The following is a 57075-nucleotide window of genomic DNA, read 5'->3' as shown; positions in this document are numbered from 1 at the left end:
GGCCGGCGTCAAACCCGGCCGGGCGCAGCGCAAAGCGGGGCAGGGTGTCGGTCCAGGCGCGGGCGTTCAGTTCATCTTGCAGTTCAGGTGACGTGCCCGAGAAGATTTCCCAGCTTTTCTGCGGGTTGTTGACGATGAACTGGGTGGCCTTTTCGGTTGCCGCCAGGAAGCGTTCAACCTTGCCTGCGTCCATGGTTTCGGGATTGGCAACATAGATCAGCTCGTCATAGGAGGGCACGCCTTCCTCCTCAATATAGAAGCAGGTGCCGGGGCGGCCTTCGATGTCCATCTGGTTCAGCTCGAAGTTACGGTAAGCCCCGATCACCGCATCGACTTGGCCGCTCATCAGCGAAGGCGACAGGGAGAAGTTCACGTTGATCATCTCGACGTCGTCCAGGGTAACGCCGTGCTTGCCCAGAACCGTTCCAAGGACAGCCTCTTCGACACCGGCAACAGAGAAGCCGATCTTCTTGCCCTTCAGGTCGGCGGGGGATTTGATCGGGCCGTCCTCCAGGACAAGCAGGCAGTTGAGCGGGGTGGCAACCAGGGTTCCGACCCGTTTCAGCGGCAGGCCTTCGTGGATCTGAAGATGCAGCTGCGGCTGATAGGAAACCGCCAGATCGGCCTGGCCGGCGGCCACCAGGCGCGGCGGGGCAGAGGGGTCTGCAGGCGGCACGATCTCCACCTCCAAACCCTGTTCGGCAAAATACCCCTGTTCCTGCGCTACGATGACCGGCCCGTGATCGGGGTTGATGAACCAGTCCAAAAGCAGGGTCATCTTGTCCTGGGCTGCGGCGGGGGTAGCGGCCAGAAGGGCAAGTACGGTTGCAAGTCTTTTCATGGAAGGCGTTTCCTTTGTGTTCACATGCGGGGGGCGAAGGGTGTTTGGCCGGCCGGATCTGTCAGCGGCAAGCGGCAGGCCATTGGCGGTGGAAGTGGTGGACAGGGCCGTGGCCTTGGCCCACCCCAAGCCCGTCAGCGGCAGCAATTGCACCTTGAAGGTAGGCGTGGGCTTCGGTGGCGGCCTGGGCCAGCGTTAGGCCTTTGGCAAGGCCCGCGGCAATGGCAGAGGACAGGGTGCAGCCGGTGCCGTGGGTGTTGGCCGTCAGCAGGCGCGGGGCGGTGAATTCGGCGATGACACCGTCAGCCGAGATCAGAAAATCATGGCAGGTGCTGCCGGTGCTGTGGCCGCCTTTCATCAGGACAGCCTTGGCGCCCGTGCGGCAAAGAGCTAGCCCCTGCGCGGCCATCCTGTCCGGATTGTCTGCGGGTGCCTCGTTCAGAAGGGTTGCGGCCTCCGGCAGGTTGGGGGTCAGCAAGGTTGCGCGCGGCAGCAGTTCCCGGCGCAGCGTGTCCACGGCCCCCTGCGCCAGCAGGGCGTCGCCGGATTTTGCCACCATCACCGGGTCCAGGACAACCGGGCCAGGATAGTCCGCGATGGCTTTGGCGACGGTTTCGATGATCTGCGGCGTGGCCAGCATGCCGATCTTAATGGCGCGTACATCCAAATCGCTGAGTACCGCATCGATCTGGGCGGCGACCACATCCAGCGGGATCTCATGCACCGCCGTGACCTGACGGGTGTTCTGGGCAGTGACTGCGGTGATGACGCTGGCGCCATACACTCCCAGCGCCGACACGGTCTTGAGATCCGCCTGGACCCCGGCGCCGCCGCCGCTGTCGGATCCTGCAATAGTCAACGCAATATGGGCCATTGGCACCCCCCCCAAAAAATTAAGGGCACCGCATACGGAATACGTCTTCAGGTTTGAGACCGTTCCCTACGCCGGTATTGCCCGGATCAGGTTCGATGGGTTAGCGCATCAGCGCCTCTCAGCCCCAAACGGGGCACCCCAACGGTTGCAGGCTGGATAGCAACGCCGCTGCTTTCCGTCAACGCCGCGCAGGGATGGCGCCGTTTTTTCCAGCCGCACCGCTGGTCATTGGGTGAAAAATTCAGTTGGATGGCACCGTCCCGGCTGCAGGCCGCCGGGCAGGAGAAGGCCAGAAAGGAAGCGCGCTGCCGTGGCAGGAGATGAGGATTGTTTTCAAGTTGCGCCATCTGCACGCGTCCTGACGCCAGAGGCTGCGGGTGTTGAAGTGCTGTTGAGGTGCATCGGCCGCAAAATACCGTTCCGGGCAGGGCCGCAGGCTTCCAGGCCGCTGCAGGACGGGCCGGGCGAAAAGCAGCGGGTCTATTGCGAAAGCTCCGGCTCGACTGGAGCGCCAAAGCTGATCCGCCGCCGCCCGGCCAGCTGGCGCGCCAGCTTTGCTGTCAATGCGCGGCTGCTGGCGGCAGGGCCGCAGGATGTCTATGCCGTGCTTGGGCATCTGGGGCATTCGCTCAGCCTGTATGCGGCAGTGGAAGCGTTGCATCAGGGTTGCGGGCTGGCGGTTTTGTCCAGGCAAAGCCTAGTGCAGCAGGCCGCCGCGGTCCGGCAATTCGGGGTGACAGTGCTATATGCGACGCCCAGCCAGCTGCGCCTGCTGACCGGCGCAGCCAAGGGCGTTTTCGAAGGCGTCAGGCATGTGATGTGCGGCGGTGGCAAGCTCGATGAGGCCCTGCGCAATGCCCTGGCGGACCGGTTTCCGGGGGCGCAGGTGCTGGAGTTCTTTGGCGCGTCCGAGACCAGTTTCATCTCTGTATCAGATGGCAGCACGCCGCCAGGATCGGTGGGCAAGGCCTATCCCGGGGTTGAAGTGCGGATTGGCGGTGGCGGCGCGCCGGGGGAGGCCGGGGAGATCTGGGTGAGAAGCCCGTATCTGTTTGAAGGCTATGAAGGAGGCAGCAGCGATCTGACGGCCTGGGACGATGGGTTCCTGTCAATCGGGGAAATCGGGGTGCTGGATGCTGGCGGATACTTGTACCTGCGGGGGCGGCGCAGCCGTATGGTGACGGTCGCGGACCAGAACGTTTTTCCTGAGGCGGTCGAGGCAGTTCTGCTGGCGGAACCCGGTGTTGCTGCTGCGGCGGTGCTGGCGCTGGAAGATCCGCTGCGCGGGCACCGGATCGTGGCGGTGGTGCAGGGCGGCGGCAGCGGGGCCGCACTGCGCAAGGCCTGCCGGGCTGCCTTGGGAGACGCTGCTGTGCCGCGGGAAATCCGCAAGACAGACAGGATGCCGCTGCTGCCGGCCGGGAAGCCGGACCTGCAGCGTCTTGCCCGGATGTGGCAGGAGGGGGTGCTGTGAGCCGGAGTTTTATAATCGCTGCCTGCCGCAGCGCGGTTGCGCCGCGCAATGGCGCTTTCAGGGCCTGTCTGCCGCATGATTTGGCGGCGCCTGTGATCAAGGATGTGCTGGCCAGGGCAGGCCTGGCACCGGAGCAGGCAGGCGAGCTGGTGCTGGCAAATGCCCTGGGAGCGGGGGGCAATCCTGCCCGTATTGCCGCCCTGGCAGCGGGGCTGCCGGAGCGTGTTGCGGGCCTGAGCCTGGACCGGCAATGCGCGGGCGGGCTGGATGCGGTGATCCTTGGCGATGCGATGATCCGTGCTGGGCTGCATGATGTGGTGATTGCCGGCGGTGCCGAAAGCTATTCCCGCCGCCCGGTCCGGATGCACACCTTTGCCGATGGCCGCCCGCCAGAGGCCTATGATCAGGCGCTCTTTACCCCCTGGCCGGACCGCGACCCTGGCATGGCGGAAGCGGCAGAGGCGCTGGCGCAGCAGCTGAAAATCAGCCGCGATGACCAGGACGCCTGGGCGCAGGACAGCCATGCCAAGGCCCTGTCTGCAAGACCGCGGCTGGCAGCAGAGATCACCCCGGTTGCAGGTCTTGGCCAGGATAGTTTCAGCCGGGCACTGGCACCCCGGCTGTGCGCGCGGGCCCGGCCGGTTTGCGGCAGCATCACTGCAGCGAACATGGCCGTTGCTGCGGATGCCGCGGGGTTTGTGCTGATGGTTTCGGAAAAGATCGCCCGGCGGCATCCGGGTCCCGCTGCAGCTGTGCTGGCTGGTGCCACCCTGGGCGCGGATCCAACGCAGCCGGGTCTCGCACCGGTCCCCGCTGTGGCTGCGGTGCTTGGTCAGGCTGATTTGACGCCGCGCGATCTTGCCGCGGCGGAGGTCATGGAGGCCTTTGCGGTTCAAGCCATTGCCTGCCAGCAGGGGGCGGGACTGCCGCAGGAGATTGTCAACCGGCACGGTGGCTCCCTGGCGCGCGGCCATCCGATCGGGGCTTCGGGCGCGATCCTGGCCGTGCGGCTGTTCCACGACTTGGCGGCGGGCGGCGGCACCGGCCTTGCGGCCATCGCATCCGCCGGCGGGCTGGGCAGCGCATTGCTTTTGCAGGCCTGAGCCTAGGGCAGTTTGCGGATCCGGTCGCTGGCGCGGATTTCGCCATCACCCACGATCCGGCACAGCACGCCGCGCAGGCGCAGGGGACGGTGCGGCCGGTGATTGATCCAGGCAAGGCTTTCGGCGCCGTAGCGGTCGCGCCATTTCACACAGGCCGTGTTGAACTTATCCGAAACCTCGACCACTGCGCTGCCGATTTGCAGCCGGGTGCCAACAGGCATGCTGGCTTCGCTCAGGTCCAGATCCGCGACGATCGTGTCGCCTGGATGCACTGTGTTCTTGCGGTCGCGCCAGCACAGGTCCACCACCCGCTTGGGCAGGATAGACACCTGGATCCGCGGGTCCGGGCTGCCGTCGGACAGTGTCAGCCACGGGGCTTTCAGCCAGCGCTCCCCTTCAATGCCGCGGGCTGCCGACAGCTGGAGGCTGGCAGGGAAGACACGCTCGCCATAGCCGGGGCGGAAGCACAGGGTTTCGATTGCCGCGCCGTCCTTGGGGGCCGCCAGGATGGCGGGCAGCGCCGCGTCGCATTCGGCGCGGGTGACGGGGTGCGGTCCTGGATCTGCAGAAGCCATGGTCATGCGGTGTCCTCGTTTTCAAAGCCGCGGAAGGTTGTGAAAGCGTCCAGCGGCTGCCGTTCCGTGCGGAACTGGTTGACTGCGGCCTGGCGATCCGGGTGGCCCAGGGCAATGCCGCAGACCACAAGTTCCTGTTTCGGCAGTTCAAGATGGCGATGGACAAGCCGGCCGTAGTTGGCCAAGGCACCGATCCCGGTAGCCCCGAGACCGTGGCTTTCTGCCGCCAGCAGAAAGCTCATGATGGCCATGCCAAGGTCCATGAAACACCCTTTGCCCATCCGCCGGTCGATTGTGGCAACCACCCCGACAGGCGCGCCGAAGAAGGCGTAGTTGCGGGCAAATTGCTGCCGCCGCCCGGCAAGGTCGCGGCGGCCGATGCCGAGGGAAGCATAAAGCGCATATCCGGCCTTGCGCTGCCTGTCCTTCAGCTCAGCGGGCATTGGGCTGGGAAAATAGGAATATTCGCTGTCCGCAGGGCGGTTTTCAGCGGCGGCCTGCGCCAGTTCCGCGGTCAGCGCAGACAAGGTGGCGCCGGACAGCACGTGAAAGGTGCCGGGCTGCAGATTGGCGCCGCTGGGGGCTTGCCGGGCGGCGGCGCAAATCCGCTCCACCGTGGCGCGGCGGACCGGGGCGCTGGTATAGGCCCGGACCGACCGGCGGTTTGACAGGAGTTGTTCGAACTCAGGCAGCATAGGCGCGCGACAGCACGCTGGAGGGGCGGGCCTTGTATAGCGCACCGGTGATCAGGCCGGCCAGAACCGCCTTGATCAGATCGCCGGGCATGAAAGGCGCCATGGCGGTCAGCAGCGCTTCGCCGAAGCCCGCGGGCTTCATCACCATGTAATAGGGGACCGCCACCAGGTAGAGCGCGCCGATGCCGCCCGCGACGGCGGCAACTGCAGCGATGACGGTGACATTGCCGGATGTCCATTTCTCCATCACCAGACCGGCAGCAAAGGCCGCAACCGGGAAGCCGTAGTAAAAGCCGGCCCAGGGGGTGGTGAACACGCCCAGGCCGCCGCGGCCGCCTGCCAGAAGCGGCAGGCCGGCAGCCACTAGGACCACAAACAGCAGCACTGCCAGCGCGCCGCGTTTGGCGCCGAGCACGGTTCCGCACAGCATGATCCCCATGCTTTGCGCGGTGATCGGAATGCCGCTGGCCAGGGTCAGCTTGGGCACCAGGCCCAGGGCAGCGATGAGCGCTGTGAACAGCGCGATGAGGACGACATTGCGTTCCATGTCAGGTCTCCTTGGTTTCCAGGATGCCGCCGCGGGCGCGCAGCGCTTCGGCCAGGTGGTCGGCATCGTCCAGAGCGAGCAGGGTGAAAGGGACAACCACCCGCCAGCCGGGACGGCGCGGCGAGCGGGCGCGCCAGGCCTCAGTAAGGCGCTGGCCGTTGTTGATGAGGGTTGGCAGGATGCGGATCACCAGGGCGATTGCCAGCTCCAGAGCCCGCGTGTTCAGGCCGAGCCGGCGCAGCGGGGCGGCCAGCCAGCGGATGACCTCGATCATCTCGCTTAGGGCAGTGGTCATGGTGACCAGGTTGGCAAGTCCGACCGCGGTCAGCAGGCGCATTATGATCTCTGCGCCTTCGCTGTAAGTTGCGGTCGCCACATGCCAGATGGCGAGAATGGCCAGAAAGGGCCACAGCACTTGCAAACGCACCATCCCGGTCCGGAAAAACTGCAGCCCTGGCAGCGCGTAGAGGCCGCCCATCAGCAAAAGGGCAGCCGCAAGCAGCCGCAGATCAGAGATCAGAAAAAGGGCAAAAGTTGCCGCTCCCAATGACGCCAGCTTGGCGCAGGCCGGCCAGCTGTGCGCCCGTGTCCTAACCGGAGAGGTGAGCGAGATCATCGGCATCCCCCTGGCAGTGCATTGCGTCCTTGTAGGCAGCCATCACGTTTTCCTGCGGTCCGGCTATCCGGACGCTGCCCTGGTCGATCCAGACCAGATGCGCGTAGCCAGCCAGGTCAGACGGGTCGTGGGTGATGTGCAAAAGGGTGCCTTGATAGAACTTGAGATACCGGTTGAGCTGCGCCTTGGTCGGTATGTCCAGTCCTGCAAAGGGTTCGTCCAGCACCAGCAGCCGGGGCGCCATGGCGACCACCGCCATCAGGCAGACCAGGTGCTTCTGGCCCTGCGACAGGGTATTGATGTAGGCCTGTTGCCAATGGCCCAGCCCAAACCGTTCAAGGACGGCGGCGCTTGCAGCAGCGGCCTCGGTCTTGCTGAGCCCTTGCTGTTCCAGGCCAAAGGCGATTTCTTCACCGACCGTCGGGAAAATGATCTGATGTTCCGGGTTCTGGAACAGGATGCCGACTTCCTTCAGTGCCGCGCGCCGGTCCTTGGCCAGATTTTTACCGTTGATCCGCACCGTGCCGGATGCCGGCACCGCCAGACCCGCGATCAGGCGGGCCAGTGTCGACTTGCCGGAACCGTTCCGGCCGACGACGCCGATGCGCCGCTCGCCAAGCGTCAGGCTGAGGTCCCGCAGAACCTGCTTGCCCTCTATGGAGAAATCCACCTTTTGAATTTCAATCCGGCTTGGCGTGGTCACAGCCGCATCCTTTGCCTGGTTTCCGTCAGGACCGGCAACCGCAGCTGCGGCTCCGGCCAATTCCTTGGCGCGCAGCCATGGACCGGGAACATGCAAAGTGCAAGTAAATTTAAATCCTGGCAGCGCGCGGGCAGGGTTTCAAGGAAACGTGTCAGAATGCGGCACCGTCTGGTTGCGCAGAAATAGGGGGCAAGGTGAAGCAAGATGGCGGCATCGTTCTGTTTTATCATAATACAGATTACAGATGATATTATGCCGCTTTGGTGGATTCACAAACGAAGTGCAAATTCTGTACGAATACAAAGAGTTGCATGGAGTATGAAGAATGGGAAGCCACTACTGTCACCTGAAGCTGGTTGAACGACGCAAGCTCGCTAAGTGGCTTGAAGCCAAAATGCCGATAGCGGAGATCGCTGATCGCTTGGGCCGCGCGCCCTGCACGATCTACCGGGACATCAAGCGGAACCAATATACGGACGACGAACTGCCGGAGCTGAACGGCTACCACGCGCTTGTCGCTCAGGACAAATACGAGGCGCGCCGCGCGATCCATCGCAAGATGATCGTTTATCCTGAACTGAAGGAAGCCTTCGAAGACAGGCTCAAAGCTGGCTGGCCGCCGGAACAGATCGCAGGCCGAATGCGTTTGGAACGTCATCCGATCCGCGTCAGCCATGAGACGATCTATCGGTTTGCCTATTCCAAGGACGGCCGCGACGAGCAGTTCTATCGCCACCTGCCCGAGCACCGCTGCCGTCGCAGGCCGCGGGGTTATCGCAGGCACAACAGGACACACATCTTCGACGTCCAAAGCCTGTCCCACAGGCCTGAGCGCATCTCTGAGCGTGCCGAGTTTGGCCACTGGGAATGCGATCTGATGATGTTCCGCAAGGAACATGGGAAGGTCAACGTAACCTCCCTGGTCGAGCGCGTCAGCCGGTATGCTGTCGTCAAGCGCAACGAGGATCGCCAGTCCAAGCCGATCATGGAAGCGCTAATCCAAGGCCTGGCTCCCCTGCCCGCCGATGCGCGCAAGTCGATCACCTTTGATCGAGGTACGGAGTTCTCAGCCTGGCGGCACCTCAAAGCCGGGACCGGTGCGGATGTGTGGTTCTGTGACCCGCAAGCGCCGTACCAGAAAGGCACGGTTGAGAACACCAATAACAGGCTGCGCCGATATCTGCCCAGACCAACCGAACCGACGGCGCTGACAAATCGGTATTTGAGGTCGATTTGCCATCGCCTCAATTCCACACCGCGCAAGTGCTTGGGCTATCATACCCCTGCTGAGATCTTCGAAAACGAGCTGATGGAAATCCAAAACCGATTGGAATAGAACGGCATATCAGAAATTGCGCTTCAGCGTGAGTTCACAATGGAGCGCGCTACCTCCAACTGCGATACTTGTTAGAAAACAGCATGTTATCTGACGAGAGGAATTGAAATGGGAGCTGTTTACAGCCAGCTGAGTATCACTGAGCGGCGTAAGATTGAACGCTGGAGGCATGCGAAGGTTCCAGTTAACGAGATGGCGCGCGCGCTTGGCCGCTGCAGATCGACGATATTCCGGGAACTGAAGCGGAACCATTTTTCCGATCCCTGCCTGCCAAAATGTGATGGCTATTACGGTGCCGCGGCCCAGCTGATGGCAGCCGACCGGCGCGCGCGACAACGGAAACTGATCCGGCATCCTGAATTACGTAAGCGCGTCGTGGAAGGTCTGAAGAACGGGTGGACCCCGGAGCAAATCGGAAACCGGATGATCCATGAAGGCGCCAGGCTTCGGGTCTGCCAGGAAACCATCTACCGCTACATCTACTCCAAGGAAGGTATGGGACAGGAACTCTGGTGGTATCTGCCAACCCACCGCGCAGCTCGCAGGCCAAGGCGCGCCCGCAAGCTTCAGAAGTCCAAATTCCATTGTGATGTCAGTATCCTGTTCCGCCCGGATTATGTGGCCCACCGCCGCCAGTTCGGGCACTGGGAAGCTGATCTTATGCTGTTCAAGCAAAGCCTTGGACAGCCCAATGTGACTTCCCTGGTTGAGCGCGCCAGCCGCTTCACGGTCTTGTTGAAGAACCCGAACAAACGCACGAAGCCCGTCATGGGCAAGATCATGAGGGCCATCCGTGATCTGCCTCACCTGGCGCGGAAATCGATCACCTTCGATCGCGGCACCGAGTTCGTTAGCTGGCCGCACCTGCAAGCCGAAATCGGAACACAGACTTGGTTCTGCGACCCATCAAGCCCGTGGCAGAAAGGCACCGTCGAAAACACAAACCGGCGGGCCCGGCGATGGCTCCCGCGAAAGCGCGACATCCGACAGCTCTCAGATCACGACATGAAAGTGATCTGCGGCCGTCTTAACAACACACCCCGCAAATGTCTCGGGTGGAAGACCCCAGCAGAGGTCTTCCGGGAAAAGATGCTAGAGGAAATGAGGTGAGCCACCTACCCTGGACCCAGACAAGAGTTGCGGTTCAAATATCGCTCACAGGATTGCGCGCCTGCGGCAGCAGATACGGAACACCGTCAGGCGGCATTGTGTTGACTGGCACCTGGGAGCCGTAGACCTGCGACAGGGTTTCATTGGTCATTACCTCCTGCGGAGTGCCTGAGAACACAGCTTTGCCTGCATGGATGAGCATGATCTTGTCCGCAAACATGGCGGTGAGATTCAAATCGTGCATAACGGAAACAACGCCGCCGCCGCGCTGCGCGTAGCTGCGGGCCAGATCCATCACCGTAAACTGGTGGCCGATGTCCAGGCTTGCGACCGGTTCATCCAGAATCAACCAGCGCGGGGCGCCATCCAGCACCGGTTCCCAAACCTGGGTCATGACCCTGGCCAGCTGCACCCGCTGTTGTTCTCCGCCTGAAAGATCCTGGTAGGTTCGGCCGGCAAAGCCTGCAAGGCCAACCTGCTCCAGCGCCTGCAAGGGCAAGCTGGTGTCTGCCGCCGCAAGTCCGGCGGACAGACCAAGGCGGACGATTTCCAGCACTGTAAAGGGAAAGGCAACTGCAGCAGATTGCGGCTGAACTGCCCGGATTGCGGCCAGCTGCCAGGGCTTCGTCTTGGCAGTGTCCTGGCCGTTCAGCAGCACCTGGCCGGAGAACGGAACCTCGCCGGTCATGGCCCGCAGCAGCGTGGTTTTACCAGACCCGTTCGGTCCGGCAATGGCGGTGACTTCGCCGGGCCTGGCCTCGAAGTCCACATTCTCCAGAATAGTGCGGCGGCCGAGTTTTACCGTGATACCGATTGCCTGCACGTGTTCCTCCTCAAAGTCCAATATTGCCGAACCTGCGCAGCAGGATCCACAGGAACACCGGCGCCCCAAGGACGGCGGTAACGATGCCGATCGGCAATTCCGCCGGCGCAATGACGGTGCGTGAGATCATATCAGCGGCCAGTAGCAGCGATGCGCCCAGGAGCGCGGCGTTGGGCAGCAGGCTGTGATGGTCCGGTCCAGTTGCCAGGCGCAGCAGATGCGGCACCACAATTCCGATAAAGCCGATGCCGCCGGATACCGCGACAGCTGCCCCGGCCGCGCCGGCAACTGACAGGATTGCGATGTTCTTGACCCGCTGCACCGGTATGCCTGTGTGCTCTGCAGCGGCTTCGCCCAGGGCAAGGCCATTCAATCCGCGGGCCAGAAAAGGGGCTGCCAGCAGTGCCAGGGCAATTACAGGCGCTGCTGCCAGAACCTTGCTCCATGTGGCGCCTGCGAGAGAGCCCATGCCCCAGAATGTGAGGTCCCGCAGCTGGCTGTCATCGGCGATATAGACCAGAACTCCTGACAGTGCCCCGGACAGCGCGCCCAGGGCGATCCCTGCCAGCAGCATGGTTGCAACGGATGTTTGCCCCCGCCGTGTGGATACCCGGTAGAGAAGCAGGGTGGATCCCCAGCCGCCAAGGAAAGCAGCGATGGGCACCAGGTACGGACCGGCCAGCCCTTGCAGCGCTGCGGGCAAAGCCGAGCCCAGAACGATGGCGGTTATTGCGGTCAGCCCGGCACCGGCGCTGACGCCGACAATACCGGGATCCGCCAGCGGGTTGCGGAACAGCCCTTGCATCACCGCACCCGAAACCGCCAATGCGGCGCCGACCAGAACACCCAAGGCTAGGCGCGGCAGGCGGATATCGAACAGCACGATCCGGTCAAGCCGGGAAAGCTCGCGCCCGGCCGCCAGATCAGCCAGCCCGCGCCAAAGCGAGGTGCCAGAAGCGCCCCAGGCCAGGGAACAGACGGAAATCACCGCCAGAAGAAAAGCCAGGGCGTATGTCAGCCGCTTGGCCTGAATACGGCGGTCGGCGGGGCCGCGGGGCAAGGCGGGTGCATCAATTGCCAGAGACATGCGCGCCTCCCATGCCGTAAAACGCCTGGTTCAAGTCGCGCACAGCAGCCGCGGTTCGCGGGCCGAACCCCAGCAGATGCAACCCGTTCATCCGCACAACGCTGCCGGTTTGCGCCGCCGGGGTTGGTGCGATCGCAGGAAGGGCCAGCAGGTCCTGGGTGCTGGTGCCATGGCTGCCTGTGCGCTCCATCATCAGGATCACGTCCGGAGCTGCTGTCGCGATGGCTTCATCCGTGACAGGTTTGTAGCCTTCGAACCGGGGCATCGCGTTGACTGCTCCTGCCATCCGGATGATGCCGTCGGCTGCCGTGCCGCGCCCGCCGGCCATGATCCGGCCGCTTTGGGCGGAGAGGACGAAGAGCACCCGTTTAGGATTGGCGCCTGCGGTCTGAACGGCGGCTGACTGTGCGGCGGCAACTTCTGAAGTGACCGTTTCAGCCAAGGCCTCGGCTGCGCGTTCCTGGCCTAGGGCGGTGCCGACGGCGCGGATTTTGGTGGCAATTCCTGCAGCGGTGAAGTCTTCGGGCACGCTGACATAGGCGACCCGGGCGTCCTGGACCACCTCGAGCGTTTCCGGCGGGCCTGCTCCTTCGATTGCGATGATCAGGTCGGGGTCAACGGACAGCAGGCCTTCTGCGGACAGAGCCCGGGCATAGCCGATATCGGGCAGCTCTGCGGCCTCTGCCGGATGGGTAGAGGTGCGGTCCCGTCCTGCCAGGCGGTGCTGCTGCCCAAGGGCATAGACGATTTCGGTGATCGACCCGCCGACAGAGACAACACGGGATGCGGGCTCTGCCAGGGCCATATGGCCTGTCACAAGCCCGGCAAACACCGCATTCAGACCAAGGCAGACACGTGAAAACATCGTCATCAGGCTGTCTCCTTGGCCGGCAGGGACGCGAGGTTTTCAACAATCGCGTTCCACATGGGGCGGTGGTCCTCATCGCCGTTGCGCCGGCCGAAGACTTGCAGGATCAGACCGCCGTTAGCGTCGAAGGCCTCAATCGAGACGGCATCGCCGCGCTGTGTTGGTTTGGTGACGGCCCAGACCTCGGCAATATGGTCAAGCCGCAGATGCAGGTCGAAGCCGGGGTCGAGGATGTTCTGCCACGGTCCCATCTCGCGCAGGGTCTTGACCGGGCCGCCGTGGATCTCGATGCAGCCCATGTTGCCCACGAAGATCATCACCTCGACGCCTTGGTCGCGCACCGAAAACAGCATGGTGTTAACCTCGGCGGGATCAAGCTTGCGGGCAAGCGGCTCGCCGGCGATGCGGTAGGCGCCCAGCCGGTTCATCTTGAGCTTGGAGGTCAGCCGCAGGAACTGGTGGGTATCCGTCATCTTTGCCCATTCGCGGCGCAGCGCGTCCACCTTGTCCGGGTTGGCCTTAGGCGCTTCGGCAGGTTTGCGCGGCGCCACCGCCAGCTCCTGGCTCTGCTCCGGCAGGGTCAGCTCTGCCACCAGCCGGCTCCAGGCCTCCAGGTCCGACGCCTCGCGCAGGTGTACTTTATGGACTGCATCTCCGGCCGCATCAAAGATCTGGATCGAGCGCTTGATGCCCTTGTCTGTCTGCCGTTCCACTGCAAAGGCGGAGATGAAATGCTTGGGGAACAGGCGCAGATCGATGGCGTCGTTCAGAATCATCGAGGCGTGCTGGCCGGAGTGGTAGTTGTCATAGACTCCGACCTTCTCGATCACGCAGGAGGCGTTGCGGGTCAGTGCCATTACTTCTCCTAAGGCCGCCAGCCGCGGCATGATATCGCCGGGATGCGCCGAGATGCGGGTCACGCCTTGGCCTGTAAAGGCCGCCACCAGCTGGCCTTCCGAGATGCCGAACTTGTCCGCAAAGTCACGGTCGCGCAAGGCGGAATGCCCGGCGCGGGCGGCGCGGATTGCCGCTGGCGTCATGGTAGTGTCAGTCATTTCAGCCCCTTCAGCTGTGAAACCGGGAAAGGGCTGGCAGAGGCGGCAACAAGGGCGCAGCGGCTGGCCGCCGCGAGTAACGGCGTGTTGATTTATGTTGACTGTTTTTATCACCTTTATTAACAGGCTCAAGCGGAATTTGAGATTCCGCAAAATCAGCAAGAAAAACGACCGCGCCAGCCCCGACGCAAGCACTTGGTTCGACAGAACAGACAATTGCGAAGGGACGCGAGATGGGCAAACAACAAAAGGCTGGCATACATGGGCTGCGGCTGCTGGGCACTGTTTCAGTGCTGGGCATGGCGGCCAGCGCTAGCAGCCTGGCGGCACAGGACACCCTGGATGAGGATGGTTTCCTGGGCACGGTGGAACTGGGTCAAGGCAAGCGGGAAGTGCAGACCAGCACAGCGGTGCCGCTGACCGTCATCAATCAAGAAGAAATAGACGACCGGCAGGCGGGCACAATTGGCGAGTTGATCAACTCGGTGCCCGGCGTGAACCTGGTCAACGGCAACACACCGCGCGGCGCCGGGATCAACATCCGCGGCTTCGGCGCCACCAGCAGCTTTGGCACTGACCAGAAGGTGCAGGTGATCGTGGACGGGGCCACCACCGGGTCAGAGGAGCTGTACCGGATCGGCACCCAGCTGTTCACCGATCCTGAGCTTTACAAAGAAGTCTCTGTCATCCGCGGCACCATCGGCAGTTTTGAATACGGCTCGGGTGTCATTGGCGGGCTGGTCAAACTGGATACCAAGGATGCCTCGGACTTCACCGGCGGTGAAATTGGCCTGCGGTTCCGCCAGACCCTGCAAGCCACCAGCAACGGAGAGGGCTTTGCCACGTCGTCGATCCTGGCCTGGCAGCCGGTCGAGAATTTTGAACTGCTGCTGAACTATACTTTGCGCGATACGGCAGAATACGAAAATGGCGATGGCAATACCGTTGCCAATACCCAGTCGCGGACGCCTTCCTACCTGATCAAAGGCAAATACACCTTTGGCGATGCAGGAGAGCATTCGATAACCGCATCGCTCAATGAAAGCGTGAACGATGAAAAGGACGTGCCCTACGACGGGTTTGGCACGACCAGCACCAGCTTTGGGAACGTGGACCGGCGTATCGACAACCGGGTTGCCGGCATCCGGTATCAGTGGAACCCTGTTGGCAACGACCTGGTCAACCTGGATGTGAACCTTAGCTATGCGGACCAAAGGATCGACCAGGCCTATATCTCTGGCAGTGCGTTCTGCGATGACGGCGGTGTTGTCCGCAACGATCCGGCCTGCGCGCGCAGCGGCACACCGGGCACCCCCTTCAGCAGTGCCACCCAGGATGCAGATCACCGTTATGAAACCACCAAGCTGACCGTCAAGAACAGCAGCTACTTCACGACGGGGGGCGTCACTCATGACCTGCGTGCCGGGGTGGAACTGATGCGGCGGGAACGCCTGGATGCGTCGTCAGCCCCGGGTGGCACTGCCAAACGCTATGCGGTGTTTGCAGTCGATGACATTACTGCAGGCGGTTGGACGGCCACGCCGGCCCTGCGTTACGAAAGCCAGGAGATTGAAGCCCATGACGGATCGCAGACCCACGATGCCTCGGCGCTGATGGGCGGGCTGTCACTGCGGTATGAGTTCGGCACCGGCCTGGCCTTGTTCGGCAGTGCAGCCTACACCGAGAACCTGCCGATCATCGACGATCTCGATAATGCGGCCCGTATCGGCGTTTCCGAACGGTCGCACACCTATGAAATCGGCGGTTCTTATGCCGCGGCGGATGTGTTCGCTTCGAATGACAGCCTGATGGTCAAGGTAAACTATTACCAAAGCCGGCTTCGCGACATCACGTCTTATGTCAGCTTCGATCCCGCGACCTTTACCTCGGTTCCGCTGGACAAGGTCGATACCAGCGGCTTTGAGATTGAGGCCAGCTATGCGCTGGACACAGGGTTTTATGCGGATCTCAACGCCAATTTGCCCGACGGGGAAGAGTTCCTCAATGGCAGCGCCGCCCGCTGGCGCAACCTGGCAGCGGACGACCTGCGCCTGACCCTGGGCAAGCGGTTCGGCGAGGCACTGGATCTGAGCTGGGAGCTGGTGGCTGCGAAATCCGGCTTCGATGCCTCCGGCACTGCAGTGGCGGGCTATGGGGTGCATAACCTGCGCGCCACCTACAAACCGCAGTCGGGTTTGCTGCAGGGGGCCGAGATCCGCGTCGGGATCGAAAACGCCTTTGACCGTGCTTACAGGCCCAGCCTGTATTCGCGTGACGCTGCCGGGCGCAATTTCAAGCTGACACTTGCCAAAACCTTCTGAAGCAGATCCTGAAAGGCGTGATATGGCACTTGGAAACACACCAGTGATACCGCTGCTGCTTGCTGCTGTGCTGACCGCTGCAGGCAATTCGGCAGCGGCAGAGGCTGCCGCTCCGGGCATCTCTATCGAACTGAGTGCGGCGGAGGCGGCGGGTGATGCCTGCAAGCTGTCCTTTGTCGTGCAGAACAGCCATGCTGCTGATGTCGCGCAGGCGGTCTATGAGACCGTCCTGTTCGACGCCAAAGGCCAAGTGGCGCGGCTCACGCTATTGGATTTTCAGGATCTTCCTGCCGGGCGTCCGCGCGTGAGGCAGTTTCAGTTTCCGCAAGCCTGCGGGGGCATCAGCCGGGTGCTGATAAACGGAGCCAGCACCTGCGCGGGGGAGAACCTGCCGGAGGCGGCTTGCAGCCGTGGCCTGCGCTTAAGTTCCAAGGTGATGGAGCTGGCAGGATGACGGCGCTGCAGAACATGCTTGGCAAAGTGCTGGAGCTTGGCGGGCCGGTGGTCTTGCTGCTGCTGCTGGTCTCAGTGCTGACCACTGCCCTCGTGCTCTATAAAATCTGGCAATACCGCGTTGCACGGGTTGGCCAGCACCGCGCCATTGCGGAGGCGGTTGAGGCCTGGGACCGCGGCGATGCGGCAGCTGCGCTGCACAGTCTGGGCCGCAGCAAATCCTATCTGGCGCCAGTGATGCAACTAGCGCTGGAAGGCAGGGCGGACCAGCTGTTGGCCGACCGCGCCGACGCTGAGGCGGAAGAGCGTTTTTCCAGGCTGGAGCGCGGGCTCGGCGCGCTGGATATGGTGGCGCAGCTGGCACCGCTATTGGGGCTGTTCGGCACCGTGCTGGGGATGATCGAGGCGTTTCAGAAACTGCAGGCGGCTGGCGCGTCGGTGGATCCGTCGCTGCTGGCTGGCGGCATCTGGGTGGCGCTGCTGACAACTGCAGCTGGGCTGGCTGTGGCGATGCCCACATCGCTGGTGCTCAGCTGGCTGACCGCACGGATGCAGCGTGAACGGGTCTTTGCCAACCGCGCGTTGCGCACCGTCTTTGCGCCTTCCGGGCCGGCGGCGCAGACCTCCTTGCAGGTGGCACATGGCGCTTAGGCTGCAGGGAATACGGCGCGGCCGCTTGTCGATGACCTCGCTGATTGATGTGATCTTTCTTCTGCTGCTGTTCTTTATGCTCAGCTCTACCTTCACCAAGTTCGGCGAAGTGGAGCTGATATCCGCAGGCCAGGGCAGCCAGGGCGAGGACCGGCAAAGGCTGTTTGTTAAGCTGGGTGCGCAAAGCCTGAGCCTCAATGGCCAGCCCGCCGATCTGGAACGGATCGCCGGGCTGATCCGGCTGCAGCCGGAAACCAGCAAGGGCCGTCTGGTTTTGATCAGCCCTGATGCAGATGCGTCTGCGCAGCGCCTGATAGACCTGCTGGCGGTTTTGCGCCAAGTGGAGAACCTGCAGACCTTGGTGCTTGGCTGATGCGTATCAGAGCTTCGGCAGTTGCGGGCAAGGAGCCCACTATCGCCCTGATCAACATCGTTTTTCTGATGCTGGTATTCTTTATGATTGCCGGCACCCTGACGGTGCCGCTGGACCGGGATGTAAGTTTGATCAAGACTAGGGATCTGGAAGGCCGCGAACCGCCGGATGCGCTGGTTGCGCACGCAGATGGCCGTTTGACCTATGGCGGTGAAGTGCAGGCGGACGCTGCGGCTTATGCAGCTTCATTGACAGCGGATGGCCTGCAAACCGTGCGCATAGTGCCTGACCGTAATCTGCCCGCGCGGGAGCTGGTGAAACTGGGCAATGCTTTGCGCGCGTCGGGGGCCAAACGGGTGTTGATAGTTGCGGAAAGGTCTTTGCAATGAGGGTGCCGCATTCACGGGCTGCTGCTGCTGCCGCATTGTTCCTGGCTGCTGGCGCCCATGCCGGGGCCGCTCTCCTCTCAGGTCAAGAGGAAACGCGGCAAGCTGGAGGGCATACAGCGTTGGCGGCGTCAGGGTCGGCCTTTGCCGATCTTGTGCAGGGTACGGACGTGCCTGTGGCTGCCGAGCCATTTCCGGCGGCGGGTATCGCCGCCAATCTTGCAGTGCCGGAGAGCCTGCAGCCTCCAAAGCCGCAACTGCAGCAGCCTGTGGTGGAGCCGCTTACGGTCAGCAGGCCAGTGCTTCCGGCCGTGCAGGCAATGCCTCCGGAGCCGCAAAGCCGCCCGGTGGAACAAGCGCCGCAAGCAGCCAGGACCAGGGCCGAACCGGTGAAAGAAATGCCCGGGCGGCAGGCCCGGAAACCTTTGCCTGAGCCCGAGAGCGGCCGCCGGATCTCTCAGCGTGGAAACAATGCGGAGCAGAACGCCGCACAGGGAGCATCAGCAGGGCGTGCGGAGAAAAGCTCCGGACAGTCGTCTGTCGTTGACGGAACGGCCAAACAGCAAGGCAATGCTGCTGCAGACAACTACCGCGGTCAGGTGCTGCGGCGGGTGATGCGTGCCAAGCGTCAGCGCGTCAATATCCGCGGCTCGGTGCTGGTGCGCTTTTCCATTGCTGGCAGCGGCGCCTTGCGCTCGGCTGAAATCGTTCAAAGCTCCGGCTCGGCAAAGCTCGACAATACCGCGTTGATGCAGGTGCGCCGGGCTGCGCCGTTCCCACCGCCGCCAGCGGGGGTCAGGACATCTTATACCGTCAGGATCAAGGGCAAATGACCGGTGATCCATGTCCTGCCATTGCGGACTGGCAGATCCGGGTCACGAAGGACTTAACGGTTTGTATTCGGGAAATGCTTCCGCTGTCGGGATGGGTCAGCAGCCACAGCTCTGCCTTGGCCTTCAGCTGGCCCGGCAGCAGTTCCACCAGATCCGGGTGGGCGCGGCTGAGATACTTGGGAAACGGTGCAATTCCCAAGCCGCTTTTGACGGCTTCCAGCTGGGCAAAGATACTGTCCGTGGTCAGTGCAACGTTGCAGGTTTCTGCCAGCCGGGCAAACTCGCGGCATTGAACGGTTTGGGCCAGTTCACCGGCAGCAGCGATCACGTTGTGCCCAGCGAGGTCTGCCGCACTTTCAAAGGCGGTGATAGCATCCAGATATAAATGCGAGGCGTAGATCCCGAATTCTACTGTTCCCAGCCTTTGACCAATCAGCCGCTCCTGCTTGGGGATGCCGATGCGCACGGCAATATCGGCCTCGCGGTTCAAGAGGTTCACCTTGCTGGTAGACAAAAGCAGCCGGACCCGCAGTGCCGGGTGGAGGTTATGCAATTCCCGCAGCTGAGGCGCCAGCAGGGATTGCCCCAATCCGCTGGGCGCTGCCACTGTCACTGTGCCGGTCATCCGGGCGTCATGCCCCGACACAGATTCATTGATCATCTGCACCTGATGCTCCATCTGCTCCGCCTGGTGCAGGATCTGTTGTCCGCAACTGGTCAGCTGAACCCCTGAAATGCTGCGGTCGAAAAGGGTTGCTGACAGTGCCGTTTCCAGCTCCCGAAGCTTGCGGCCGACAGTCGCTGGGCTTTCAGTCAGGCGGCCGGCTGCGCTGGCAATGCTGCCGGCACGGGCAACTGCCAGGAAGACCCTGAACAGGTCCCAGTTTTGAGTCATCACAGGGGCGGGCTTGTGGCCCAGGACGTTTTGCATGGCACGGAACAATTCAAAAGCGAGCACGGCCAAAGCGGCAAGAAGGTCAGGGTCCAGCTAGCCCCAACACCGATGTAATACCACTCAAATTTACTTGTGCTGCTGTGATCGTGAAAAATAACCCCGCAAAATCATAATCCTATGCCGAACATCCCGCATTTCTGAAAATGATGCGCAGTGCTTCATATCTGATGCGTTGCGTTTTTTTTCCGCCGTCACAGGTCAGTCGCATCCGCGCACAAACGGAGCTGTGCCGGTGCAACTGGAGGAAAGACAATGACTGATCAAATCGATATGGGCCCAATCTCAGGGACAGAAGGCCCCGATCTCCTTACCGGAACCAACGCCAGTGAGAAATTGCAGGGGCTGGGTGGCGATGACACTCTGACAGGGGGGCTGGGAAGCGATACGCTGGATGGCGGTGAAGGGTCTGATACCGCAGATTTCCGTGATATCGACGTGCCGGTTAAGGCCAGCCTGCAGGCCGGAACAGCGGCGCGTGAAACAGGCTTCAGGATCCTGGTTGAGGATCAGCCGCTTGCCTCGCTGACCACTGACCAGGCGCCAGCCGGTTTGCTGGCGCAGGCAGCGGCAGGCAATCTCTACTACAACATTCACACCAGCGATTTTCCGGGTGGTGAAATCCGCGGGCAGCTGCTTGTTGACAGTGATGAGACCGTCGATGGCATCCGCACGCTGACGCTGCTTGCAGAGCTGGACTCGGCGCAGGAGCCTGGCAATTCCAGTGACTCGCTTGCCAGCGGCCAAGGCCGTGTGGTGATCGTGTCTGATGGCGGCAGTGTCACTTACAGCTCCGACTTGTCGGTCAATGGGCTTGCCGTATCGGACTTGCTGCCGGTTGCGGGTGTCAGCGCAATTCATCTGCACAATGCCCCTGCTGGCCAGAACGGCCCTGTCATCACTGACATTGTCCAGGATGCGGGCGGCGATGTGAACGGGCTGGATCCCGCTGCCGATGGCGGCAATGTGTTTGACGAAGTGGCCGAAACCGACACGCTGATCAGCGTCGAAAACATTGAGGGATCGGACGACGGGGACCTGCTGACCGGCAATGGCGGGGCCAATGTGCTGAATGGCAATGATGGTGATGATCTGTTGCGCGGCCGAGGCGGCAATGACGCGCTGAACGGCGGTGACGGCAATGATGATCTTCGCGGCAACCGTGGCGCTGACACGCTGGACGGCGGTGCAGGCGACGATGTTCTGCGCGGCGGCCGGGGCAGCGATCTTCTGGAAGGCGGCAGTGGCAATGACGAATTGCGCGGCGGCTCCGGCGACGACATCCTCAGCGGCGGCGGCGGCGTGGATACTATCGACGGCGGCGCTGGCATTGATACCAACTCCTTTGCCAATATCAATCTGGGGGCAGCGGATGCCTCGATTGCCGGTGTGTCCGTTGTGCTGAATGCAGACGGTTCGGGGACCGCAGCCTACAATGGCGGCGGCGGCAACGGCCCGCTGATCGAGGAAGAGTTCACCGGGATCGAGAACATCACCGGCTCGTCCAACAATGACGACATCCGGGCGCTGGGTGCGGCTCCGAATGCCATTGACGGCGGAGATGGCGACGACTTCATCGCCGGCGGCGGCGGTACTGACTTGCTGACTGGCGGTGAAGGCATCGACACCAACAGCTTCATCAATATTGGGGCTGAGGTGGTCGCCGATCTGGGTTCTGGCAGCGCCTCCTATCAGCCGAATGAGACTACCACCGTTTTCGAAAATTTCAGCGGGTTCGAAAACCTCGACGGCTCCGGCAATGACGACCAGCTGTTCGGTGACGGCGGTGCCAACACACTGACGGGCAACGATGGCAACGACTTGCTGGTGGGCCGTGGCGGCAACGACGTGCTGGAAGGCGGCGCGGGTAATGACATCCTGCGCGGCGGCGGCGGTGCGGATGTGACCGACGGCGGCGACGGCATCGACACTGCGGACTTTCAAGACATCGGTGCGGCCGTGATCGCTGACTTGAACTCCGGCGCAGCAGTCTACCAAGGCCCGAACGGCGCGGTTGTGGATACGCTCTTGAATATCGAGAACCTGACCGGCTCGGCCAACAACGACGTTCTGAACGGCGATGCGGGGGATAACCTGCTGGCCGGCGGCGCTGGCGGCGACACGATCAACGGCGGCGCCGGCAATGACGTGATCCGCGGCGACGCCGTTGGCGACGGCGAGGCAATCACCGTCACCGTGACCAACACCCTGGGCGAAGGCGGCACGTTCCTGACCCCTGTCTGGTTCGGCTTCCATGACGGTGAAAACTTCGACCTGTGGACTGATGGCGAGGCCGCCAGCGGCGGGCTTGAGCGCATTGCCGAGGACGGCAGCGTCGAAGGCATCGCTGCCGAGTTCAATCAGCAAGTCATCGACGGCGGCGTTGATGCCACCATCATCGGCGGCAACGGCGTGCCGGGGCCGATCGACCCGGGCGAAAGCGCGAGTTTCACCATCAACGTGAACCCCGATCAGGTCGGCCAGGGTTTCTTTACCTGGGCCACCATGGTGATCCCCTCCAACGATGCCTTCCTGGCTTCGCCTGACGATGCGCTGCAGGACTATATCTTTGACGAGGATGGCAATTTTGCCGGGCCGCTGGTGATTGAGCGTTTCGGCAGCGACGTGCTGGATGCGGGCACTGAGGTGAATACCGAAGAAGGTGCAGCATTTCTGAACCAGACCGCACGGGACCAGGGAACGGCTGAGAACGGCGTTGTCCGCCTGCACGACGGGTTCAACGGGTCCGAAGGCCTGCCGGGCGGTACGCCGGTCAATATCCTGGGCGGCACCACCGCTGCGGGCACGCTGGTGGATCTGGTGGAGGGCGACTTTACCCGCAACGGCGGAGAAGAGCAGCTGCTGCGTATTGTTGTCGATCTGGCCGAGGGCGGCGCTGATGTGCTGTCCGGTGGTGCAGGCAACGACTATATCGACGGGGGCCGCGGCAATGACCTGCTGCGCGGCCAGCGCGGCAGTGACACTCTGGATGGCGGCGATGGGGCCGACCGGCTGCTTGGCGGCCGCGGCAACGACCTGGCCGAAGGCGGTGCGGGCAATGACCGGATCGAGGGCGGCGGCGGGCGCGACACGCTGGAAGGCGGCGCAGGTAACGACCGTCTTGAGGGTGGCCGCCGTGCGGATGTGCTGGACGGAGGAACCGGGAATGATCTCCTTGAGGGCGGCCGCGGCGCCGACATCTTTGTCTTCAGGGACAATGCCGGGGATGACGTGATCACGGACTTCAACACCGCCGCCGATGGTGAATTGCTGGATCTGACCGGGGGCAGCTTTGGCTTTGCCAGCTTCGCAGATTTGTCCGGCGCCTTTGCGCAGGATGGCAGCAACACAATCATCGATCTAGGGGAAGACGGCTCGATCACGCTTCTGGACGTGCAGGCATCTGCACTGACCGAAGACCATTTCCTGATCTGATGAAGCAGGCAGTGGAGGTCATTCGGCCGCCACTGCCGTCACTCGGCGGCCAGCACCAGATCGCTGGCCTTTTCTCCGATCATGATTGCCGGGGCATTGGTGTTGCCGGAAACGATTTCGGGCATGATCGAGCAATCGGCAACCCGAAGCCCCTGAACCCCATGCACCTGCAGCTGTGCGTCCACCACCGCATCGGCCCCCTGCCCCATTTTGCAGGTTCCGGTGGGATGGTAGATCGACACCGAATTGCTGCGCGCCCAGTCCAAGGTGCCTTCGAAGTCCTCCATCGCCAATCCTTCATGGGGCCGGAACTCTTGGGCGATCTTTGAGGCCAGAGGATTGTGCCTGGCAATGCGGCGGGCAATATTCACGCCCTCCACAAGGGTCCGGCAGTCGGTTTCGGTGGATAGGTAGTTCGGTAAGATCCTGGGATAGGTCTTGGGATCAGGGCCATTCAACCGGATCTCGCCGCGGCTTTCGGGGCGCAGCTGGCATACCGACATGGTGAAGGCTGAGAATGGATGCACGCCTTCGCCAGGGCTGTCTGCCGACCAGGGTTGCACATGGAACTGGATATCCGGCGTTGCCGCCTCAGGCCGGGTTTTCATGAAACCAGTGGCAAGGCTGGCGGCCATGGTCATTGGCCCGGACCGGAACAGCGCGTATTTCAAGGCAATCCGCGCCTGATTGAACAGGCTGCGCACTTCGTCGTTCAGGGTCGGCTCGTTGCATTTGTAAACCAGTCTGGCCTGCAAGTGGTCCTGCAGCCCCTGGCCGACGCCTGGCAGGTCCACCAGCGGTTCGATCCCATTGGCCCTGAGCTGCTCTGCCGGGCCTATTCCGGACAGCATCAGCGTTTGCGGGGAATTGATGGCGCCGGCTGAAAGGACCACTTCCTTGCGCGCGGCAATGGACTGGCGCTGGCCTGCCCTGTCCAAATAGGTGACGCCGGTCACTTTGCGCCCGTCCATGTCAATCTTTTCCACCATCGCGCGGGTGATGATCTGCAGATTGGCCCTGTTGCGCGCCGGTTTCAAAAACGCCACCGCTGCACTGCAGCGCCGTCCGTTGCGGGTGGTCAGTTGGAAATAGCCAACGCCCTCCTGCTCCGCCCCGTTGTAGTCAGGGTTGAACGGATACCCGGCGTCTTGCGCGGCCGCGATCCAGGCATCGCAGATCGGGCGCTGTATCCGCATGTTGGACACCGCCAGCGGCCCGCCGGTGCCGTGAAAGTCATCCGCCCCGCGCTCTTGATCCTCGGAACGTTTGAAAAGCGGCAGTACATCGTCCCAGCCCCAGCCTTCGTTGCCCATCTGGCGCCAGCGGTCGTAGTCCTGCCTTTGGCCGCGCACATACAAAAGCCCATTGAGTGATGAAGACCCGCCCAGCACCTTGCCCCGCGGCCAGTCGATGGACCGCCCGTTCAGTCCAGGATCCGGCTCCGTTTTGTAGCACCAGTCGACGGATGGGTTGTGCATGGTTTTGAAGTAGCCGACCGGGATATGGATCCACGGATTGGTGTCCGGCCCCCCCGCTTCCAGCAGAATGACCTTATTGCGCGGATCCGTACTCAGCCGGTTGGCAACAACACAACCTGACGACCCTGCACCGATGACAATGAAATCCGCGTCCAAAACCAGTCCTCCCGAACCCTTGATGAAAAAACTTCTATACAGGATGTGCAAAATGATCTAGCTTTTTTTGATACGAAACGTCTCAATAATTGATCTTAGGGAGGAGAATTATGGGGCTGACTAACAAACTGAGCCGGATCTCGCGGCGGGATCTGTTCCGTGTGGCAGGGACTTACGGGATGAGTTCGACCTTGCTGGCGGCGGGCGGCTTCGGCGGCGCGATGAGCCTGGCGAATCTCGCCTCTGCCGCAGAATCAACCTATGAAAAGCGTTTTTCCAAGCCCGCCAAGCACACGCTGAAGTTCGGCGCCTCAGGATTTAACGCGCGCAACCTGCTGATTGAACGGGCCGGCGCGCTGGAGTTTGCCCGGGACCTCGAGGCCCGCACCGACGGTGAAATCCGCATCGAGTTCATCGGCGACAACCAGATCTGCGGCCAGCTGTCCTGTGTCGAAAAAACCCAACAGGGCATTGTCGACATCTATGCGGCCTCGACCCAGAACTCGGCCGGCGGCGCGCCTTACCTGAACGTGCTGGACTATGCCTTTATGTTCCCGGGCCGCGCCTCGCAGTATCATTTCCTCTATCACCCCAAGAGTCAGGAAGTCCTGCGCGACCCGCTGGAGAAGCGCCACGGGCTGAAATTCCTGTTCAGCCACTGCGAGCTGCGCGGCATTCAGCTGGGCCTGAAATACAAGGACGCCCCCACCATCACCAAGCTGGAGCAGCTGTTTGGCACCAAGAACCGCGTGACAGGCACTCAGCTGGGCCGCATCGCCATGAAGGCGCTGAACCTGAACCCGGTGCCGGTGGCCTGGGAGGAAACCCTGGACGGGTTGAAACAGGGCCTGATCGACGGTGCCGAAACCTGGGCCTCGGCCGTGGCCTATGCCAACATGTCGCCGGTGGTCAGCCAGTCCGTCGACCTCAAGTTCTTCTGCGGCACCGAGCACACCTCGATGTCGGCCAAGGTGTTTGACGGGCTCGAGGGCTACCTGCAGGACGCGGTGATGGAGAGCGCCTATTGGGCCCAGGCCCATGTGCAGGCCGCGAATGAGGCAGCGCTGGTCAAGACTGTCGGCTTCTCGGATCCGCAGCTGCCGGGCACCATGTTTGTCGAACATGGCGTGCGCCCTGCTTTCCTGCCGGACAGCGAGATCCGCATGGCCGAGGAAATGTGCTCGCCCGAGTTCCAGCCGCAGCTGTGGGAGCAGTGGCGCGACCGTCTGAACAAATGGGCCGGCGGCATCGACACCTATCAGGAAATCTACACCATCGCGCGCGAAGTCAAAAAAGACATGAAGCCCGAAAACGTGGAGCCGCGCCGCTGGTGGAAAGGCTGACAAAGGCCTGAGTAGCGAGCAGAGGGCCGGCGCCAGACTGCGCCGGCCTTGTTTGCCCGGCAGGATCACAAGGGCAATGACAGGGGCAATGAGGGGAGGAACACATGCAGCTTTGGCCAGACATCGCCGCCATTTTCAGCGCTTTCGCGTCCCAGGACAGCTGGGAAATCCGCAATGCCCTGGAAAGCAATGCCGCCTGGGTGCTGGGCACCGCCGCCGCCGCGCTCGGCGGCCTTTTGGTGATGCTGGTCTACCGGCTGGTGCCGCTCTTGGACCGGCACCTGGAACGCACCATTATGGTGTGGAGCTACCTGGCCATTGCCTTCATCATTTTCTGGGGTGTGATTGACCGCTTCGTGTTCAAGAACCAGCAGCCCTGGTCCACCACCATTCCACCGCTGCTATTCATGGTGATGGCCTGGTTCGGTGCGGCCTTCAACGTGCGGCTGCGCACCCACCTGAGCTTCTCTGAATTCCGCACCGTCATGCCCCGCTGGGCGCAAATGGGCTGCCTCGGCTTGGACGCGGTGCTGTGGTTCGGCTTTGCCGTCATCGTCTTTGTCACCACCACCCGGCTGACGGCGCTGTCGGCCTCGAATTTCCAGATCGTGCTGGGTACCGACAGCGTGCTGCAATGGTGGTTCCTGATTACCGCGCCGATGTCCTTTGTCCTGATGATTGCCCGGGTGTTTGAAAATCTGGCCGACGACATCCGCAACTACCGCAGCGGCGCGCCGCTGATCAAACAGGCCGTGATCGGAGGAGACGTGTAATGGATACCGGAACCTGGGTCACGCTGATCTCGATTGGGGTCACCTTTCTGTTCATGCTGGGTGTGCCGGTGCTGCTGGTCATCGGTTATTGGGTCATCGGCTGCTCCTTCGTGCTGGGGCTGACGCTCGACAATATGGGCGCTGAGCTTCTGAACGTCTTTAATAAGGGCTTTGCGCTCTTGGCGATGCCGCTGTTCATCCTGACCGGCGACCTGATCAACCAGTCGGGCATCGCCCGGCGCCTGTCAGACTTCGCCTATGCCTGCCTCGGCTGGATGCGCGGCGGGCTTGCTATGGCATCGCTTGGCGCCTGCGGATTGTTTGCTGCGATCTCAGGCTCCAACTCGGCGACCACCGCCACCATCGGCTCGATGCTGCACCCGGAAATGGTCAAGGGCGGCTATGACGAGCGGTTCTCGGCCGCCACCGCCGCCGCGGGCGGCACCGTCGGTATCATCATCCCGCCGTCGATCATCTTTATCGTCTACGGCTTCCTGATGAACCTGCCGATCTCGGACCTGTTTGTGGCGGGCATCCTGCCAGGCGCAATGATGGTCATCGGCATGCAGCTGGCCTGCTGGATCATCTGCTACCGCAACGGCTGGGGCTTCCTGATCCCCTTGCAGCTGAACCGGGTCCTGAAAACCGCCTTCGGCGCCTGGCTTGGCTTCTTTGCCATCGGGCTGGTGCTCTGGGGCATCTACACCGGCAAGTTCTCCCCGACCGAAGCCGCAGGCGTTACCGTCGGCTTCTGCGTCATCGCAGGCGTTCTGTCCTGGCTGGTGACCAAAATCACCAGAGCCAGCAATGACAAGACATGGGAAGAAAAATCCTTTGCCGAAATGCTGGTGGTCGAGGGCTTCACCATCCCGCAGATTCCGGGCATCGTGGTGCGCTCGGCCCAGATCACCGGCATCCTGGCACCGCTGATCGCGATATCCGTGGTGATGCAGCAGATCCTTTCGCTCCTGGGCGCACAGCAGGCCATCGGCGGGTTTGTAACCTCGATGGGCGGCTACCACGCGGTGCTGTTCACCTCGATGGTGATCGTGTTCTTCTCGGGCATGGTGCTGGAAAGCCTGCCGGTCACCATCATTCTTGCTCCGATCCTGGCGCCCATTGCGGCCTCAGTCGGGGTCGATCCGATCCACTTCTCGGTGATCTTCCTGGTTGGCGCCTCCATCGGCTTCATCACCCCGCCCTACGGGCTGAACCTCTACGTCGCATCCGGTGTCACCGGTGTTCCGTATTTCCGCCTGCTCCGCTATACGGTTCCTTACCTTGCAGCCCTGATCGGGGTTTGGGTGCTGGTTTCGCTGGTGCCTGACTTCGCCCTGGTGCTGCTGCCCAACAAATAGCGATGAGGCGGCGATGGCAGCGGATACGCCGGAAAAGAAAGAGGGGCAGATCCCCACCAACCTGCGCCTGCTGGTGCTGCTGGAGGAAGTGGCCCGGCGCGGGGTGGCGGTGAAGCCAGCCGAGATGATCGAGGCCATGGGCCTGCCCAAGCCCACGGTCCACCGCCTGATGCAAACCGCAGAGGCCGAAGGGTTTTTGCAGCGCGACCTGGACGGGCGGGCCTACGGGCCCGGCCCGCGGCTGCGCAAGCTGGCCTTGAACACCATGTCGTCCGAGCACCTGCGCACTGCCCGCCTCAGTATCCTGAAAAGCGTTGCTGAGGAATTGGGGGAGACCTGCAATCTTGCCACCCCCGACCGCGAGGGGATGATCTATCTGGACCGGGTAGAGACCAAATGGCCGCTGCGCATCCAGCTGCCGATCGGTACCCAGGTGCCGTTTCATTGCACTGCCAGTGGCAAAATGTATCTTTCGACGCTGAAGGCCAGCACGCTGGAGGCGGTATTGCGGGCCCGCCCGCTGGAAGCTGTAACCGGCCGGACCCGCACCGACCCGAACCTGCTCAGCACCGAGCTTGAGGCCATCGCCAGCCGTGGTTACTCCACCGATGACGAGGAATTCATCGCCGGCATGGTCGCTGTCGCTGTTCCCGTGCGGGACGTTCGTAACCGGCTGATGGCGACATTGTCGGTCCATGCGCCTGTCCAGCGCCGCAGCTTGCAGGATCTGACGGAGTTTTTGCCGGCCCTGCAAAAAGCCGCGGCAGGCCTTTCCAGCCTTGCGTGACGCCTTCGGCGCTGACCGCACGCGCAGAAACAGATCCCGCGGACAGACGCCAGTGTATTCCGGAATTTCTGACGCGCTCAGTGGCATGTCTGCATCTCAGCACGGGCTGGGGTGTGCGCCCTTTTCCCACTGACCAGAATTAAGCGCCGTAAAGCCCCTAAGGGCGCCTCAGGCAGGACCTCACAATGCAGGCGGGCAGCACATAGATTAAAATTCTTAGGGTCCCGGCCCTAGCTCTTTGCGGCCTGTCATTTCCCTGCATAGACAGTCGAAAACGTCCGCATTCCGGGTAAATTGACCAGTGAAACGGCTGTTGCTTAACAATTAAAAATCTTTCCTTTACCTTTCGGAGCGCAATTTCTGCGATATTGAATTAGACGGCAATCGCGTTTGTCAAAGAAAAGGGCCTTTCATGAAGATCAGAAGATCAGTCCTCCTGTTCTGCCTTTGGTTTGGCATGTTGCTGGGCCAGGCAGCTGCGGCACGCGAATTGGTAATTGGAACAATCAGCGATGAACCGGTCAAGGAAACCCGCAGTTTCCTGCCATTCGCCCGGCATTTGGCGGCAGAGTTGCAGGTTCTGGGTTTTACAGGGGGCCAGGTTGTCATCGCGCGGGATGTTGGCCATATGGCGCAGCTCCTGCGCAAGGGCGAGGTCGATGTTTATGTCGACAGCCCTCTGGTTTCTTTGGCGGTCAGGGCCAAATGCGGCAGCCGGCTGCTGGCCCGGCAATGGAAGCGGGGCATCGGTCTTTATCACTCTGTCATTTTTGCCCGCCGGGACAGCGGTATCCGTTCGCTGCAGGACTTGAAAGGCCGCGTTGTTGCATTTGAAGAAGCGTTTTCCTCCAGCGGCTATTTCCTGCCATGGCTGGAGATACGCGCACAGTCCGTGCCCTTGACCGCGCTGGATGGGCCGCGGTCGCAGCGCCCTGAAGGCGCGGCAGGGTATGTATTTTCAGGTGATGATGAAAACACGCTCGAGTGGGTGCTGCGCGGCTTGGTAGATGCTGGAGCCATGTCGCTGCGGGGATTGAAGATGCGGGCGGGCGGGGACCTGGGCGATCTTGAAATCCTTGCTGAGACTGCGGCGATCCCCCGCCATGTCGTCAGTGTGCCCCCAGGCGCACCGGAAGAGTTTTCCAGCACGCTGCTGACTGTTCTGATTGGCTTGGATCAAAGCGAGGCTGGCCGGCAGGCCTTGCAAAGCTTTGAGGGAACAACAAAATTCGACGCAATCCCTGATCAGACCCTGGATGTGCTGGAGCAATTTCAGAAACCGGTTTCAAATCTCCTTGGAGGCAGCTGACATGCAGGCGCCGGGTCTTCGCAGTAAGCTGGTTGCCTACACCGTTCTGATTGTTCTGGCCGTTGCCGGTTCTATTTCCTTCATTTCGGTCAGGCTGGCCCACAAGACTGCAATCTCTGCTTATGAACGCCATGTGATGGACTTGGGCAAAACCCTTGCCGAGGCCGTGCTGGAGCCGCTGTATGAACTGGACATCAAGCACTTGCGCCAGCAAGCCGGTTCCGTATTGGCCAGCGAAGGCGCGGTCCGTGCGCTGATCCTGGACGCCGGCACCAGGGTGCTGACAGACGGAAGCGATGCCAATCCTCTTCGGGGCCAACGGTTTGCAGATTCGATTTTGCAGGACCCCAGGGATGAAAAGACGTGGGCAGCGCTGGCTGAAAACAATCAGATCAGGGTCGCCGGCCCGGTTCTGGCCACTGCCGATTCACGGCTTGGCTACGTGGTTCTGGAGTTCTCCACGGAAAGGCTGGAAAAGGAAACGATGGCGCATGCGCAGCAAATTCTTCTGCTTTCCGGCCTTTCTGCCCTGCTTGCATCGGCCGCTGCTGTCATCATGTCCAACCGGATCACCAGCCCGGTGCTACGGCTGACAAAGTTTGCATCCAGCATACGCCGCGGCGGCAATGTGCGCCGTCCGCCGGATTGCGGCCAGGACGAAATCGGACGCCTGGCTCAGGCCTTCGGCGATGTTCTGGGCTATCTCGATCACAGTAACGCAGAACTGAAGGCGCTGACGGAAACGCTTGAAGACAAGGTGAAAGAGCGGACCCGGGCAGCGGAGGCGGGAAACAAGGCAAAATCGGAGTTTTTGGCAACGATGAGCCACGAGATAAGAACGCCGATGAATGCGGTTCTTGGAATGGCGTCGCTGCTTGAAGAAACGGAGCTGGACGAGGATCAGGCGCTTTATGCGAGAACCATCCTGGAGTCTGGCGAAGCCTTGCTGGACATCATCAACGAGATCCTCGACTTCTCCAAGATAGAAGCCGGCAAGCTGGAGCTGCGAAAGGCACCGCTCGACCTGAAGGAAACTCTTTCCAGCGTGGTACTGATGCTGAGCCCAAAGGCAGCGGAGAGCCAGGTAGCCTTGACCCTGGACTATGCGCCGGGCTTGCCCGGCTCCGTTCTGGGTGACGAGGGGCGCATCCGGCAGATCATTGTCAACCTGGTCGGCAATGCTGTGAAGTTCACTGAGCAGGGGTCTGTGACGGTCCGGGTATCCGGCCAGGAAGCGGGATCGCAGCTCCAACTGGCTATTGCAGTTCAGGATACCGGGGTGGGCATTCCAGAGGACAAGCTGGCCAGTATCTTCAGCGCGTTCTCCCAGGCCAACAGCGCCCCGACCCGCGATTTCGGCGGCACGGGCCTGGGTCTCAGCATTGCGTCGCGTCTTGCCCGGCTCATGGGCGGGGAGATTGCCGTTGACTCCTCTTTGGGCGCGGGGTCGACGTTTACTTTCCGCTGCTCGTTTGAACAGGCCCGCGATTTCGAACCAGGGTGACCCTTGGCTTCGCCTGTCTCTAATAAATCTCCGCACGGGCACCGCAGCAGGCGGGCCGCCTGACGCTCTGCCTCCCTGCGGCGGGCCGCAAGAGCGCGCGCGGCAGAGGCGGCAAGCCTCTGCGCCGGGCATATGCCCCGGGAAATCGGGTGCGTTCCATTCATAGGTTCTGCCTATAGTTAGATTGTTTTTTGCGATTTTACATATGGAATTTTGGGGGACAAAGATGCCTTGAGATGGATTTTGGAGATTTCGGATGAGAGTTTGCAAGGATCCGCTGGAAGGTCCGCGGCAGGGAGAGCCGTATCTTCTGACGCCCGGTCCGCTGACGACGTCTTATGCGGTGAAGGCGGCGATGCTGCGGGACTGGGGCAGCTGGGATGACGATTTCCGGGCGATGACGCGGGAAATCCGCCGCCGCCTGCTGTCGCTTCTGGGGGCGGGGGCGGAGGATTTCGACTGCGTGCCGATGCAGGGCTCCGGCAGTTTTGCGGTGGAGGCGATGCTGGGCTCCTTCATCCCCGGCGATGGCAAGGCGCTGGTGCTGGCCAACGGGGCCTACGGGCAGCGCTCGGCGCAGACGCTGGCCTATCTGGGCCGCGATCACGCGGTGCTGGACAAGGGCGACTACCTGCCGCCGCGCGGGGAGGAGGTGGCGCGGATCCTGGCGGAGGATCCGGCGATCACCCATGTGGTGGCGATCCATTGCGAGACCTCCTCGGGCATCCTGAACCCGGTGGCGGAGATTTCCGAGGCGGTTTATGCGGCGGGCCGCAAGCTGCTGATCGACTCGATGTCGGCCTTTGGCGCCATTGAGCTGCAGCCCGCGCAGATCCGCTTTGAGGCGATGGTGTCTTCGGCCAACAAATGCATCGAAGGGGTGCCGGGCTTTGGCTTTGTGCTTGCCCGCAAGGCGGAGCTGGAGGCGGCCAGGGGCAACAGCCATTCGCTTTCCCTGGATGTGCATGCGCAATGGGCGGCGATGGAGAAGACGGGCCAGTGGCGGTTCACGCCGCCGACCCATGTGGTGGCCTCTTTCCTGGAGGCGCTGAAGGCGCATGAGGCCGAGGGCGGCGTGGCGGGGCGCGGCGCGCGCTATGCCAGGAACCGCGATGTGATGGTGGCCGGCATGCGGGAATTGGGGTTTGAAACCCTGCTGGAAAGCCGCTGGCTCAGCCCCATCATCGTCACCTTCTTCTGCCCGGCGGATGAGAGCTTTGTGTTCAGCCGCTTTTACGGTCTGATGAAGGAAAAGGGCTTTATCCTCTACCCGGGCAAGCTGACGGTTGTGGACAGTTTCCGCATCGGCTGCATCGGCCAGATGGATGAGCATGTGATGCGGCGGGTTGCGGCTGCCGCCAAGGAAACGCTGGCCGAAATGGGCGTCGCCAGCGCGGCGCCGCCCGCCGCGGCGCTGGAAGAACGCGCCAAACTGGCGGCCTGAAGAGACAAGCCTGAAAGATAAAGGACTTCGACATATGACCATTCACTCCCCCGTTGTGGCAAACGGCCGCGCCTATGCGGTGCCCCGGGCCTGCGCGATTGCCATCTGCCTGGACGGCTGCGAGCCGGAGTATCTGGACAAGGCGATTGCCGATGGCCTGATGCCCGCGCTTAGGCGGATGCGGGCGGAAGGCACCGACCGGCTGGCCCATTCGGTGGTGCCGAGCTTCACCAACCCCAACAACCTCAGCATTGCCACCGGCCGGCCGCCGGTGGTGCACGGGATCTGCGGCAACTACCTGATCGACCCTGAGACCGGCGAAGAGGTGATGATGAACGACGTGCGCTTTTTGCGCGCGCCCACGGTGTTCAAGGCCTTCTATGATGCGGGTGCGCGGGTGGCGGTGGTCACCGCCAAGGACAAGCTGCGGGCGCTTCTGGGTGCGGGGCTGGCGTTTGATGAGGACCGCGCCAAGTGTTTCTCGGCTGAAAAATCAGATAGTTCAACCGCGGCAGAGCACGGCCAGGAGAAGGCCAGCGAATGGCTGGGCATGGCGCAGCCCGAGGTTTATTCGGCAGAGCTGAGCGAATTTGTCTTTGCTGCCGGGGTGAAGCTTTTGAAGGAATGGGCGCCGGATGTGATGTATCTGACCACCACCGATTACGTGCAGCACAAATACAGCCCCGATCAGGCAGAGGCCAAGGCCTTCTATGCGATGTTCGACAAGTACCTGGCGGAGCTGGATGCGCTGGGGGCAGCGATCGTGGTCACCGCCGATCACGGCATGAAGCCCAAGCATCACGCCGACGGCTCGCCCAGCGTGATCTATGTGCAGGACCTGATGGACGAGTGGCTGGGCGAAGGCCAGGCGCGGGTGATCCTGCCGATCACCGACCCCTATGTTGTCCACCACGGCGCGCTTGGCTCCTTTGCCACCTGCTACCTGCCCGAGGGCGCGGACCGGGCGGCGATCATGGGGAAACTGGCAGGTTATGATGCGATCACCGATGTGCTGACCCGCGAAGAGGCGGTGGCCCGGTTTGAGCTGCCGGCCGACCGGATCGGCGACATCATCCTGGTCTCCGGCGAGAACATCTGCATCGGCACATCCGAGCACCGCCACGATCTGGCGGCGCTGAATGAGCCGCTGCGCTCCCATGGCGGGCTGACCGAACAGGAGGTCCCCTTCATCTGCAACCGCGTCCTGCCGCTGCCGCAAGCGCCGGTGCTGCGCAATTTTGATGCCTTCTTCTATGCCGCGCAGGCGGCGGCGCTGTAACGGGGAGCCTGACCATGAGCACTATTGAAATCCGCAACGAGGGCATGCGCATCGGCGGCGAGGTTGTGTTTACCGAGGATACCGTGCCGGTCCATTACCCCTATACGGGCGAAGTAGTGGGCCATGTGCCTGCAGGCCAGGCGGAACATGCCCGCATGGCCTTTGAGATTGCCGCGAATTACACGCCCAAGCTGACGCGCTACGAGCGCAGCCGGATCCTGCAGCGCGCGGGCGAACTGATCGGCGAGAAACGGGACTGGCTGGCCAAATGGCTGACGCTGGAGCTGGGCATCTGCCACCAGCACGCGGTCTATGAGACCAAGCGCGCCCAGGACGTCTATCAGTTCGCCGCCGCCGAGGCGCTGAAGGACGACGGCGAGATCTTCTCCTGCGACCTGACCCACAACGGCAAGGCGCGCAAGATCTTCACCAAGCGCGAGCCGGTCAAGGCGATCTCGGCGATCACCCCGTTCAACCACCCGCTGAACATGGTCAGCCACAAGATCGCGCCCGCGATTGCCACCAACAACTGCATGGTCTGCAAGCCGACCGAGCTGACGCCGCTGACCTGCATTGCGCTGGCCGATATCCTCTATGAAGCAGGCCTGCCGCCGGAGATGTTCCAGGTGGTGACCGGCTGGCCCAAGGACATTGGCGATGAGATGATCACCAATGAAAACATCGACATCATCACCTTCACGGGCGGCGTGCCGGTGGGCAAGATGATTGCCGAGAAGGGCGTCTACAAGCGGCAGGCGCTGGAACTGGGCGGCAACGACCCGCTGATCGTGCTGAATGATCTGTCGGATGCCGATCTGGAAAAGGCGGCCGCCATTGCGGTGGCTGGCGCCACCGGCAACTCCGGCCAGCGCTGCACCGCGATCAAGCGCATCCTGGTGCAGGAAAGCGTGGCTGACCGCTTTGTGCCGCTGGTGCTGGAGAAGGCGCAGAAGATCAAGTTCGGCGACCCGCAGGATCCGGCAACCGAGCTTGGCTGCGTCATCCACGGCAAGGCGGCGGAGCTGTTTGAAAACCGGGTGCTGCAGGCGGCGGAGGAAGGTGCCGAGATCCTCTATCATCCGCCCCGCCAGGGTGCGCTGCTGCCGCCGATCGTGGTCGACCGCGTGCCCCACAACAGCGAATTGGTGATGGAGGAGACCTTCGGCCCGGTCATTCCGGTTGTCCGGGTGCCGGATGACGACGCCGAGGTGATGCGGATCTCCAATTCCACGGAGTTCGGCCTGTCCTCCGGTGTCTGCACCAACGACCTGAACCGCGCGATTGCCTATATCAACGGTCTGGACGTGGGCACCTGCAACATCTGGGAACAGCCCGGCTACCGCATCGAAATGTCCCCCTTCGGCGGCATCAAGGACAGTGGCAACGGCGTCAAGGAAGGCGTCATCGAGGCCATGAAATTCTTCACAAACGTCAAGACATACTCCCTCCCCTGGCCGGAGTAAAACACGCCACAGGGGGGACAGCTCCGCCCGGCCCCGGCCCTTTTGACGTTTCCCTTTTAACCCCCTCGAACGGAGGCGGCACATGCTTGTCCATACGGAAGGTGAATCCAACACCTCGGAGGCCCGCAAGGCCTGGCTGAAAAAATCCATCGGCCCCAATTCCGCGCCGCTGCTGGAGCGGGACGCGGGGGTCTTCCTGCATCAGAGCCTGTCCAGCCCCTGCGTCAGCACCATTGCCAAGGCCGAAGGCATCTGGATTGAGGATAGGGACGGCCGCCGCTTCATGGATTTCCACGGCAATTCGGTGCATCACCTGGGCTATGGCCACCCCAGGCTGGTCGCGGCCATCAAGCAGCAGCTGGATGATCTCCCGTTTGCGCCGCGTCGCTTCACCAATGAACCGGCGGTGGAACTGGCCGAGAAACTGGCGGCGATCACTCCCGGCGATCTGGGCAAGAACTCTTTTCACCACCGGCGGCTCCGACGCCAATGAGGTGGCGCTGAAAATCGCCCGCGCCGCCACCGGGCGGTTCAAGACCCTCAGCTTCTGGGATGCGTTTCACGGCGCGGGCTTTGGCGCTGCCTCGGTCGGGGGGGAGGCCACCTTCCGCAGCCATATCGCAGGCCCCTTGCTGCCGGGAACCGAGCATGTGGCGCCGTTCAGCCACTCGGACTGCGCTTATGGCCGCAAGTCGCTGGAAGCCAGCGCCGAGGCTTGCGCGCGGATGATCGACTATGTTCTGGGGCGCGACGGCGACTATTGCGCCTTCATTGCTGAAGCGATGCGGGCGGTCCCGAATGTGCCGCCGCCGGGGTTCTGGAAATCGGTGCGCGAGATTTGCGACCGCCATGGTGTGCTCTTGATCCTGGATGAAATCCCCACCGGGCTGGGCAAGACCGGGCAGATGTTCTCCTTCCAGCATGACGGGATCGTGCCGGACATGGTGACGCTGGGCAAATCGCTGGGCGGCGGCATCCTGCCCATCGCTGCCTGTGTGGCGCGGCGCGATCTGGATGTGTGCGGGGATTTTGCCATCGGCCATTACACGCATGAGAAAAACCCGGTCACCGCCCGCGCAGCCTTGACGACGCTTCAAATCATTGAAGAAGAGGGGCTGGTGGAGCGCGCGGCGGAACTTGGCAGCTATGCCGTGGCCAGGCTGCGGGAACAGCTGGCTGGTGTGCCGGCGGTTGCTGATATCCGGGGCCGCGGTCTTATGTTCGGGGTCGAGATTACGGGCGGCAGTGAAGACCGGTCAGAGGCACACCAGCGCGCTGAACAGATATACTATGCTTGCCTGGACGCGGGCCTCAGCTTCAAGATCAGCCAGGGCAATGTCCTGACCCTGTCACCGCCGCTGACGATTTCGCGGGCTGACCTGACCCGGGCGCTGGATATCGTGACCGCTGCGGTCAAGGCTGTTCGGTAGCGTGCCGGCACAGCTGTCAGACAAAAGGCGCAGGACAAGAACGCAAAGATTCTGAAGCCTGGCACATGCGGTATGGCGCTGTTCTGGAGTGCAATGCCGCCGGCTCCCGCCCGGTCCAAGGGGAAAGATGCGCGCGCGCAGGTTTCTCCCCTTGAATGGTATCTGGTCCGGCCAAGGCCCGGCGGGGACACTCCGCACCCGCTGGAGGGGAAGAGCCTTGGCCGTCCCAATCCCGGCCTGAAACCAGGCTGGGATTTTCTGGTGTGCGGCGGTCAGGCGTCCTGGCCGGACCGGTCGCCCAGCTCTGCGTTCAGGCTCAGTTCCTTGCCTTTTCGCAGGACTTCGATCTGTGACAGCTCTCCCGGCGCGGTCACCGCAACGGCGGCCGTAAGATCCCGCATCTCAGCGATTTCCTTGCCGCCGAAGCGCAGCACGACATCGCCTGGTTTCAGCCCTGCTTCCGCCGCCGGGCTGTCTGCAACAACACTTTCGATCACCACACCCTTGCCCGCGTCCCGGCCCAGCACGTTGGCCGCGTCTTCCGACAGCGGCTTGATCTGCACACCCAGCCAGCCGCGGGCAATCTCGCCGTCGTCTTCCAGGTCGGCGACGATTTTCTGCACCATGTCGGAGGGCACCGCGAAACCGATCCCGACTGAGCCGCCGCCTGGCGAGTAGATCATGGTGTTGACGCCGACGACCTCGCCCTCGGCATTGAACAGGGGTCCGCCGGAATTGCCCTTGTTGATCGCCGCGTCGGTCTGGATGAAGTCGTCAAAGGGGCCTGAGTTGATATTGCGCGAGGTGGCCGAGACGATGCCGGAGGTCACAGTGCCTGCCAGGCCAAAGGGGCTGCCCATGGCAAGCACCTCGTCGCCCACCCTCAATGCGCCGGAGGAGCCGAATTCAACTGCGGTCAGCGGCGCGTCCGCCTCAATCCTCAGCAGCGCTATATCGGTCAGCGGGTCGGCACCGATCACGGTGGCCTCATGCTTGCTGCCGTCGGCCAGGGTGACCGAGACGGTCTGCGCATCGTCGATCACATGGTGGTTGGTGACGATCAGCCCGTCCTCGGCAATCACAAAACCAGAGCCTGCGCCCTTGACCGGGCGGTCATGATCAAACTGGGGGATGCGCCCGCCAAAACGGCGCATGAATTCTTCCATGAACTTGTCGTTCGGCATGGCTTGGCGGCCGGCAGCAGGCTGCGCCTTGCCGGTAACCTCGACAAAGACAACGGCCGGTGAAATGGCCTCGACCAGATCGGCATAGCCGCCGGCGGGCACCGCCAGCGCAGGCGCAGGGGCCAGGGGGAACATGGCAGCTGCCGAGGCAGCGGCGGTGAGGGCAAAGGCCAACCGTTTGGGAGCGTGGGTTCCGGGCATCTTCATTTCCTTGCGTTCGAAGTGATGCAAGGCAAATGGCAGGCCCGGATTTCAATGTCCTGACGCGTTCTATACAGATCTGTAATGTGTGCCCGGGTTCATTCCCGTGTAATTCAGGCAGGCAGCAAAGCGAGGGAAACCGTGAAGATCCTGGTGATAGAAGACGACGCCACCACCGGTCCTTACGTGGCTGCGGGACTGCGCGAGGAAGGCCACACGGCCGATCTTGTCACCGATGGCCGCGACGGGCTGCTGCAGGCAACTGCCGCTGATTACGACGTGCTGGTCGTCGACCGGATGCTGCCAAGCCTCGACGGGCTGAGCCTGATCAAGACCCTGCGCGGCGCCGGGGTGCGGACCCCTGCCATCATGCTGACGGCGCTGAGCGGGGTGAACGACCGCATCGAGGGGCTGGAAGCGGGTGCAGATGATTATCTCGTCAAACCTTTTGCCTTTGGCGAATTGTCTGCCCGGGTGGCGGCACTGGCCCGGCGCCCCGGTCTTCAAACGCAGGAAACGGTGCTGCGCGCGGGCGGGCTGGAAATGGACTTGATCCGCCGCAGGGTCACCCGCGATGGCCAGGAAATTGACCTGCTGCCGCGGGAGTTCCGGCTGCTGGAGCATTTGCTGAGCCGCAAAGGCCGGGTTCAGACCCGTACCATGCTGCTGGAAGCCGTGTGGGACATCAGCTTTGATCCGCAGACAAATGTGGTAGAGACGCATATCTCCCGGCTGCGGGCCAAGGTGGACAAGCCTTTCTCCGGAGGTTTGATCGAAACCGTGCGCGGAGCGGGGTACCGGATTGCCGAATGACCTGAAGACCCGCGTGCGGGCGCTGCTGCGCTCCTCGCCAGTGCGGCAGTCGCTGTGGCTGTCGCTGCTGTTCGCGGCTGCCAGCTCGCTCAGTCTCGGCATTACCTATTACGTGGCGCATGGGGCGCAGCGGCAGGCGATCGAGGAAAGCCTGACCCAGGACATGGCGGGCTTTCGCGCGACGCCTTCCGCCGCAGCGCTGGCAGCGCTTGTGAATGCGGAAACCGCCGAGACTGACCCGCAGCGCCGCCTGCTGAGCTACCGCCGCCCGGGCGGGCGCGTTGTTGCGGGCAATGCTGCCATCATGCAGCAGCAAACAGGTTTCCGGGTTGTGGTACTGGGGCAGCAGCCGGTTGAAATCACCGGCCGCTTCATTTCACTCAGCGACTATATCCACGGCGGGCTGCTGACAGTGGCACAAAGCGCCAAGCCGCTGGACGACCTGCGCCAGACATATCTGCGGGTGGTTCTCTTCGGGCTGCTGCCGGCCATCGTCATTGCCGTGCTGGGCGGCGTTCTGCTGGCGCGCCGGTCGGCCCGGGCGCTGGCAGGAATTGAGCAGGCTTTGTCCGCTCTGACTTCGGGTGATCTCAGCGCCAGGGTGCCGCAATCGCAGCAGCGGCAAGGGGATCTTGCCCGCATCAGCCGCAGGGTGAACCGCATGGCGCAGGCGCAGCAGCAGTCCACCGAAGCGCTGCGGCAGGTTTCTGCAGATATCGCCCATGACCTGAAGACCCCGATCCAGCGGGTTGCGGTGCAGCTTGCCCGCTTGCAGGAGATGCCCGGCCTGCCGCAGGATGCACAGCTGATGGCGGATCAGGCGCTGGAAGAAACCCGCGGCATGACCCGCATCTTTCAGTCGCTTCTGCAGATCGCACAACTGGAGGGCGGCTCGCCCAGGTCCCGGTTCGAACCCGTGGATCTGAAAGAGATTGCCGCGACCTTTACCGAAATCTATGAGCCCGCAGCGGAGGAAGAAGGCCGCGAGCTCACTCTGAACCTGCCTGAAGAGGCGGCAATCGTTTCCGGCGACCGCGGCCTGCTTGGGCAGCTTCTGGCCAATCTGATTGAAAACGCCCTGCGCCACACCCCGCCCGGCACCGCCATTGGGGTGGCAGTGCGCCAGGAAGGCGGCTCGGCCATCCTGTCTGTGCGCGACCATGGCCCCGGCATCCCGCAAGGTGAGCATCAGAACGTGCTGCGCCGCCTCTACCGGCTGGAGCAAAGCCGCACCACCCCGGGCAGCGGGCTAGGCCTTAGCCTGGTTGCCGCAATTGCAGAATTGCATGGGGCCAGGCTGAGCCTCATAGATGCGGAGCCGGGCCTGAAAGCAGAAGTGGCTTTCTGCCGCTAATCTCCTGTTGCCAGCCCTTCCAAAACCCCAGCCAGCCGTTTCACAAGCCGCGGAATGATCCGCTCATCCACACCAGAGAACCCCAGCACCAGCGCGGCGCGGCCCAACGGCTCAATGCAGTAGACCGAGATCGGCAGCGAGTCGATGCCCGCCTCCAGCAGCGCCTCATGCGCGGCCTGATCGCCGATCCCCGCCTTTAGCCAGGCCACCATATGCATCCCGGCATCAGTGCGCTGCGGCGCCAGGAATTCGCCGCAGTCGCGTGCCAAGCTCTCAAACAGCACATCCCGCCGGGTCCGGTACAGCCGGCGCATCTTGCGGATATGCTCGGTGAACCGCCCGTCCTCCATGAACCGCGCCATTGCTTCCTCCACCACGGCGGAGGAGTTCTGCCCCAGCAGGTTGCGCGCGGTGGCAAAGGTCTCGGTGAATTCCGGCGGCACCACCACATAGCCCAGCCGCATCGCCGCAAACATCGACTTGGAGAACGTGCCGACATAAAACACCCGCCGCGCGCTGTCCAAGGCGCTGAGTGCGGGCAGCGGCCGGCCGCGGTAGCGGAACTCGCTGTCGTAGTCGTCCTCGATGATCCAGGCGTTGTTTTCCTGCGCGTAATTCAGCAGCGCCAGCCGCCGCCCCAGGCTCATGGTGGTGCCCAGGGGCTGCTGGTGCGACGGCGTGGTGAAGATCAAGGCCGGCTTGGCGTGCCGGCCGATTGCATGGTCCAGATCCAGCCCCTCGCCATCCACCGGCACCGGCGCCACATCGGCGCCCATGATCTGCATCACGTCCCGTCCGGCAATATGGCCGGGGTTCTCGTACCAGACCGTATCCCCCTGGTTCAGCAGCACAAAGGCAATCAGCACAAAGGCCTGCTGTGCGCCCGAGGTGATAATCACCCGCTCCGCATCCACCTTCATGCCGCGCGCATCCGACAGATGCCGGGCAATCGCCTCGCGCAGGGCGGCGTTGCCATTCACCTGCCCATAGCTGAGGCTGCGGCGCCCGTCCCGCGCCATCGCCTCGGCCATGTATTTGTTCCACAGCTTCACCGGAAACTGATCCAGCGCCGGCACGCCCGGGCGGAACGGCGCCGTCTCGCCATAGCGCGCCACCGATTTCGACGCCGCAATGGTCCGCGCCCGCTCCGATATCTCGATCCCCGGCGGCTTGTCCCGGCGCCGCGGCGTGCGGACCTGCGGAAACGCCTCGGTATCCAGCCCGTCCGCCACAAAGGTCCCCGCCCCGGTTTTCGCCTGGGCATAACCCTCGGCGATGATCTGTTCATAGACGTTCTTCACCGTGATCCGCGAAATCCCCAGCTCCTGCGCCAGCTCGCGGGTCGAGGGCAGCTTTTGCCCCGGCGCCAGCGACCCGTCCAGGATCAGCCGCCGCAGCGAGGCATCCAGCTGCCGGTAAATCGGCACCGAAAATTCGCGTTCAATTGTGAAACCTTGCAGCAGCGCACCGCCGGGGGATTTGGGCATGGCTCAAAGTGGGTCTATGATTGGATCAATAGCGGGTATAGTTGATGTGCCCACTCTTGGATAGCTTTATTCCCAACCGGCGCGCCCCGCGTGCCACGGGTTCACCAAGGTTCGAGGCCGATCCATGACCAGAATTGAAGACTACGCATTCCCCAAGGGGCTGGACCTGTTGCGCGCCTGGCAGGCGGGCGACGCTGAAGCCAAAGCAGAAATGACACGGGTGTTCGACGCCGCCATTGCCGGCGATTTTGACGCGAACTTCGGCCAGAAAGCCGACCCGGGCCGCGTCAACAGCGTGGCCTCTGTTCACATGCTGGCGCTGGCGGTGCTGAATGATCTCTACGGTATCGAAACCCGCGAGTATTATCACGAGGACCCCTACCGCTATGTCCGCGCCAACCTCGCGGTCAGCCGCCTGCTGGGGGTGAATAAATTCTACATCACCTGGGCGCTCTATGCCTGGTCCTGCGAGCCGTTGGGCCAGACTATGATGTACCCGGACAAATACCCGCCGGGCGCCGACCCCGACGACATGCTGATCAACAAGGACAACTGGCGCGACCTCAAGACCCCGGATTTCACCACCGGCGTGCCCCTGGCGATCACCAAGATCCTGCGGGTGCATGAGGAACTGACCGGCCTGCCGCCGCTCTTGCAGATCACTGCGCCCTACAGCCTCGCCGCCGATATCTATGGGCAGGAGCCGCTCTTGGGCGATGTGGTGAACGACCCTGACGAGGTGAACGCGCTGCTCGACCACCTGGGCGACACGGTGCTGGGCCCCTGGATGGACCATCACATTGCCACCTTCCCGAACGGCTGGATCGAGCTGTCGGATGCTTCCGGCTCGCCCTTCTTCATCGGCCCGGAAAACTGCAAGAACATGTCGATCCGCTCGATCCGCCACATGCTGCGGGACAAGCCTTATGCGGACCGTGTGTTCGACAACAACTACCGCGGCGACCACGTGGCGCTGGCCAAAAAGAAAGACCGCCGCTCCCGCCGCCGCGGCGGCACCGAGACGGCGGCCGCTGCCGCGCCCGAGCTGGCGCCATCGGAAAACCCGGCATTGCTGGAGCTGACCGACGCCAAGGTCAGCGCCAACCCGGTCTTCATCATGCGGCTGGCCGCGGACAACGTCGATATCTCGTTCTATGAGGACCAGGCGATCAAACGCAACATGCCGCTGACCTCGGGCATCGGCTCGCCGCAGATCGACCGCAACAGCATCGAGGATCTGGAGGCCACCAAGGCCGAAACCCGCGAAATGGCGCGGTCGCATGTGGCGGCGATCCGCAATGTCTGCGCGAATGTGGACCTGCCCGAGGACAACCACGTCAGCCAGGCCTGGCCAAGCCACATCTATTTCGAGGACGTCAACCTGCACACGCAGTTCGACCTGGTCGAGATCATCCTGGAAGAGGTCTACCACTCAGACCCGATCCAGTTCAAAGCCTGAAGGTTTCACTCCCCCGCCGGGTCTCCTCTGTCTGGCGCAATTGACCGGCCCCTGGGCCGGTCTTTTTTTGGGGGGGCACAGCTTCACAGGCGGGCGGAACCGGAATTCTGCAAGAATTCCGGCCATGAAAAATTGAATTTTTCATAGCCGTTTTCCGCGCCGGAAAACGGCGCTCCGTTCCTATGCCGCCGGTTTCATAGGCCGGCCTGCGGCATAGGTCTGCGCGATGGAACGGTCGTCGCCCAGTGTCTGCAGGATGAACAGCTCTTCAGACAGGGTTTCGGCGCGTTGCATTCGCAGGTCCATCGCGTGGGTGGCGCGGGAGTCCAGCACCACGATATCGGCCTCGGTTCCAGCCTCCAGCGTGCCGATCTTATCCTCCAGCCCCAGCGCCACAGCATTGCCGCGGGTGATCCAGTGGAAAGCGCGCAAGGGGTGCAGCTTCTGGTTTTGCAATTGCAGCACCTTGTAGCCCTCGTTCAGGGTCTGCAGCATCGAATAGCTGGTGCCGGCGCCAATATCGGTGGCAATCGCATTGGTGATGCCGCGGCTGCGCAGGCCGGCATCGTCAAACAATCCGCTGCCCAGGAACAGGTTGGAGGTCGGGCAGAACACCGGCTTGGCCTTGGTCTCGGCCAGCGCGTCAATCTCGCGCGGCTGAAGGTGGATTGAGTGGCCCAGCAGCATCTTCTCGGTCAGCAGCCCATAGGACTGGTAGACATCCAGATAATCCTGCGCCTGCGGGTAAAGCTCGGCGGTAAAGGCGATCTCGTCGTGGTTTTCCGACAGGTGGGTCTGGACGTAGCACTCCGGGTGTTCCTTCACCAAGGCCCCCGCTATTTCCATCTGATCCGGGGTCGAGGTGATGGCGAAGCGCGGCGTCACGGCATACATGCCGCGGCCCTTGCCGTGGTATTTCGCAATCAGCTCCTTGGTGTCGTCATAGCCGCTGACAGGTGTGTCCAAAAGGCCCTCGGGCGCGTTGCGGTCCATCAGCACCTTGCCGCCGATCATCCGCATGTTGCGGCGGGCGGCCTCCTCAAAATAGGCCTCGGCCGAGGTCTTGTGGACCGAACAATAGGCCACCGCGGTGGTGGTGCCGTGGCTGGTCAGAAGGTCAAAGAAATGCTCGGCCATCCCGGCGCTGTGGCCCGCGTCGGCAAAACGGACCTCCTCGGGGAAGGTATAGTTGTTCAGCCACTCCAGCAGCTGCGAGCCCCAGGAGGCGATCACCTGAACCTGCGGGAAATGCAGATGGGTGTCGATTAAGCCGGCCATCAGGATGTTCGGGCGGTGGTCGATCACCTCGGCCCCGGCCGCCTGCGCCGAGACGCTGTCATAGCTGCCCTTGGCCAGGATCATGCCGTCCGCGACCAGCAGCGCGCCGTCCTCGATGAACTCATAGGCGCTGGTGTCCTGGGGGTCTTGCGGCTCGGCGGTGAAGCTCAGCACCCGCCCGCGCAGCAGCGTCTGTTTCGATGTCATGTCTCTTTATGTCCTTGTTCACTGGCAAGGGGCGGACCACCGCCCCCTGCCCTGGTTCGTGAGTGGTTTTGGCTTTACTCGCCTGCCGGCAGATGCGGCACGTGGGGCTTGGCAGCGTCCTCTTCGGTTTCCTCATGCTCATCCGCCTTGTGGAAGATCGGGTAGATGAACAGGAAGCCGGCCGCGATCAGGTAGCCAAGCGCGATGCCGCTGAACTCCGGCCAATGCAGGCTGGCAGAGTGGATCACGCCCACCAGCGCCATGGCTGCCGCCGCCAGGGCAAAGCCGCCCGCGTTGCGGAAGTCGCCGTCGATCACGCTGGCCACGATGGCGCCCCAGATCAGCCCGGTCAGGATCGCACCCTGACTCAGCGCCAGATGGCCTTCATAGTGCGCGCCCTGCTGCAGCAGCGCCGCTGTCAGCTCCGGATCGCCCAGCTGGGCCATGCCGGTGGCACCCAATGCGCCCAATGCGCCCGCCAGCGCGCCCCATTTCACCACCAGGAAGGCGGAGACATGCGGCATCATCGCAATGGTCACAGCGGCGATATGGTCGGTCTTCACCGAATGCGCGGTATTGGTCACCAGGCTCAGCGCCACAAACACCAGCACCGGCGCGGCAGCGGCCACGGGGATCAGGTTGTTGAGGAACGCCAGGAGGCCAAAGAAGGCGGCGAAGGGGATCACCAGGCCAACGCCAATGATATAGCCCGAACGCGCGCCCATCCGCTTATAGGCCGGGTGGCCGATGTAGGCGGTGGTCGGGAAGGGAGAGCCGAAGACCGCACCGATCATGGTGCCGACGCCATCAGTCACCTGGCAGACGCCGACCGGGTAATGGTCGCCCGCAGCTTCGGCGCTTTCAACGTTGTTCATGGTTTCGATGAAGTTGTAGATCTGCACCGGCACCAGGACCAGGAACAGCTCCGGGTTGGCAAACAGATGCTGGATACCGGCAATCAGATCGCCAAAGTAGGGGATCGGCAGATAGACACCGACGCCATCGAACGAGACCGAAGCCTTGCCCATGCCAAGCGCCACAACGGTACCCACGATCAGCGCCAGAAGGCCTGCCGGAATGTTGAACGGCAGCCGGTGGCGGCCCACCAGGCCCCACAGGATGATGATCATCGAGGCAAAGCCGATGAACGGATCCTCAAAAATCGTCGCCAGCGGCACGGTGCCGATGAACACCAGCGCAATACCGCACAGCGTGCCCAGCATACCGGCGCGCGGGGTCACGCGCTTGAGCCAGGGGCCGACGATGGCGCCCATTGCGGCGACGATACCGCCCATGAAGCCTGCGCCAATGCCCACCTGCCAGGCCAGCATCGCGTCATTAGTGGACCAGTAGATCGGCCCGATCACACCGAACAGATAGACGAACATGACGGGCGTCGAGATGCCATAGGGCAGCGCGGTCATGTCGCGCCCTTCTTTTTCGGCGATGTGCTTGGCCATCCAGGTATAGACCGCGATACCGGCCAGGATCGCCACTGCGGCGCCGGGCACGATGCGGCCGAACACGATATCGGCAGGCATGTTGAAGACAAACTGACAGATGCCGGAAAGCACGATCAGGTTGATCAGGTTGTCTGTGAACAGCGCCCAGAATGCACTGAAGTCATTCCGCGCGAACAGTTTGTACGTATAGCTCCGCCCTGTGGTCATGGCGGCCTCCTCCTATCAGAGGACGCAGTCCTTACCGGCTGTTTGCTCCAGCCGTGTCTCCCTCTGCGTCCGGTTGGCTGCCCGGTTCGGGCAGGTCAATGCTCCGTGCTGGAGCGGACGCGGCAGGTTCATAGGTCAGATCAGCAATCACTTCCGCTGCCACAAAGGCCGCGATGACGCTGGGCCGCTTGTCGCGGCTACCGCTTGCCCCGATGGGGCAGATGAGACGGTCCGTTCCCAGACCGTCGCAATGGTCCCGGCACCAGCGGCGGAATTTCTCCCGCTTGGTGGCCGATCCGATCAGCCCGACATAGCCCGCATCGCCGCGCTGCAAGGCAGCGGAAGCCAACAGGAAGTCGAGCGCATGATCATGGGTGAGAACGATGAACGCACTGCCCGCAGGGGCGGTGGCAATGTCGATCTCAGGAATGGCGCTTTGGCGGATCTCCACATCCGCGTGGCACAGGGCCAGCTCCTCGGCGCGCTGGTCGATCAGGATGCAGCGCACCGGCATATGCTGGAACAGATCCGCCAGGGCGCGGCCCACGTGGCCCGCGCCCAACACATAGACATGCGGCAGCGCCTGTTCCTTGGCCTGCTGCGCGGCAATGGCGTCCTCGCGGCCGGCCTGGCGCATCTGCGCCAGCGACATTTCCACCCGGCCGCCGCAGCACTGGCCGATCTCCGGCCCCAGCGGCACGTCCAGCGTGTCGCTGATTACACCCTGCTTCAGCATCCGCCGCGCGTGGTCGATGGCGATATATTCCAGCTGGCCGCCGCCAATGGTGCCCCACAGGCCCTCTGCCGCCACAAACATGCAGGTGCCGGCTTCGCGCGGGGAGGATCCGCGAACGCGGGTCAGCGCGACCTGCACCACATGTTTGTGGCTGGCCAGAAAGTCCTGGAGGGAGGGGCGGCGGGCCATGGCTCAGCCCTGCCCTTTGAGGGTTTCGATCGCCATCAGCACGCGCTCCGGCGTGGCTGGCGCATCCAAACGCGGGCAAACCTGGTAATCCGCAGTGCTGGCAACAGCCATCGACAGCGCCTCGAACACCGAGATGCCCAGCATGAACGGCGGCTCGCCCACGGCCTTGGACCGCTTGATGGTGCGCTTCTTGTTCACCGACCACTGGGCCAGCTGCGTGTTGAAGATGCGCGGCCGGTCAGAGGCCAGCGGGATCTTGTAGGTCGAGGGCGCATGGGTGCGCAGGCGGCCTTCGCCGTCCCACCACAGCTCCTCGGTGGTCAGCCACCCCATGCCCTGGATAAAGGCGCCTTCCACCTGGCCCTTGTCCAGCACCGGGTTCAGCGAGCGGCCCACGTCATGCAGGATGTCGGTACGCTCGACCCGGTATTCGCCTGTCAGCGTATCGACGGAAACTTCCGAGCAGGACGCGCCATAGGCGTAGTAAAAGAACGGCTGCCCCTTGCCCGCCGCGCGGTCCCAGTGGATTTCTGGCGTCTTGTAGAAACCCGCCGCCGACAGGTGAACCCGGGCCATATAGGCCTCTTTAACCAGCCGGTCGAACGGGATTTCCTCGCTGCCGACGCGCACGCGGTTGGGCAGGAATTCGACCTCCGCCTCAGAGACTTCGTACTTCTCAGCGGCAAACTTGCTCAGCCGGGCAATGATCTGCTCCGCCGCATCCAGCGCCGCCATGCCGTTGAGGTCCGAGCCAGAAGAGGCCGCGGTGGCGGAGGTGTTCGGCACCTTCTCCGTCGTGGTCTTGGTGATCTTGATGCGCTCGAAATCCACCTGGAAGGCATCGGCCACAACCTGCGCCACCTTGGTGTTGAGGCCCTGCCCCATCTCGGTGCCGCCGTGGTTCAGGTGGATCGAGCCGTCATTGTAGACATGGATCAGCGAGCCCGCCTGGTTGTACCAGGTGGCGGTGAAGGAGATACCGAATTTCACCGGCGTCAGGGCAATGCCCTTCTTGATGATCTTCGAGTCCTTGTTGAAGGCGATGATCTCTTCCCGGCGCTTGCGGTACTCGGCGCTCTCTTCCAACTCTCCGATCAGCCGGTCAAGGATGTTGTCCTCCACCTTCTGATGATAGGGCGTCAGATCGCGGCCCTCTTCGCCATAGAAGTTTGCCTTGCGCACGTCCAGCGGGTCCTTGCCCAGGGCATAGGCGATCTCCTCGATCATCCGCTCCGCCGCAACCACGCCCTGCGGGCCGCCAAAGCCGCGGAAGGCGGTGTTGGAGACGGTGTTGGTCTTCATCGGCCGGCTTTTCAGCAGCACGTTGGGGTAAAAGTAAGCGTTATCCGCATGGAACAGCGCCCGGTCGGTGACCGGACCGGACAGGTCCGAGGAATAGCCGCAGCGCGCAGCAAAACCACCCTCGACCGCCTGAATGCGGCCGTCGCCGTCAAAGGCCACGTCATAGTCGATCACGAAGTCATGGCGCTTACCGGTGGCGGTCATGTCCTGATCGCGGTCCGGGCGGATCTTCACGGGCCGGTTGTGCTTCTTCGCGGCAATGGCAGCCACCGCGCAGAACAGGTTCATCTGGCTTTCCTTGCCGCCAAAGCCGCCGCCCATCCGGCGCACGTTGACCGTGACCGCGTTGTTCGCCACGCCAAGAACATGCGCCACCATATGCTGCGCCTCGCTCGGGTGCTGGGTGGAGCAATGCACGGTCACATCTTCATCTTCGCCGGGAATGGCAAAGGCGATGTGGCCCTCCAGATACATGTGGTCCTGACCGCCAACGGTCATCTGCGCCTGGATACGGTGCGGGGCGTCTTTGCGGCCCGCCTCCACATCGCCGCGCTCCAGCTTCAGCGGGTCGGTGATCATCGGATAGCCGGCCTCCTGCGCCTGGACCGGGTCCAGCGCGTGCGGCAGCACCTCGTAATCCACCTGCGCCAGTTCAGCGGCACGGCGGGCGGCATCGCGGGTCTCGGCGATCACTGCAAACATCGGCTGGCCGTGAAACTCCACCTTCTCGGTCGGGAACACCGGCTCGTCATGTTTTCCTGTGGGGCTGATGTCGTTGACGCCGGGAATGTCATCGGTGGTCAGCACATCCACCACGCCGGGCGCGGCCCTCACGGCACTGAGGTCAATGCCCTTGATATTGGCATGTGCCACGGTGGAGACACCCAGGTAGGCGTGCAGCGTGCCATAGGGTTCGGCGATATCGTCCGTGTATTCGGCGCGCCCTGTCACATGCTTGATCGCACTGTCGTGCTGGCGGTCATGGTGCACGGCGCCGCTGATGGTCTGATGGTCTTTCATCGCAAATTCTCCTCAGGCGACGGCCAGCCGGACAGCGCCGGCGGTTCCCGCATCATGTTCCAGGTAGAAGCGGCGCAGCAGGTTGCTGGCCGTGAGCGCGCGGTACTCGGCAGAGGCGCGCCAGTCGCTCAAGGGCGTGAAGTCCTGCTTCACCGCTTCCGCTGCCGCGTCAAACGCCGCCTCGCCCCAGGGCTGGCCAACCAGCGCGGCCTCGGCACCGGCAGCGCGCTTGGGCGTTGCCGCCATGCCGCCGAAGGCGATGCGTGCAGAAGCAATCACGCCGTCCTTCACGGTGACACTGACCCCGGCGGCGACCGAGGAGATATCCTCATCCCGGCGCTTGGAAATCTTATAGGCGGCGTCGATCTGGCCGTCCGCAGGCCGCGGGATGCGGATCGAAGCCACAAAATCGCCCGGCTCCCGGTCCTGCTTGCCGTAGTCGATAAAGAACTCCTCCAGCGCCAGGGTGCGCGAGCCGCCCTTCTTCTGCAGCGTCACCTCGGCACCCAGCGAGATCAGCACCGGCGGGGTGTCCCCGATGGGCGAGCCGTTGGCGATATTGCCGCCAATGGTACCCATGTTGCGCACCTGCCAGCCGGCAATGCGGTCCCAGTAGGCGCTCAGATGCGGGAAGGCATCGCGGATGGCTTCTTCACTTTCGGTATAGGTGACGCCGGCACCGATGATCAGCGCCTCATCGGTCAGCTCCACCGCCTTCAGCTCCTCCAAGTGGGCGACAAACACCACCGGAGAAATCGGTTTCATGAACTTGGTGACCCACAGGCCCACATCGGTGGAGCCTGCGACGATGGTCGCCTTGGGGTTCTCCGCCAGCACCTCTGCCAGATCCGCCGCATCCAGCGGCAGGATGGCGCGGTCGTCCTCGGGACCGGTCACCACGCGGGCCTGTGGCTGGATCGCTTTCAGCTTGGCGGTCAGGCTGTCGCGTTCGGTGGTCAGGTAATCATTGGCCGAGGTGCCATACTGGTTCACCGCCAGTGCGGCCTTCACAATCGGCTCATAGCCGGTGCAGCGGCACAGGTTGCCCTGCACGGCTGTTTCCACCTCAGCCTCGCTCGGCTGCGGGTTTTCCATCCACAACGCATACAGCGACATTACGAAACCGGGGGTGCAGAAACCGCATTGGCTGCCGTGGTATTCCACCATCGCCTGCTGAACCGGGTGCAGCCGCCCGTTCGGGCCGGAGAGATGTTCCACCGTCACCACGTGGCAGCCGTTCAGCGACGCCATGAAGCGGATGCAGGCGTTGACCGCCTCATAGCGCAGCGCGCCATTATGAAGACGCCCCACCAGCACGGTGCAGGCGCCGCAGTCGCCCTCGGCGCAGCCTTCCTTGGTGCCGGTCAGGCGCTGCTCCAGCCGCAGGAAATCCAACAGGGTGGTGGTCGCCTTCACGTCTTCCAGCACAATGTCCTTGCCGTTCAGAAGAAAGCGTATGCCGGTTTGATGTGCCATGGGGCCTCCCGAATGTCTCTTGGGCCGAGCTGGCCCGCTTATGTCATTTTTACCCTGTCTGACTGCCACGGTTAACGGCTGCAATCGCGAAAGGCTTTCAACACCCTGTTGAAAATGGTTAGGCTAAAAGGTGCCGAACCGGTGCGTTTGCCAACCTTAGCACAGAAGGGCAGACGGCAGATGCGCCCCGTAAAGGTCTGAGAGCCATGTCTTATCTGGATTCCCTGCGTGTCTTCATTCGTGTCGTTGAACTGGGCAGCATCACCTCCGGCGGGCGGGATCTGCGGCTGACTCCGGCGGTGGCCAGCAAGCGGATCAAGGAGCTTGAAAAGCATCTTGGGGTGCGTCTGTTCAACCGCACCACGAGATCGCTGACCCCGACAGAGGTCGGGCAGCTGTTTTATGCCGAGGCCAAGAAGGTGCTCGAATCGATTGAGGACGCCGAGGCGGTGGTCTCGCAGTTCTCCGAAGCGCCGCGCGGGGTGATCCGGGTGACTGCGCCGCTGGGTGTCGGCCGCCGCATCATTGCGCCGCTGGTGCCGGGGTTCGTCGAGGAGTATCCCGCCACCGAAATCCGGATGCGGATGTCGGACCGCAAGGTCGACATCCTGGCCGACGGCCTGGACGTGGCGTTCTTCATCGGCACCCCGCATGACTCCACCCTCAAGATGCGCAAGATCGCGGACTGCACCCGCGTCCTGTGTGCCGCGCCAGAGTATCTGGAGCGCCACGGCACCCCGCAGCTGCCGGAGGATTTGCTAACCGGCCACAACTGCCTGCTGCTGCGCTATCCGCGTTCGCCGGAGTATTTCTGGACGCTGACCACGCCGGAAGGCCCGCGCAAGCTGGAGGTTTCGGGGAAGTACGACGCTGACGACAGCGACGTGCTGACCAATTGGGCGCTGGACGGGCGCGGCATCGTCAACAAGCCGCGGTTCGACGTTGCCGCGCATCTGCAGAGCGGCGCCCTGGTGGAGGTGCTGCCGGACACCCCGCCCGAGGCAACCATCTTCGGCTGCCTCTACCCGCACCGGAAACTGCAGGATCCCAAGATCAGGCTTTTCGTGGATTATGCAGTGAAACACGGGCTCGCCGCATTCCGGCGCAGCGAGGCTGGGAAATAGTCTGTTTTGGCAGCCGCCCGGTGCACAGGGGGTGTACAGGGGGTGCACGCATGGTGCCGGACGAAAAATGGCCCCGCCACAGGGGCGGAGCCATCCGGATTGAAAGTGTCTGACAGCGTCAGTTCGCGGCCAGCGCAAACGGCAGATCCTTGGAGGCGCTGCCGTACCAGCGGCGGATCAGGGCGCGCTCTTCGTCCTCCATGAAGGTCACATTGGCAGGCGGCATCGCGTGGGTGGCACCGGCTTGGAGGTAGATATCCTTGGCGTACTTCGCGACATCCGCCGGTGTTTCCAGCAGCACGTTCTTGGGCGCGCGGCGGATGCCGTCATAGTAGGGCTCCCGCGCGTGGCACATGGCGCAGCGGCCCGGCACCACATTCATCACATCCTCGAAATGCTGATTGCTGGCAAACACTTGCTCGGATTTGGTCAGCTCTCGCGCCTCGGATTCTTCGTAAGAGTTCCTGCTGCAGCGGCGCCTGGCTCAGGATCATCACGCCGATGAACAGGATGGCGGTCACCGGCCAGGTCCAGGTCGGATTGCTGGTGCCCGCGTGATTGCTGTTGAAGTAATGGCGGATGGTCACGCCCATCAGGAACACCAGCGCCGCAATGAGCCAGTTGTACTCGGTGGCAAAGGCCAGCGGGTAGTGGTTCGACAGCATCAGGAACACCACCGGCAGCGTCAGGTAGTTGTTGTGGGTCGAGCGCAGCTTGGCGATCTTGCCGTATTTCGCATCCGGCGTGCGGCCTTCCTGCAGGTCCTTCACCACGATGCGCTGGTTCGGCATGATGATGAAAAAGACGTTTGCAGTCATGATGGTAGCCGTAAAGGCGCCCAGGTGCAGCATCACCGCGCGGCCGGTGAAGATCTGGTTGTAGCCCCAGCCCATGGCGACCAGCAGCACAAACAGCAGCACCATCAGGAAGGTCGGCTTTTCCCCCAGCGGCGATTTGCACAGGAAGTCATAGATGATCCAGCCGATGGTCAGCGACGCGCCGGAAATCAGGATGCCCTGCCACAGGGCCAGGTCGGCCTTGGCGGAATCGATCAGATACAGCTCCCCGCCCGCCCAGTAGACGATCATCAACAGGCCCGCGCCCGACAGCCAGGTGGCGTAGCTTTCCCATTTGAACCAGATCAGATGGTCCGGCATGTTCTCCGGCGCCACCAAGTATTTCTGGATGTGATAAAAACCGCCGCCATGGACCTGCCATTCCTCGCCGTGCGCGCCGACCGGCAGGTGCGGAACCTTCCGCAGGCCAAGGTCCAGCGCGACGAAGTAGAAGGACGATCCGATCCAGGCAATGGCGGTGATAACGTGAAGCCAGCGGACCGCAAAGCCCAGCCAGTCCCACATGATCACGAGCTCTTCCATTGTTCTCTCCTCATAAGCTTTGACCCGAGACTAGAGCATGGCGTTATTTTCATGTATTAGGTAAAAAATCCAAGCTGTTTCAAAATAACACAAAGAATACGTGAATGGCCTATCTCGACAACATCCGCACCTTTGTCCGTGTCTATGAACTTGGCAACATGTCTGCTGCGGCGCGCGACATGCGGATCTCGGCGGCGGTTGCGTCGTCGCGGATTTCACAGCTGGAGGATCACCTGAACGTGCGGCTGTTCCAGCGCACCACCCGGCTGCTCAACCCGACCGAGCAGGGCAATCTGTTCTACCACGGCGCGGTCAAGATTCTGGAAGCAGTGGATGAGGCCGAGGCCGATATCAGCAGCGTGACGCAAACGCCCCGCGGCACGCTGTATGTGGCCGCACCTCTCGGACTGGGTCAGCGGCTGATTGCGCCGGCGGTTCCGAAGTTCAAGGAAGCCTATCCGCTGATCTCGATCCGGCTGCGGCTGTCGGACCGTAAGCTGGACCTGGCGGCTGAGGGGCTGGATGCGGCGTTTTTCCTCGGCGTGCCGGAGGATTCAAACCTGCGCATCCGCAAGATCGCCGATTGCCCGCGGGTGCTGTGCGCGGCGCCGCAGTACATTCGGGAGCGCGGCCAGCCTGAAAACAGCGAAGAACTGAAGACAGAGGCGCATGACTGCCTGAACCTGCGCTATCCCGGCGCGCCGGAGTTCCAATGGCCGTTGCGCAGCCAGGACGGGGTCAAGCGGGTGACCGTTACGGGACCGTTTGAATCGGACCATGGCGATGTGCTGACCAGCTGGGCGCTGGACGGCCACGGCATCATCCTGAAACCGGTGTTTGAGATTTCGGAGCACCTTGCTTCCGGCCGGCTGGTGCCGGTTCTGGCAGAGGAGCCGCCGGTTCCGATCCAGATGGCCTGCCTGTACGTCCACCGCCGCCACCAGGACCCCAAGGTGCGGCTGTTCATGGATTTCATGGTAGACCATATCCAGGCCTCCCTCCCCTCAGAATGAAAAAGCCCGCCCCAGTTTCCTGAGGCGGGAACCGCCGGCAGATGCCAAGCGGGAGGAGAGGTAACTTGGGGAGGGCGGCTCAGCTGCCGCGGTAGGTGGAATAGCCGTAGGGCGACAGCAAGAGCGGCACATGGTAGTGGCTGTCAGCCTCGCTCATGCCGAAGCGGAGCGGCACCTCGTCCAGGAACAGCGGATCAGCGCCTGCCTGGCCCGTGGCGCGCAGATAGCCGCCCGCGTGGAACACCAGCTCATAGGTGCCGGTGGCGAACTCGCCCGCTGGCAGGATCTGTTCGTCGGTGCGCCCGTCGTCATTGGTGGTCAGGCTGCGCAGATGGATGCGCTCTTTGCCTTCGATCCGGTAGAGATCAATCTTCAGCCCTTCCGCCGGGCAGCCGCGGGCGGTGTCCAGCACATGGGTGGTCAGAAATCCGGCCATTTCAGCCTCCTATCTATTCCGTTTCCCTAGGTATGCGCGCATCAGGCCAATGCATACAGAAGGAAGAGTCAAAAAGTTCTTTCAAAAATATACTGAAAGCCGAAGCGGATTATCTGTTCTATACATAATAAAAAGACAGGAGACCTGACGTGACGCGCTATCCTCGTGACTTGCGCGGATACGGTGCTTCCGCACCCGACCCGCAGTGGCCCTATGGGGCCAAAGCCGCCGTGCAATTTGTTCTAAACTATGAAGAAGGCGGCGAGAACTGCATCCTGCATGGGGATGCGGCCTCGGAAGCTTTCTTGTCCGACATTCCCGGTGCCGCGCAATGGCCCGGCCAGCGCCATTGGAACATGGAGTCGATCTATGAATACGGGTCGCGTGCCGGCTTCTGGCGGCTGCACCGGCTGTTCACCGGCGCCAGCATTCCGCTGACCATTTATGGCGTCGCCAGTGCCCTGGCCCGAAGCCCTGAGCAAGTGCAGGCGATGAAGGACGCGGACTGGGAGATCGCCAGCCACGGCCTGAAATGGGTCGAGCACAAGGACATGGCGGAGGAAGAAGAGCGCGCCGCGATTGCCGAAGCCGTGCGCCTGCACACCGAAGTGACCGGCACCCGCCCGCGCGGCTGGTACACCGGGCGCTGCAGCGCCAACACGGTGCGGCTGGTGGCCGAGGAAGGCGGATTTGACTACGTCTCCGACACTTACGACGACGACCTGCCCTATTGGCTGGAGACCGGCGGCGGTGATCAGCTGATCATTCCCTACACGCTGGAAGCCAATGACATGCGGTTCGCCAATTCGCCAGGCTGGATCACCGGCGAGCATTTCTTCCAGTATCTGAAGGATGCCTTTGACGTGATCTATGCTGAGGGCGAGGCAGGTGCCGCGAAGATGATGACCATCGGCCTGCACTGCCGTCTGGTGGGCCGTCCAGGCAAAATCGCGGGGCTCAAGCGGTTCATCGACTATATTCAGGGTTTTGAGGGCGTCTGGTGCCCGCGCCGCATCGACATTGCGGAACATTGGGCGGAAATCCACCCGCCGGTGAAGCGCGAGCGCCCCAGCCAAATGGAGCGCGAGGCGTTTGTCGCCAAGTTCGGGTCGATCTTCGAGCATTCGCCCTGGATCGCCGACCGTGCCTTTGATCTGGAGCTGGGGCCCGCGCATGACTGCGCCGCCGGCGTCCACAATGCGCTGTGCCGGATCTTCCGGACCGCCAGCGAGGACGAGCGCCTGGGCGTGCTGACTGCGCACCCGGATCTGGCGGGCAAGCTGGCCGCTGCTGGCCATCTGACAGCCGAAAG

The 57075-nt window shown here is 62.7% G+C and carries 50 protein-coding genes, 1 pseudogene and 1 riboswitch (1 of these 52 only partly in view); of the genes and pseudogenes, 28 read left to right on the top strand and 23 right to left on the bottom strand.

Annotation, left to right across the window (positions count from 1 at the left end; translation table 11 throughout):
* Both ACXAEK_RS22175 and thiD read right to left on the bottom strand, forming a co-directional pair.
* Window positions 1-841 carry the 5' portion of an ABC transporter substrate-binding protein gene (locus tag ACXAEK_RS22175; protein ID WP_475045439.1) on the bottom strand. It extends 95 nt beyond the left edge of the window, so the window shows 841 of its 936 coding nt (coding positions 1-841); the start codon lies at window positions 839-841; its stop codon lies beyond the left edge, outside the window.
* Window positions 842-902: 61 nt separating this feature from the next.
* Entirely contained in the window at window positions 903-1715 is an 813-nt protein-coding gene (gene thiD, locus ACXAEK_RS22170; protein WP_475045438.1) for a bifunctional hydroxymethylpyrimidine kinase/phosphomethylpyrimidine kinase, read from the bottom strand.
* A gap of 46 nt (window positions 1716-1761) precedes the next feature.
* Window positions 1762-1866, bottom strand: a riboswitch (TPP riboswitch).
* A gap of 234 nt (window positions 1867-2100) precedes the next feature.
* Here thiD and ACXAEK_RS22165 point away from each other — a divergent pair.
* Window positions 2101-3189, top strand: coding sequence for an AMP-binding protein (locus ACXAEK_RS22165; RefSeq protein ID WP_475045555.1), 1089 nt, complete (start codon window positions 2101-2103; stop codon window positions 3187-3189).
* Window positions 3186-4292, top strand: a complete 1107-nt coding sequence (locus ACXAEK_RS22160; RefSeq protein WP_475045436.1) for a thiolase family protein — start codon at window positions 3186-3188, stop codon at window positions 4290-4292. Before ACXAEK_RS22165 ends, ACXAEK_RS22160 begins: the two co-directional genes overlap by 4 nt.
* A gap of 2 nt (window positions 4293-4294) precedes the next feature.
* Here the strand turns inward: ACXAEK_RS22160 and ACXAEK_RS22155 are convergent, their stop codons facing one another.
* From ACXAEK_RS22155 to ACXAEK_RS22135, 5 genes are read right to left on the bottom strand one after another with little or no spacing between them, the layout of a single operon-like run.
* Window positions 4295-4873, bottom strand: a complete 579-nt coding sequence (locus ACXAEK_RS22155; protein WP_475045435.1) for a hypothetical protein — start codon at window positions 4871-4873, stop codon at window positions 4295-4297.
* Complete coding sequence (locus ACXAEK_RS22150; RefSeq protein ID WP_475045433.1) at window positions 4870-5562, bottom strand: nitroreductase; 693 nt, start codon at window positions 5560-5562, stop codon at window positions 4870-4872. Before ACXAEK_RS22150 ends, ACXAEK_RS22155 begins: the two co-directional genes overlap by 4 nt.
* Window positions 5552-6109: a biotin transporter BioY gene (locus ACXAEK_RS22145; protein WP_475045431.1), complete on the bottom strand. Its 558-nt coding sequence runs from the start codon at window positions 6107-6109 to the stop codon at window positions 5552-5554. The genes ACXAEK_RS22150 and ACXAEK_RS22145 overlap by 11 nt, the downstream gene beginning before the upstream one ends.
* Window position 6110: 1 nt before the next feature.
* Window positions 6111-6725 carry a CbiQ family ECF transporter T component gene (locus ACXAEK_RS22140; RefSeq protein ID WP_475045429.1) on the bottom strand — a complete coding sequence of 205 codons (615 nt, stop codon included), beginning with the start codon at window positions 6723-6725 and terminating at the stop codon, window positions 6111-6113.
* Window positions 6700-7428 carry an energy-coupling factor ABC transporter ATP-binding protein gene (locus tag ACXAEK_RS22135; RefSeq protein WP_475045428.1) on the bottom strand — a complete coding sequence of 243 codons (729 nt, stop codon included), beginning with the start codon at window positions 7426-7428 and terminating at the stop codon, window positions 6700-6702. The genes ACXAEK_RS22140 and ACXAEK_RS22135 overlap by 26 nt, the downstream gene beginning before the upstream one ends.
* Before the next feature lie 325 nt (window positions 7429-7753).
* On the opposite strand from ACXAEK_RS22135, the gene ACXAEK_RS22130 reads away from it, so the two are divergent.
* Window positions 7754-8764 carry an IS30 family transposase gene (locus ACXAEK_RS22130; RefSeq protein ID WP_475039194.1) on the top strand — a complete coding sequence of 337 codons (1011 nt, stop codon included), beginning with the start codon at window positions 7754-7756 and terminating at the stop codon, window positions 8762-8764.
* 108 nt (window positions 8765-8872) lie between these two features.
* Window positions 8873-9874, top strand: a complete 1002-nt coding sequence (locus ACXAEK_RS22125) for an IS30 family transposase (protein WP_475039195.1) — start codon at window positions 8873-8875, stop codon at window positions 9872-9874.
* 34 nt (window positions 9875-9908) lie between these two features.
* On the opposite strand, the gene ACXAEK_RS22120 is transcribed toward ACXAEK_RS22125, so the two are convergent.
* From ACXAEK_RS22120 to ACXAEK_RS22105, 4 genes are read right to left on the bottom strand one after another with little or no spacing between them, the layout of a single operon-like run.
* A complete protein-coding gene (locus tag ACXAEK_RS22120) occupies window positions 9909-10697 on the bottom strand; it encodes a heme ABC transporter ATP-binding protein (RefSeq protein WP_475045426.1) in 789 nt (262 codons plus the stop codon).
* A 10-nt stretch (window positions 10698-10707) separates the two neighbouring features.
* Window positions 10708-11784 (bottom strand): FecCD family ABC transporter permease, encoded by a 1077-nt coding sequence (locus tag ACXAEK_RS22115; protein ID WP_475045424.1) that lies wholly within the window; start codon window positions 11782-11784, stop codon window positions 10708-10710.
* Window positions 11768-12655, bottom strand: coding sequence for a heme/hemin ABC transporter substrate-binding protein (locus ACXAEK_RS22110; RefSeq protein WP_475045423.1), 888 nt, complete (start codon window positions 12653-12655; stop codon window positions 11768-11770). Before ACXAEK_RS22110 ends, ACXAEK_RS22115 begins: the two co-directional genes overlap by 17 nt.
* A complete protein-coding gene (locus tag ACXAEK_RS22105; RefSeq protein ID WP_475045421.1) occupies window positions 12655-13707 on the bottom strand; it encodes a hemin-degrading factor in 1053 nt (350 codons plus the stop codon). Before ACXAEK_RS22105 ends, ACXAEK_RS22110 begins: the two co-directional genes overlap by 1 nt.
* A gap of 233 nt (window positions 13708-13940) precedes the next feature.
* Between ACXAEK_RS22105 and ACXAEK_RS22100 the strand changes: the two genes are divergently transcribed.
* The 6 genes from ACXAEK_RS22100 to ACXAEK_RS22075 are packed head-to-tail and all read left to right on the top strand — an operon-like array spanning window position 13941 to window position 18724.
* Entirely contained in the window at window positions 13941-16028 is a 2088-nt protein-coding gene (locus ACXAEK_RS22100; RefSeq protein ID WP_475045419.1) for a TonB-dependent receptor plug domain-containing protein, read from the top strand.
* Window positions 16029-16050: 22 nt separating this feature from the next.
* Window positions 16051-16482 (top strand): hypothetical protein, encoded by a 432-nt coding sequence (locus ACXAEK_RS22095; RefSeq protein ID WP_475045418.1) that lies wholly within the window; start codon window positions 16051-16053, stop codon window positions 16480-16482.
* Window positions 16479-17132, top strand: coding sequence for a MotA/TolQ/ExbB proton channel family protein (locus ACXAEK_RS22090; RefSeq protein ID WP_475045416.1), 654 nt, complete (start codon window positions 16479-16481; stop codon window positions 17130-17132). Before ACXAEK_RS22095 ends, ACXAEK_RS22090 begins: the two co-directional genes overlap by 4 nt.
* Window positions 17122-17505: an ExbD/TolR family protein gene (locus ACXAEK_RS22085; RefSeq protein ID WP_475045414.1), complete on the top strand. Its 384-nt coding sequence runs from the start codon at window positions 17122-17124 to the stop codon at window positions 17503-17505. The genes ACXAEK_RS22090 and ACXAEK_RS22085 overlap by 11 nt, the downstream gene beginning before the upstream one ends.
* A complete protein-coding gene (locus ACXAEK_RS22080; protein ID WP_475045412.1) occupies window positions 17505-17894 on the top strand; it encodes an ExbD/TolR family protein in 390 nt (129 codons plus the stop codon). Before ACXAEK_RS22085 ends, ACXAEK_RS22080 begins: the two co-directional genes overlap by 1 nt.
* Window positions 17891-18724 carry an energy transducer TonB family protein gene (locus tag ACXAEK_RS22075; protein ID WP_475045410.1) on the top strand — a complete coding sequence of 278 codons (834 nt, stop codon included), beginning with the start codon at window positions 17891-17893 and terminating at the stop codon, window positions 18722-18724. The genes ACXAEK_RS22080 and ACXAEK_RS22075 overlap by 4 nt, the downstream gene beginning before the upstream one ends.
* Here ACXAEK_RS22075 and ACXAEK_RS22070 read toward each other — a convergent pair.
* Window positions 18711-19619, bottom strand: a complete 909-nt coding sequence (locus tag ACXAEK_RS22070) for a LysR family transcriptional regulator (protein ID WP_475045408.1) — start codon at window positions 19617-19619, stop codon at window positions 18711-18713. The two genes, ACXAEK_RS22075 and ACXAEK_RS22070, sit on opposite strands and share 14 nt — an antisense overlap.
* Before the next feature lie 312 nt (window positions 19620-19931).
* Between ACXAEK_RS22070 and ACXAEK_RS22065 the strand changes: the two genes are divergently transcribed.
* Entirely contained in the window at window positions 19932-23111 is a 3180-nt protein-coding gene (locus ACXAEK_RS22065; RefSeq protein WP_475045406.1) for a spondin domain-containing protein, read from the top strand.
* 38 nt (window positions 23112-23149) lie between these two features.
* On the opposite strand, the gene ACXAEK_RS22060 is transcribed toward ACXAEK_RS22065, so the two are convergent.
* Window positions 23150-24745, bottom strand: coding sequence for a GMC family oxidoreductase (locus ACXAEK_RS22060; RefSeq protein ID WP_475045404.1), 1596 nt, complete (start codon window positions 24743-24745; stop codon window positions 23150-23152).
* 110 nt (window positions 24746-24855) lie between these two features.
* Here ACXAEK_RS22060 and ACXAEK_RS22055 point away from each other — a divergent pair, with 110 nt between their 5' ends.
* From ACXAEK_RS22055 to ACXAEK_RS22040, 4 genes are all read left to right on the top strand, one after another.
* On the top strand, window positions 24856-26088 hold the full coding sequence (locus ACXAEK_RS22055; protein ID WP_475045402.1) for a TRAP transporter substrate-binding protein: 1233 nt from the start codon (window positions 24856-24858) through the stop codon (window positions 26086-26088).
* Between the two features lie 104 nt (window positions 26089-26192).
* Complete coding sequence (locus ACXAEK_RS22050) at window positions 26193-26861, top strand: TRAP transporter small permease (RefSeq protein WP_475045400.1); 669 nt, start codon at window positions 26193-26195, stop codon at window positions 26859-26861.
* Complete coding sequence (locus ACXAEK_RS22045; protein ID WP_475045398.1) at window positions 26861-28219, top strand: TRAP transporter large permease; 1359 nt, start codon at window positions 26861-26863, stop codon at window positions 28217-28219. The genes ACXAEK_RS22050 and ACXAEK_RS22045 overlap by 1 nt, the downstream gene beginning before the upstream one ends.
* 13 nt (window positions 28220-28232) lie before the next feature.
* Complete coding sequence (locus tag ACXAEK_RS22040) at window positions 28233-29006, top strand: IclR family transcriptional regulator (RefSeq protein ID WP_475045396.1); 774 nt, start codon at window positions 28233-28235, stop codon at window positions 29004-29006.
* A 427-nt stretch (window positions 29007-29433) separates the two neighbouring features.
* Here ACXAEK_RS22040 and ACXAEK_RS22035 read toward each other — a convergent pair whose 3' ends face one another.
* Window positions 29434-29634, bottom strand: a complete 201-nt coding sequence (locus ACXAEK_RS22035; protein WP_475045563.1) for a hypothetical protein — start codon at window positions 29632-29634, stop codon at window positions 29434-29436.
* On the opposite strand from ACXAEK_RS22035, the gene ACXAEK_RS22030 reads away from it, so the two are divergent.
* The 7 genes from ACXAEK_RS22030 (at window position 29566) to ACXAEK_RS22000 (ending at window position 37435) form a co-directional block, all read left to right on the top strand.
* Window positions 29566-30315 (top strand): phosphate/phosphite/phosphonate ABC transporter substrate-binding protein, encoded by a 750-nt coding sequence (locus ACXAEK_RS22030; RefSeq protein ID WP_475045554.1) that lies wholly within the window; start codon window positions 29566-29568, stop codon window positions 30313-30315. The genes ACXAEK_RS22035 and ACXAEK_RS22030 overlap by 69 nt on opposite strands.
* 1 nt (window position 30316) lies before the next feature.
* Window positions 30317-31819: a sensor histidine kinase gene (locus ACXAEK_RS22025; RefSeq protein WP_475045394.1), complete on the top strand. Its 1503-nt coding sequence runs from the start codon at window positions 30317-30319 to the stop codon at window positions 31817-31819.
* A 256-nt stretch (window positions 31820-32075) separates the two neighbouring features.
* Window positions 32076-33263 carry a 2-aminoethylphosphonate--pyruvate transaminase gene (locus tag ACXAEK_RS22020; RefSeq protein ID WP_475045392.1) on the top strand — a complete coding sequence of 396 codons (1188 nt, stop codon included), beginning with the start codon at window positions 32076-32078 and terminating at the stop codon, window positions 33261-33263.
* Between the two features lie 34 nt (window positions 33264-33297).
* Window positions 33298-34542, top strand: coding sequence for a phosphonoacetate hydrolase (gene phnA / locus ACXAEK_RS22015; protein WP_475039299.1), 1245 nt, complete (start codon window positions 33298-33300; stop codon window positions 34540-34542).
* 14 nt (window positions 34543-34556) lie between these two features.
* Complete coding sequence (phnY, locus tag ACXAEK_RS22010) at window positions 34557-36005, top strand: phosphonoacetaldehyde dehydrogenase (RefSeq protein WP_475039297.1); 1449 nt, start codon at window positions 34557-34559, stop codon at window positions 36003-36005.
* Window positions 36006-36087: 82 nt separating this feature from the next.
* Window positions 36088-36498 carry an aminotransferase class III-fold pyridoxal phosphate-dependent enzyme gene (locus ACXAEK_RS22005; protein WP_475045390.1) on the top strand — a complete coding sequence of 137 codons (411 nt, stop codon included), beginning with the start codon at window positions 36088-36090 and terminating at the stop codon, window positions 36496-36498.
* A 1-nt stretch (window position 36499) separates the two neighbouring features.
* Complete coding sequence (locus ACXAEK_RS22000; RefSeq protein ID WP_475045388.1) at window positions 36500-37435, top strand: aminotransferase class III-fold pyridoxal phosphate-dependent enzyme; 936 nt, start codon at window positions 36500-36502, stop codon at window positions 37433-37435.
* A gap of 272 nt (window positions 37436-37707) precedes the next feature.
* On the opposite strand, the gene ACXAEK_RS21995 is transcribed toward ACXAEK_RS22000, so the two are convergent.
* Window positions 37708-38826 carry a trypsin-like peptidase domain-containing protein gene (locus tag ACXAEK_RS21995; protein WP_475045386.1) on the bottom strand — a complete coding sequence of 373 codons (1119 nt, stop codon included), beginning with the start codon at window positions 38824-38826 and terminating at the stop codon, window positions 37708-37710.
* 135 nt (window positions 38827-38961) lie between these two features.
* On the opposite strand from ACXAEK_RS21995, the gene ACXAEK_RS21990 reads away from it, so the two are divergent.
* Entirely contained in the window at window positions 38962-39633 is a 672-nt protein-coding gene (locus tag ACXAEK_RS21990; protein ID WP_475045384.1) for a winged helix-turn-helix domain-containing protein, read from the top strand.
* Entirely contained in the window at window positions 39623-40987 is a 1365-nt protein-coding gene (locus ACXAEK_RS21985) for a HAMP domain-containing sensor histidine kinase (RefSeq protein WP_475045382.1), read from the top strand. The genes ACXAEK_RS21990 and ACXAEK_RS21985 overlap by 11 nt, the downstream gene beginning before the upstream one ends.
* Here ACXAEK_RS21985 and pdxR read toward each other — a convergent pair.
* A complete protein-coding gene (gene pdxR, locus ACXAEK_RS21980) occupies window positions 40984-42474 on the bottom strand; it encodes a MocR-like pyridoxine biosynthesis transcription factor PdxR (RefSeq protein WP_475045380.1) in 1491 nt (496 codons plus the stop codon). The genes ACXAEK_RS21985 and pdxR overlap by 4 nt on opposite strands.
* Window positions 42475-42598: 124 nt before the next feature.
* Here pdxR and ACXAEK_RS21975 point away from each other — a divergent pair, with 124 nt between their 5' ends.
* Window positions 42599-43933: a uroporphyrinogen decarboxylase family protein gene (locus tag ACXAEK_RS21975; RefSeq protein ID WP_475045378.1), complete on the top strand. Its 1335-nt coding sequence runs from the start codon at window positions 42599-42601 to the stop codon at window positions 43931-43933.
* A gap of 180 nt (window positions 43934-44113) precedes the next feature.
* Here the strand turns inward: ACXAEK_RS21975 and guaD are convergent, their stop codons facing one another.
* The 5 genes from guaD to xdhA all read right to left on the bottom strand — a co-directional run bounded on the left by guaD (window position 44114) and on the right by xdhA (window position 51811).
* Entirely contained in the window at window positions 44114-45418 is a 1305-nt protein-coding gene (guaD, locus tag ACXAEK_RS21970) for a guanine deaminase (protein WP_475045376.1), read from the bottom strand.
* 74 nt (window positions 45419-45492) lie between these two features.
* Window positions 45493-47088 carry a xanthine/uracil/vitamin C permease gene (locus tag ACXAEK_RS21965; RefSeq protein ID WP_475045375.1) on the bottom strand — a complete coding sequence of 532 codons (1596 nt, stop codon included), beginning with the start codon at window positions 47086-47088 and terminating at the stop codon, window positions 45493-45495.
* A 31-nt stretch (window positions 47089-47119) separates the two neighbouring features.
* Window positions 47120-48013, bottom strand: coding sequence for a xanthine dehydrogenase accessory protein XdhC (gene xdhC / locus ACXAEK_RS21960; RefSeq protein WP_475045373.1), 894 nt, complete (start codon window positions 48011-48013; stop codon window positions 47120-47122).
* A 3-nt stretch (window positions 48014-48016) separates the two neighbouring features.
* Window positions 48017-50335, bottom strand: coding sequence for a xanthine dehydrogenase molybdopterin binding subunit (xdhB, locus tag ACXAEK_RS21955; RefSeq protein WP_475045372.1), 2319 nt, complete (start codon window positions 50333-50335; stop codon window positions 48017-48019).
* A gap of 12 nt (window positions 50336-50347) precedes the next feature.
* On the bottom strand, window positions 50348-51811 hold the full coding sequence (gene xdhA, locus ACXAEK_RS21950) for a xanthine dehydrogenase small subunit (RefSeq protein WP_475045370.1): 1464 nt from the start codon (window positions 51809-51811) through the stop codon (window positions 50348-50350).
* 206 nt (window positions 51812-52017) lie between these two features.
* Here xdhA and ACXAEK_RS21945 point away from each other — a divergent pair, with 206 nt between their 5' ends.
* Complete coding sequence (locus ACXAEK_RS21945; RefSeq protein WP_475045368.1) at window positions 52018-52935, top strand: LysR family transcriptional regulator; 918 nt, start codon at window positions 52018-52020, stop codon at window positions 52933-52935.
* Window positions 52936-53053: 118 nt separating this feature from the next.
* Here the strand turns inward: ACXAEK_RS21945 and ACXAEK_RS21940 are convergent.
* Window positions 53054-54314 (bottom strand): annotated as a pseudogene (locus tag ACXAEK_RS21940) (urate hydroxylase PuuD).
* 104 nt (window positions 54315-54418) lie between these two features.
* Here ACXAEK_RS21940 and ACXAEK_RS21935 point away from each other — a divergent pair.
* On the top strand, window positions 54419-55327 hold the full coding sequence (locus tag ACXAEK_RS21935) for a LysR family transcriptional regulator (protein ID WP_475045366.1): 909 nt from the start codon (window positions 54419-54421) through the stop codon (window positions 55325-55327).
* 79 nt (window positions 55328-55406) lie between these two features.
* Here the strand turns inward: ACXAEK_RS21935 and uraH are convergent, their stop codons facing one another.
* The gene (gene uraH, locus ACXAEK_RS21930; protein ID WP_027233834.1) at window positions 55407-55763 is read right to left on the bottom strand and encodes a hydroxyisourate hydrolase; all 357 of its coding nucleotides are present in this window, start codon (window positions 55761-55763) and stop codon (window positions 55407-55409) included.
* Window positions 55764-55912: 149 nt separating this feature from the next.
* Between uraH and puuE the strand changes: the two genes are divergently transcribed.
* Window positions 55913-57075, top strand: a 1163-nt coding sequence (gene puuE, locus ACXAEK_RS21925; RefSeq protein ID WP_475045364.1) for an allantoinase PuuE, incomplete at its 3' end; no start/stop codon positions are given.

Source organism: Leisingera sp. ABM4_101 (genome assembly GCF_056158725.1).
This window is presented reverse-complemented; position numbering and strand designations above follow the sequence as displayed.

Coding starts and splice junctions, on each gene's coding strand:
- thiD (WP_475045438.1), bottom strand. CDS start 1,715: ATGGCCCATATTGCGTTGACTATTGCAGGATCCGACAGCGGCGGCGGC.
- ACXAEK_RS22155 (WP_475045435.1), bottom strand. CDS start 4,873: ATGACCATGGCTTCTGCAGATCCAGGACCGCACCCCGTCACCCGCGCC.
- ACXAEK_RS22150 (WP_475045433.1), bottom strand. CDS start 5,562: ATGCTGCCTGAGTTCGAACAACTCCTGTCAAACCGCCGGTCGGTCCGG.
- ACXAEK_RS22145 (WP_475045431.1), bottom strand. CDS start 6,109: ATGGAACGCAATGTCGTCCTCATCGCGCTGTTCACAGCGCTCATCGCT.
- ACXAEK_RS22140 (WP_475045429.1), bottom strand. CDS start 6,725: ATGATCTCGCTCACCTCTCCGGTTAGGACACGGGCGCACAGCTGGCCG.
- ACXAEK_RS22130 (WP_475039194.1), top strand. CDS start 7,754: ATGGGAAGCCACTACTGTCACCTGAAGCTGGTTGAACGACGCAAGCTC.
- ACXAEK_RS22125 (WP_475039195.1), top strand. CDS start 8,873: ATGGGAGCTGTTTACAGCCAGCTGAGTATCACTGAGCGGCGTAAGATT.
- ACXAEK_RS22115 (WP_475045424.1), bottom strand. CDS start 11,784: ATGTCTCTGGCAATTGATGCACCCGCCTTGCCCCGCGGCCCCGCCGAC.
- ACXAEK_RS22110 (WP_475045423.1), bottom strand. CDS start 12,655: ATGACGATGTTTTCACGTGTCTGCCTTGGTCTGAATGCGGTGTTTGCC.
- ACXAEK_RS22105 (WP_475045421.1), bottom strand. CDS start 13,707: ATGACTGACACTACCATGACGCCAGCGGCAATCCGCGCCGCCCGCGCC.
- ACXAEK_RS22100 (WP_475045419.1), top strand. CDS start 13,941: ATGGGCAAACAACAAAAGGCTGGCATACATGGGCTGCGGCTGCTGGGC.
- ACXAEK_RS22095 (WP_475045418.1), top strand. CDS start 16,051: ATGGCACTTGGAAACACACCAGTGATACCGCTGCTGCTTGCTGCTGTG.
- ACXAEK_RS22090 (WP_475045416.1), top strand. CDS start 16,479: ATGACGGCGCTGCAGAACATGCTTGGCAAAGTGCTGGAGCTTGGCGGG.
- ACXAEK_RS22085 (WP_475045414.1), top strand. CDS start 17,122: ATGGCGCTTAGGCTGCAGGGAATACGGCGCGGCCGCTTGTCGATGACC.
- ACXAEK_RS22080 (WP_475045412.1), top strand. CDS start 17,505: ATGCGTATCAGAGCTTCGGCAGTTGCGGGCAAGGAGCCCACTATCGCC.
- ACXAEK_RS22075 (WP_475045410.1), top strand. CDS start 17,891: ATGAGGGTGCCGCATTCACGGGCTGCTGCTGCTGCCGCATTGTTCCTG.
- ACXAEK_RS22070 (WP_475045408.1), bottom strand. CDS start 19,619: ATGACTCAAAACTGGGACCTGTTCAGGGTCTTCCTGGCAGTTGCCCGT.
- ACXAEK_RS22065 (WP_475045406.1), top strand. CDS start 19,932: ATGACTGATCAAATCGATATGGGCCCAATCTCAGGGACAGAAGGCCCC.
- ACXAEK_RS22055 (WP_475045402.1), top strand. CDS start 24,856: ATGGGGCTGACTAACAAACTGAGCCGGATCTCGCGGCGGGATCTGTTC.
- ACXAEK_RS22050 (WP_475045400.1), top strand. CDS start 26,193: ATGCAGCTTTGGCCAGACATCGCCGCCATTTTCAGCGCTTTCGCGTCC.
- ACXAEK_RS22045 (WP_475045398.1), top strand. CDS start 26,861: ATGGATACCGGAACCTGGGTCACGCTGATCTCGATTGGGGTCACCTTT.
- ACXAEK_RS22040 (WP_475045396.1), top strand. CDS start 28,233: ATGGCAGCGGATACGCCGGAAAAGAAAGAGGGGCAGATCCCCACCAAC.
- ACXAEK_RS22035 (WP_475045563.1), bottom strand. CDS start 29,634: ATGGCCAACATCCCGCGCGATGACAACCTGGCCCCCTGTAAAACCCAG.
- ACXAEK_RS22025 (WP_475045394.1), top strand. CDS start 30,317: ATGCAGGCGCCGGGTCTTCGCAGTAAGCTGGTTGCCTACACCGTTCTG.
- ACXAEK_RS22020 (WP_475045392.1), top strand. CDS start 32,076: ATGAGAGTTTGCAAGGATCCGCTGGAAGGTCCGCGGCAGGGAGAGCCG.
- phnA (WP_475039299.1), top strand. CDS start 33,298: ATGACCATTCACTCCCCCGTTGTGGCAAACGGCCGCGCCTATGCGGTG.
- phnY (WP_475039297.1), top strand. CDS start 34,557: ATGAGCACTATTGAAATCCGCAACGAGGGCATGCGCATCGGCGGCGAG.
- ACXAEK_RS22005 (WP_475045390.1), top strand. CDS start 36,088: ATGCTTGTCCATACGGAAGGTGAATCCAACACCTCGGAGGCCCGCAAG.
- ACXAEK_RS21995 (WP_475045386.1), bottom strand. CDS start 38,826: ATGAAGATGCCCGGAACCCACGCTCCCAAACGGTTGGCCTTTGCCCTC.
- pdxR (WP_475045380.1), bottom strand. CDS start 42,474: ATGCCCAAATCCCCCGGCGGTGCGCTGCTGCAAGGTTTCACAATTGAA.
- ACXAEK_RS21975 (WP_475045378.1), top strand. CDS start 42,599: ATGACCAGAATTGAAGACTACGCATTCCCCAAGGGGCTGGACCTGTTG.
- guaD (WP_475045376.1), bottom strand. CDS start 45,418: ATGACATCGAAACAGACGCTGCTGCGCGGGCGGGTGCTGAGCTTCACC.
- ACXAEK_RS21965 (WP_475045375.1), bottom strand. CDS start 47,088: ATGACCACAGGGCGGAGCTATACGTACAAACTGTTCGCGCGGAATGAC.
- xdhC (WP_475045373.1), bottom strand. CDS start 48,013: ATGGCCCGCCGCCCCTCCCTCCAGGACTTTCTGGCCAGCCACAAACAT.
- xdhB (WP_475045372.1), bottom strand. CDS start 50,335: ATGAAAGACCATCAGACCATCAGCGGCGCCGTGCACCATGACCGCCAG.
- xdhA (WP_475045370.1), bottom strand. CDS start 51,811: ATGGCACATCAAACCGGCATACGCTTTCTTCTGAACGGCAAGGACATT.
- ACXAEK_RS21945 (WP_475045368.1), top strand. CDS start 52,018: ATGTCTTATCTGGATTCCCTGCGTGTCTTCATTCGTGTCGTTGAACTG.
- ACXAEK_RS21935 (WP_475045366.1), top strand. CDS start 54,419: ATGGCCTATCTCGACAACATCCGCACCTTTGTCCGTGTCTATGAACTT.
- uraH (WP_027233834.1), bottom strand. CDS start 55,763: ATGGCCGGATTTCTGACCACCCATGTGCTGGACACCGCCCGCGGCTGC.